We start from the raw sequence: 57,671 nt of genomic DNA on the forward strand, positions 1-57,671 counted from the left end.
AATCCATTCCTGGTGCTTTGGTAGCAGTATTGGCAGGGGTTGCTATTAATGAGTTTTTTAAAGCAACGGGTTCGTCATTAGTTATCAGTCAGGATCATTTGGTAAGCCTTCCAGTGCCAGAGTCTATGGATCAATTTTTAGGTCAGTTTAGCGTACCAGACTTTGCGCAAATAGCCAATGTAGATATTTGGGTGGTAGCAATTACCATTGCTGCAGTTGCAAGTATTGAAACTTTATTGTGTATTGAAGCGGCAGATAAAATGGACCCTTTAAAGCGATATACAAACACGAATAGAGAATTAAAGGCTCAAGGTGTTGGTAATATGTTAAGTTGTTTGATAGGTGGAATTCCTATAACCTCTGTAATTGTTAGGACTTCAGCAAACGTAAACTCGGGGGGTAGAACTAAAATTGCAGCAATCTCGCACGGTATATTTTTAATGGCTGCGGTACTCGCAATTCCATTTTTATTGAATTTGATTCCTTTAGCATCTCTTGCGGCTGTATTACTTGTAATTGGATATAAATTGGCAAGTCCAGCAAAATTTGTTCATATGTGGCGCAACAGTAAGAAGTTTCAGTTTATCCCATTTGTGGTGACTGTGGTTGCTATTGTAATGACCGATCTATTAATAGGTGTAGGAATTGGTCTAGCCGTAAGTATCTACTTTATTTTACGCGGAAATGTGAAGTTGGCGTATTTCTTCAAAAAAGATAAACACAAAGAAGGCGAAACCATTCATATGGAATTGGCGCAGGAAGTTTCGTTTTTAAACAAAGCAGCGATTAAACAAACTTTCGCCCATTTACCAGAAAACAGTACTCTTATTGTTGATGCTTCCAGTACCGTGTATATTGATCATGATGTGTTGAAACTTATTAAAGAGTTTGTAGATGAAGGAGCCTTGGAACGAAAAATAACAGTCGATCTCATTGGGTTTAGAAAAGAATATAAAATTGAGAACTCAACTACATATGTTACCTCTATTGTAACGGATAATGGAGACCTCATTTCACCTACAAATATTACCAATGGTAATAAAGTACCGTCTAATATATTAAAGGTAAAGGAGCTAGAGATGGTATAAATAGTGAACAAAATATACAATGCCCAATTGTATAAAAGAAGGCCGGTGGCAAACCAAAATTAGTTGGTTGGGCCATCGGTCTTTATTTTTAATGCTATGGACTATAAATGGTTTTAATGCAGATGAACCTTACGCAAATACTTCTAATTTATTCTCAGGTATTAAATATATGTAAAAAACCTTTTCTTATCTTTAAGTAGGGGTAGTCAAGGTTTGGTGTACATCTTCGAAAATTTCGACCCGATCAGCTAGTACAATTAAATTATCTTGTGCTTCTAATATAGTTGAACCATTAGGGGTTATATAACTGCCATCGCGCTTAATCATCGCTATAATTGCATTTTTAGGAAAACCCAATTGTACTATTTTTTTATCAACTGCATAACAATTCGAGCTTAATGTAAACTCTCTCATCTCGGCCTTTGGGTTTTCAGATAATAACAAATCGGTAGCAGATAGTTTTTTGGATGTTTCAGGAAGACCTACTTTCAACCATTTTGCAACAATAGAAAGGGTAGTACCTTGAAATAACACCGAGGTAACCGATATAAAAAATACGATATTAAAGATCATATTGGCTTTATCGATTCCGGCTAAAAGGGGATAGGTAGCAAATACGATTGGTACCGCCCCACGCAAGCCTACCCACGAGATATAAAACCTTCTACGCATTTTCATTTTAAAAAATATCAAGCTTAGAAAAACTCCTATAGGACGCGCAATAAAAATTAAAAATAACGAGATAAGTAGCCCAATTCCCATAAACGGAATCACTTGTTTTGGAAATACTAATAAACCTAGGGTAAGGAATAATACTATTTGCATAAGCCAAGCTAGCCCATCGTACATTTTTAATATGGTCTTTTTGTGTATTAAATCTTGGTTTCCTAAATACACTGCACAAATATAGATGGCTAAAAACCCATTCCCGCCTAGAAAATCGGTTGCTGAGAAGGTAATAAACATTAAGGCAATAACCAGCACTGGATACAGCCCTTCAAAATCAAGCTTAATTTTATTAATGATAAACTTACTGGCTTTTCCAAATACAAAGCCGCCAACACCTCCTAAAATCATTTGCTGTAAAAACATGGGGATAATAGAAAGGATACTCTGGTCTTGGTTAATGACTAAGGTTAAAAAAGCAAGTGTTAGTACATAGGCCATAGGGTCGTTACTACCACTTTCAAGCTCAAGAGTAGGACGTAAATTAGTTTTTAAGGCCAGACTTTTAGAACGTAAAATGGAGAAAACGGCTGCTGCATCGGTAGATGAAACAATGGAGCCTAAAAGCATACTTTCGTAGATAGTAAAATCGGTTAACAGCCAGACAAATGTACCTAAGGAAACGGCTGTGAGTAAAACGCCCAATGTGGATAGGGCAATTCCTTCCCTCAGTATTGGTTTTACGGCTTTCCAGTTGGTGTCTAGACCTCCAGAAAAGAGTATAAAGTTGAGTGAAACAATACCAATAAATTGAGCTGCTTTTGGATCGTCAAAACGAATACCTCCAATGCCTTCTGAACCCGCTAAAATTCCTATTGCCAAAAAGAGTAATAAAGTAGGTACCCCAAATTTATAGGAAGTTTTCCCTACAATAATACTTATAAGTAATAGGAGAGAACCTACTAATACAATATTTTCAATAGTTAAGTTCATGGGGTTGGCATTTCAGTAACAGTTCGTGCAAAGATATTATTTCTTGGGAAAGATGAGGTGGGGAATGGTAGCGTAATATTAAATTCTTATAATTTAAAAAAGTACTTATTAGTAATCACTTTTCAGCACTTAATCTACTCTGATAAGATAGATAGTCTTTTTTTTGAGGACTAGTTTTTTTGTTTACTGTTATCTTAAGATATGCTAAGACGACCAAACACAAGAATATAAATAAAAAACCCGCTCATTTGATTGAACGGGTTTTAATTTAAAAGTGACCTGACTGGGGCTCGAACCCAGGACCCTCTCCTTAAAAGGGAGATGCTCTACCAACTGAGCTATCAGGTCATTATTACTTTAAAATGTTACTTTTAAAGTGCCATTGCATTTGTTTGCCTTAGCGGGTGCAAATATACTATCATTTATTTTATCTATCCAAAAGATTTTCAATTAAATTTGAAGGAATTTTTAAAGCCTTTGAAAATCAATAAAAAACGAAAATATTTTTATGAAAATTGTACTAATTGGGTATATGGGAAGTGGTAAATCTACCTTAGGAAAAGCATTATCTGACAAATTAAACTATACTTTTAAAGATTTAGATACTGAAATTGAATTAAAAGAAGAAATAAACATTGCAACTATTTTTTCCGAGAAAGGAGAAATTTATTTCAGAAAAAAAGAAAATGAAGTATTACGAAATATCATAGCAACCCAAAACCAAATTGTACTTGCTACTGGTGGTGGTACTCCTTGTTATGGCACTGTAATGGATTATTTAAAAGAGTCTGATGATGTTGTTACGGTGTATTTAAAAACTTCTTTAGATGTGTTGACAGAGCGTCTGTATTCAGAAAAAGAAAAGCGGCCATTAATTTCGCATCTAGAGTCAAAAGAAAAACTTCAAGATTTTATTAGAAAACATCTTTTTGAGCGATTGTTTGTCTACAACAAAGCTGCTTTAGTTATTTCAGTAGATAATAAAGATGTTTCAAAAGTTGTGGAAGAATTGGTTTTAAAATTATTCTAAAATCGCCCGATCCTTGTTTTTTTCAAAAATCACTGCCACATTTTCATTAAGTGACGTTGAAAGTGAAATGCCTTTAAAGTCAGCTTTTACAGGATATTTTTTATGGTTTCTATCAACTAAAACCGCTGTTTTAAACTGTTTAAGTGGTACCTCCAGAAAATGTTTAACCCCATAAACAAGAGTAGTCCCAGAATGTAAAACATCATCTACCAATAATAAAGATTTGTTGGTGTACTCTTGTTTTGATATTGATGTTTCAATGGGATCTGTTGGTTTCTTTTTGTTGATTTTCATTTCGCATAGGATAACCTTTATAGGCGAAATTTTTTCAACTGCGGTTTTTAGTTTTTTTGCAAGCGTATAGCCGTTACTCTGTATACCGGCAATAACAACCTCTTTTTCATTTACATTAGTTTCATAGACTTGATAGGCTATTCTTTTAATCTTATGATCTATTTGCTTTTTAGTAAGGATAACAGTCTGTTCTTCCATATAAAATATTACTTTATTCAAAGATAGTAAAAGGCACGGGTATTATTCTTCTTGTGTATCGGTAAAATCCTCTAAATCCCTACGGTCTTTTTTTGTAGGTCTGCCGGTTCCTTTTTTCCGATAATATTTTTTGGCATATTGTAACATTTCTTGGCCTTCAAAAGCTTCTTTTGGAGTTATATCCTTTCGATAAATATCAATTAACTTTGCACCCAATCTATTTTTAGGTAAATCCAGTACCTCGAGTTGGTAATTAATTTGGTTTTTTCGGACCCTAATTTTATCACCTGGATATACATCGCGGGCTGGCTTTACACTATCATCATTAACCTGTACGGCTCCTTTTTTACATGCTTTAGTTGCAATGCTTCGGGTTTTATAATATCGGACACACCATAAATATTTATCAACTCTCATAATACTGTTCAAAAATCTACGTTAATACGTACTGCAAAAATAACGGAAAATTGTATCTTTCCGGCCCGAAAAAAAATATGATGAGAAAAAACAATTTTATACTATTTACTGCCCTTGTAGGTGCTCTTTTACTTTTTTCCTGTAAAAAAGATGATGGTGGGGTTGATACAATACCACCACGCGACAGAGGGGAAGAGGCAATTGAAGCAGAAGCAGATATTATAACCTATTTAGAAACCCATTTTTATAACTACGAAGAATTTAATAGCCCACCAGAAGGTTTTGATTATACTATAAGATTTGATACCATAGCAGGAGATAATGCCAATAAAACTCCTTTAATGGAGCAAGTTGTTTCAAAATCTGTACAAGATCGAATAGATGAAGATGTATTCTATGATTTATATATTCTTAAAGCAAGACAAGGTGAAGGGAAATCTCCTAACTTCCCTGATTTGGCAGTAAATTCTTATACCGGAATAACAATACGAAACAACGAAGTTTTTGATGCTTCAATTTCTCCTGTAAAGTTTGATTTAACGCAAATAATAAATGGTCTGCAAGAAGCGATGATTGAATTTAATGGAGCAGATCCCGAATTAACAGAACAAAACCCAGACGGAACCATTACTTTCAAGGACTTTGGAGTTGGTGCCGCTTTTATACCAAGTGGTTTAGGTTATTTTAGTAACCCTCCCCTTGGAGCCGGTATTCAATTGTATGATCAACTTATTTTTACTTTTAAACTTTATGAAGTTGAAATTGGTGATCAAGATGAAGATGGTGTTGTTTCTACTTTAGAAGATTTAAATGACAATGGTATAGAAGAAGATGATGATACCGATGGTGATGGCGTACCAAACTATATTGATGGTGATGACGACGGTGATGGTGTACCTACCAGTGTTGAAGTAGAGCTTGATGATGATGGAAACATTATATTTATGGATAGTGATAATGATGGAATCCCTAATTATTTAGATTCTGATAGTTAACATATAAAAAACATTTATTAATAGCACCTCTCAGAAAAGCATTTTTTGAGGGGTGTTTTTTTATAACTTTATTTAACTTTACGAATAAAGCATTGATTATTAATTTTGTAGAAAATATAGGGATTCCTTTAGATTTGATTAAGCTAACTTTTATGTGTCACATTGTAATCAAGTTTTTATACAGGTTGTCTTTTAATTAAAGGGAACTCAACTTCCTTTTTTATATTTTGATGGATTGTTAATAATCATTTACTTCTTAGTAATTTTCAATTAAACTATAGTCTGTAGTTTTGCTGTTTTATTGCATTATTGTTAAGTTTGCAGCTTCAAAAATTATTTTTTTTAATTAATTTTTAGTAAAAGTTTGATTTTAATATGAAGTATATAAAATATTTGCTTGTACCTATTTTATTTTTATTTGCCTTTAGCAATTTAAACGCCCAAAGTGATACGGGATCCAATATGGAGGTAATTATTGAGCTTAGCAATCCTTCTAAAGAAATTAATGACGGTATAGCGACTATTAAAATAGAAGGAGGAAAGGCTCCTTACCAATATAAATGGAGTAATCAATCAACCTCATTAGAATCTAAAAAATCAACTAAGCTAATTGAAGGTATGCAACATTCGGTTGTAGTTACAGACGCAGCTGGAAATACTGCTTCAAAAACCTTTACAATACCCACAGAATCTATTACAGAAACGTTCAATAGCAAAGTACAGCCTGCAGTTGATTTTTTGGGAAGTATACTTTTTTGGGATCCTTTTGCTAATCTAGGAGTTTATGATCCAGTGGTTTATACAGAGTCTAAACAAATACCTATTCCCAATTGGGAAGCTACAACAGATAACACTTATCATTTAAAAAAATGGAAAGTTGCTGAAGGAGAACTTGTAAAAGAAGGTGATGAAATAGCAATATTGGAAACCAGTAATGGAGATACAATTCCAGTTTATGCTTCAGGGAATGGGAACTTAAAATATTTAGTTGCTGAAGGCAACGTAATATTCAACCCAAACAACACAACCGATGTGATAGAACAAGGGGCTCATATGTTGGCTTTAGTGCAATATGATGAACCACAACCACTACAACATCCTAATGGCGATATAAAAACAAATACCATCCCATTTATTGTTATATGGTTAATCTTAGGAAGTATCTTTTTTACATTCCGTCTTGGATTTGTAAATATTAGAGGCTTTAAGCACTCTATTGACTTGGCAAGAGGGAAGTATGACGACCCTGATGCTCCGGGTACAATTACACACTTTCAAGCAATGGCAACCGCAGTTTCTGCCACTGTTGGTCTCGGTAATATTGCTGGAGTAGCAGTAGCAATATCGTTAGGAGGAGCAGGGGCAACCTTTTGGATGTTTATGGCAGGGTTCTTTGCAATGTCATTAAAATTTGCTGAATGTACGCTGGGAGTAAAATACCGTATTATTGAAAATGGTCGGATTTTTGGAGGCCCAATGAATTATTTGCGCTACGGTCTTGAAAAAAGAAATTTAAAAGGCTTGGGTAAATTTTTAGCAGCTTTATTCGCCGTGTTAGGAGTTGTAGCTTCATTTGGAGGAGGTAATATGTTGCAGTCCAATCAAGCTTTTAAAATAGTATCGGAACAACTTCCTTTTTTAGAAGGGTACGGCTTTTGGTTTGGAGTTTTCTTTGCAGTACTAGTAGGTGTGGTTATCATTGGAGGAATTAATAGTATTGCACGCGTAACAGGAAAGGTAGTACCTTTTATGGCTATAGTTTATGTATTGGGATGTCTTATTGTGATAGGTACTCATATTGAAAATATTGGAGGCGCTTTTTCAGCAATATTTAACGGTGCTTTTTCAGCCGATGCCCTAAAGGGAGGTTTTATAGGAGTTCTTATTATCGGGTTGCAACGAGCTGCGTTTTCTAGTGAAGCTGGAGTAGGATCGGCAGCTATCGCTCACAGTGCTTCTAAAACAAATAATCCTATAGCTGATGGCTTTACTTCTTTAGTAGAACCTTTTATAGATACGATGGTAGTTTGTACTATGACCGCCTTAGTGTTAATTTTTACAGGCATGCACGAAGTGGACGGCGGCCTTGGAGGTGTAGAATTAACATCAGATGCCTTTGGAAGTGTCATCTCTTGGTTTCCAGCTGTTCTTGCCTTTGCTGTATTTTTATTTGCTTTTTCAACTATGGTCTCTTGGTCATATTACGGAATGCGTTCGTGGACGTACTTATTTGGACGTAGTAAGCAATCTGAGCTTATTTACAAAGTGATGTTTTTATTATTCGTGGTATTAGGAGCATCCGCTAGTTTAGGAGCCGTGTTAAGTTTTTCTGATATGATGATTTTAGCTATGTCTTTCCCTAATATAATAGGACTTTATATTATGTCCCCTGAAATACATGCAGATATGGTAGCTTATTGGGAAAGACTTAAAAAAGGAGAATTGTATATAAGTTCGAAATTTAAAAAGGCATAACACAAACACATATTTTTAAAAAAACCGACTTAGTAAAACAAAAAACTAGTCGGTTTTTTCTTTTACTAAAACCGGTTATACCAATTAATGTAGTGTTGGTAATATTAAAAAGGTTGTGATAGCTCTTCTCTTCTTTTATATTTAGTTTAAAAAATCCTATAGGAGTCTCTTATAAGCGCAATAGATCTTTTAATGCTATTGTTCTCTGCTTTTAATATAAAATTTGTTTTTCATTTTCTATTCTGGAAAACTTGGATAGTTTATGTAAAATGAACTATCAAAATTCATTGAGTTTTAAACATTTCAGAATATCTACTGAAATACTATCTACATTGGGGTAAAAAGTATCAACCGAGGTATTACTACCCATTTTTACTATGTAATATTTACATGTAAATAACTGATAAACAGTGTTTTTTGTTTTAAAAACACAAAAAGCAAAGCCTTGGCATAGCGATTGAAAATAGACTAGTCTTAAAAAACTAGTCAGTATAATGCTATAACATTTTCAAATTCTGAAATAAACGTATGAAAAAAATAGGATTGGTCAAAGAACCCGCATTCGAAACCCGAATTTGTTTTTTACCTAAAGAAGTTAAACAGCTAACCCAATTACTAGAAATAGGAGTTCAAGTTGAGAAAGGGCTGGGCGAAGGACTAGGGATTTCAGATACCGAATACAAAGAAGCGGGAGCAAGTTTGCAAAGTCGCGAGGATGTTTTAAATAATTCAGATTATATCCTTTCTATTAATGAGGTTACTGATCTTATGTTGGACGGAAAACAAAACGTGTTAATCGGAATTTTTAATATGTTGTTTTATCCCAAGCGAGCCGAAAAATATTTGGATAAAAACACCACCGTTTATAGTTTAGATTTATTACCTCGAACCACCTTGGCGCAGTCTATGGATGTGTTGTCTTCTATGGCTTCCATTGCAGGCTACAAAGCGGTACTTAAAGCGACTTCTCATTACAACAGTTCGTTCCCAATGTTTACAACAGCAGCCGGAACCCTTAATCCAGCCAAAGTATTGGTGTTAGGAGCGGGTGTTGCCGGATTACAAGCCATTGCAACCGCCAAAAGGTTAGGTGCTATTGTTGAGGCTTTCGATGTTCGTAAATCTGCCGGCGAAGAGGTTAGGAGCCTTGGAGCCAAATTTGTAGAAGTAGAAGGTGCCGAAGAGGCGAAGGATGCTGGCGGATATGCCGTTACCCAATCTGAAGAATACCTTAAGAAACAAAAAGAATTGATTCACGAGCGCATACGCAATGCCAATATTGTTATCTGTACTGCAAACATACCGGGTAAAAAAGCGCCGTTATTGCTTGAAAAAAGATCGATTGACGCCATGAAATCTGGATCGGTAATTATAGATATGGCAGCAGAGCAAGGTGGAAATTGCGAAATGACCCAAGCCGGAGAAACCATCACCTATAATAACGTTACCATCGTTGGCAATTCGCACTTGTCAAGGGAAGTGTCGCAATCTGCTTCACAATTATTATCAACAAACTATTATAATTTCTTAAAATATTTAGTTCAATCAACCAAAGAAGACGATGTGTTGCTGGAAAAGAGCAAAGTGATTGACAATGGAACTATAACAAAACCTTTATTAACCAATAAATTTGAACTCGCATAATATGGAATTTATCCAAAACAATCTTGATATTATCTACTTTGTAATCTTTTGTATCTTCATCGGTATCGAAGTGATTGCAAACGTTCCGGCTATTCTTCACACTCCTTTAATGTCCGGGGCTAATGCAATTAGTGGCGTAATTATGGTAGGCGCCGTGATTATGATGTTTCAAGTCCCACCAACAAATTATATAACTCTCACTGTAGGCGGAATCGCCGTATTTCTAGGTGCTCTGAACATTTCGGGTGGCTTTTTTGTCACAGGAAGAATGTTAAAAATGTTCACCACCAAAAAATAATTTCAAATGAATGTATTAGTTGAAGTTGGCTATTTATTGGCCACCGTTTCTTTTTTGGGTGGGTTGAAGTTTATGAGTTCCCCAAAACACGCTAAAGCCGGTAACTTAATTGCTGCTACGGGAATGATAATTGCTGTGTTGTGTACCTTTTGGATGCTCACTACGCAGACCGTCCCTTCCATTAACCTTATTATAATAGCCGTTGCCATCTTGTTGGGTACCATAGGAGGAAAAATCATGGCTTCTAAAGTCGAAATGACAGCCATGCCACAATTGGTATCCTTGTTTAATGCAACTGGGGGTGGTTGTGCCATGCTTCTGGGTATTGTTGAAGCAAAACAAGCGAGCCTTGGTTCTTCATTTCTGGGCATGCAAATATTACTGCTTTTAGGATTAATAACGGGAGCCGTAGCAGCCTCAGGAAGTGTTATCGCCTATCGAAAACTTGCGGGAAAAACGAAAGACAACCGAAATGTTATGGTTGTTTTAGGCTCTAGAACCCTTTTATTATCATTTATTTTAATACCTGTTCTTTATTTCTTCGGAATAATACCGTTGCCTTTTGAAATAGTAGCGTACGTCATGGCATTTATTGCGTTGGTTTATGGCGTGTTGTTCGTATTGCCTATTGGTGGTGCTGATATGCCGGTAGTAATTTCATTACTAAATTCAATTACTGGTATTGCCACCGCCTTGGCAGGATTTGTCTATGGCAACAAAGCGATGATTGCCGGTGGTATATTTGTTGGTGCGGCAGGAATTTTGTTAACGTTGCTAATGTGTAGAGCGATGAACCGATCGTTGCTTAAAGTATTGGCAGGAAAGTTTAAAAAAGGAAAAGTAGCCGAAGATGCCGAAGAACAAAATATTAAAGAAACAAACGTTTCCGAAACAGCTATGCAGTTATCATTTGCCAATAAAATTGCAATAATCCCTGGATACGGTCTTGCCGTAGCGCAAGGACAACATCTTTGTGGACAATTACAACAACTTTTAGAAAAGAGAGATGCTCAAGTGGATTTTATAATCCATCCTGTTGCAGGAAGAATGCCTGGACATATGAATGTGTTATTAGCTGAAGCCAACATAGATTACGAACATTTAAAAGAAATGGACCAAGTAAATGGCGATATGGCCCATTACGATATGGTTTTGATAATTGGGGCGAACGATGTGGTAAATCCAGCTGCAGAAAACAATGAGGACAGTCCTATCTACGGAATGCCGATTGTAAAGGCATATCAAAGTAAACAAGTAGTTGTGATGAAACGAGGAATGAGCAAAGGGTATGCAGGTGTCTCAAATGATTTGTTCGGGATGGACAATTGCAACTTATTGTTTGGCGATGCGAAAGATTCTTTGCAAAACATCATTAATCAGTTGAAATTAATTTAAAAAGGAGAAGTTAGCTTCTGTATTTTTAAATAATTTAGATGATACTTAAATATTAATTTTCATAAATTTAGCGAATGTCTCATACTGAAGAAGCCCTACAAGAACGTATAAAAGAATTAACATGCTTATACGAAGTATCTTCAATTATCGTCAGTGCTAATGTTGAAGAGTTAGATGATACCTTAAAAGCGATTGCATATAGTTTAAAAAAAGCATTTCAATTTCCTAAATACACCGAAATAGCTATCGAAACATCCATAAACTCTTTTAAAACGGGAAATGTAAATGAAAACGTCGGTCTCAGCAGTGACATTAAGGTATTCAATAAACTCAATGGAAAAATAATAGCATCTTTAACCGCTGATAAAAGTACTTTTTTAAAAGAGGAACAGCAGTTGCTGGACAATGTAGCTTTAAAGATAGAAAACCTATTAGAGCGTATTGAAATTAAGCAGAATGAAGCCTCTTTAAAAAGGCAAATGGAGCGTGCAGACCGTTTGAGTATCATTGGAGAAATAACCGCAGGAATTGCTCACGAATTAAATACGCCATTAGCCAATATTTTAGGTTTTGCTGAATTGTTAAAAGATGAATTCAAAAACGAAAAAAATGTTTCGAACGATTTAGATAAAATTATTCATAACACCATATTTTCTAGAGAAGTAGTAAAAAAGCTGATGTTTTTTGCCTGCGAAATGCCTCAAGAAATGAAAAAAGTAAACATTGTACCCAATATTAGGGATGCCATTAGCTTGTTGGACGCTACCTTCCGAAAAGAAGAAGTAAAATATGTCGTGAAAATCGAAGAAGAAGAATTATGGCTGAAAGCCGATACCATTCAGCTTACACAGATTATATTCAATTTAATAATAAACGCCATTTACTTTTCGCCCAAAAACGGATTGGTGACTATTAAAGCATTTCAGACAGATACAGAAAATGTCCTTAAAATTTCCGATGAAGGTCCTGGACTTCCTGAAGAGGCAATCGAAAAAATATTTCAACCTTTTTTTAGTACAAAACCCACAGGCGATGGATCAGGACTGGGGCTTAGCGTTGTGCACGGTATCGTATTGAGCCATAAAGGAACTATTAAGGCCGAGAATAATAAAAACAAAGGTGCTACCTTTACCGTTAGGCTTTCAAAAACATAATATATGCAGTTACGCAGCGAAAACATACTTATTGTAGACGACGATATCGATATATTGGAATTGTTACAGCGTCACCTGCGTTCGTGGAATTTTCATACGTATCGAGCTGTTTCGGTAAAAGAAGCAGTCACTATTTTGCGAGATACCCGAATCGATTTGTTGATTACCGATCTGAAAATGCCTGAAATTGATGGGTTTGAACTTATTAAATTTGTTTCAGAACATTATCCAAATTTACCCAAATTGGTAGTAACTGGCTATCCCTCTATACAAGATTCGCTTAACGCAATTAAATCTGGTGTGGTGGCGTACCTCACAAAGCCCTTCACCAAAGATGAATTAAAAACGGCAGTTGATGGCACGTTACAAGCCGATACGGACAACAACCCTAAAATTTCTACCAATGAAACGGCTGTAACCAAACAAACCAACCAAGACAACGAACCGTATGGCGATATAATTGGTTCTTCGGAAAAAATAAACGATGTAATTCAAATTATCGAGCGTGTAAAGAACAATAAAGCAACTATTTTTATAAAAGGGGAGAGCGGTACCGGAAAAGAACTGGTGGCTCGCGCTATTCATTATAAAGGAAAATTTTCGAGAGCCCCTTTTATCGCTGTAAATTGCGGCGGTATTCCTGAAAACTTATTGGAGTCCGAGTTGTTTGGTTATACAAAAGGAGCTTTTACAGGAGCCGAAAAAAATCGTGACGGATTTTTTCAAGCGGCCAACGGCGGCACTATTTTCCTCGATGAAATCGGTAATGCCTCTACCGTAGTGCAATCTCGATTATTACGGGTGTTACAAGAAAAAGAAGTGACTAAAGTAGGGGCACAAAAAGCTGAAAAAATTGATGTCCGAATTATCGCTGCGACGAATAGTGACCTAAAGGAAATGATTAAAAAAGAAACCTTTAGGGAAGATTTGTTTTATAGGCTCACGGTTGTTGAAATTGACGTAGCCCCACTTCGAGAGCGCAAAAAAGACATTCCGTTATTAGTAGACAAATTTCTTTTTAAATACGGCCTGGAATATAAAGATCGCTTTGTAAAAATAACCCCAGAAGCCTTAGCTATTTTAAATCGATACGATTGGCCTGGAAACATTCGAGAGTTGGAAAATATAATACAACGAGCCATTATTATGTGCGATGGCACAATAGAGGTGGATCATCTGCCCGATTCGTTAAAGTTCAACATTGATTTCCCAGAGAAAGCACTACTACCTTTAAAAGAGATGGAAAAACGATATATACAAAAAGTGTTGAACGCGACTGAAAATAATAAAACCAAAGCTGCCGAAATTTTAGGTATTGATCGTAAAACCATCCGCCAAAAACTTTCAGAGTAATTTTACAACCGGGACAAATTTTCCAGACTGGGTAATTTTGTTCCATTTCTTCATTTTAATTTTTTATCCAAATATTGTAAAAACCCTTATATATCAAGGGTTTAAATTGTGTTTTGTGTCTCTTGACATGTAATGGCATACAGATTGTCTTTAGTATATCAAATTATAAAGATGTACTATGAAAACAAATTCATTTAATATTTGCCCCACTTGTGAGCATAAAGATACGTGTGTATTGACCGAACAAAAAAGCCAAGTATGGTCATGCAGTGAATATGACGAAGCACTATTTGAAGATGAAAATCAACCCTCGCCTGTTCCTGAAATGGAATACGAGTTGGCAACACATTAAAAACAAATTCATTTATTCAGAGAATAAAAAATAACTCAAATCTAATTTTTTAAGACGAAACCTTTTTCAGAAAAAACAAGAATGATTTAGGTATGTCTTACAATCAAATTAAAATAAAAGCTATGATAGCAACATCAGAGGTTAAAAAGCAAAAAAAGCAACCTACAAGAGGCATGATGGAAAATGTGATGGAACAGTTTCACAGTGCAGCAGATAAAATAGAATTGCACCCAAGTATTCGTAAAATACTAGGTATTACTAATAACGAAATTGTGGTACATTTTCCTGTGAAAATGGATAATGGGGATGTAGAGATATTTACAGGATACAGAGTGCAGCATAACAACGCATTGGGACCTTACAAAGGAGGCTTACGGTATCATCCTACTGTTGATATTGATGCCGCAAGAGCATTAGCTATGTGGATGACGTGGAAAACTTCGTTGGCTGGATTGCCTTATGGAGGTGGTAAAGGAGGGATTCAGTTAGATCCTAAAAAATATTCAAAAAGTGAGTTAGAACGAATTACGCGTAGATTTACTTTTGCCTTAGCAGATAACATAGGACCTGAACACGATATTCCTGCACCCGATGTAAATACCAATAGCCAAACCATGGCGTGGATGGCAGATACATATATGAGTACACGGCCACCAGCAGAACGTTCTGCCAACCAACACGTAGTAACTGGAAAACCTGCCGGAAGTGGTGGATTGGAAGGACGTGACCGTGCAACTGGATATGGTGTATTCTTAAATATTAAGTTCTGGGCACAACGGAATAATGAAGACCTTAATGGAAAACGATTTATTGTTCAAGGTTTTGGAAACGTAGGCTATTGGGCTGCACATTTTCTTGAAAAAGAAGGTGCTAAATTAGTAGCGGTTCAAGATGCTTCAGGAAGTATTCACAACTCAAAAGGAATCCATGTTGAGGATCTTAATAATTATAGTAAAGCCAACAACGGAGGTATAGGTAATTTCCCTGAAGCGGACGAAATGGATAGCAAGGATTTTTTCAGTACCGATTGTGACATCTGTATTCCTGCGGCTTTAGGCAATCAAATAACTAAAGAAAATGCGCCAGACATCAAAGCACAATTAATTGCCGAAGGAGCTAATGGACCTACCAATGTAGATGGTGAAAAAATACTGTTAGAACGAGGAGTAACCATTATACCAGACATTCTCTGTAATTCTGGAGGTGTTGTGGGTAGTTATTTTGAATGGTTACAAAACAGAAATGGAGAGTTGTGGCAATTGGATGAAGTAATGGCCAAGTTAGACAAAAAGATGAAGGAGTCTTTTAGTAAAGTATATGAATATTCTGAACGGGAATCTATGGATATGCGTACTGCTGCTTATTGCTTAGCGATACAGCGTATTGAAAAAGCTTATGTAGAGCGAGGGATTTTTCCATAATTGTCTAATTAAAAAGAAAGAGAAATGAAGTACGGAAGTATCATTATTGAAAAAAAAGAGTATGTGTATTTAAAGCGCATCATCAATATTTCTGGCTATGCCAAAGATTTTGACACGCAACAATCATTGCAAAAATTTAGTGATGAGTTGCAAAATGCCCAAATAGTGGATGAAGAAGATATGCCTAAAGAAATCATTCGTTTTTATAGCAAGGTTAAGGTTGCTTCAGAAAAAGGTTGGGAACGTACATTGCAGGTGGTAACTCCAACAGAAAGAGATTTGAAGCAAAATAAAATTTCATTTCTCACTCCAATGGGTTCAGCACTCTTCGGTTATTCCGAAGGTGATACAGTAATCTGGGACTTTCCGACAGGACAACAGGAATTAAAAATTGTTGCCGTTGCTCAAGTAGAGAGTGATAAAAGAAAAGATGTAACTGTTTAAAATAGAAACGATGGAATTAAATACTGAAATATATGAACATGACAATGATGTGGACGTTACTCATAAAATAAACACTATTGAATTAGACAACTGGGTTAACCATTTGAAATACATTGAGAAAGAAGTGAACAACCTAGTGAATATGTGTACCATAAATGAAAAACTGGAGGACAAAAATGTTCTGCAGCGATTTCAAAAAAAGAAAGTTGAAAATAACAGCCTGTTAAGAGCTTTGCTAAATTACAGTAACTCTAGGGTGGATATTGCCGAATGTGAAGACATGAACTGCGATATGACATTTATAAAGGAGCATGAAGCGTATCGGAAAAGCTATTTGTACCACTTGGATAAGTACAGGCGATTAAAAGATGAGTTTTTTGATAAAGTACAAGGAAGCTTTACATTGAAAAACTAAAAATAGTACTATCAATGCACTATTAAAACTTCAATGTGTATAAATATATTAGTGATTGAAAAACAAGGGTTTAACCTTAGGTGAAGGTCAAACCCTTGTTTTTTTTGTAGGGCTATATAATATAGATCAGCTTTTTAGCCATTCCAAGGCTTTGTCTGCTTCGTCTAAAGCAAACCCTTTCATCGTAATCCCAGGAAGGACTTTGCTTTCTATTTTAACAAGCTTATGCGCCCATTTTTTATCTGTCACGACGGCATATTTCTCTATGTTTCCAATGGCGCCAAAATCTACTTTTAGACCTTCGGTAAAGGCTTTAAAGCTATTAAAGCCATCAAAATCTTTATAGGTAGCCAAAAGGCTTATTTTACCTTTACGGTTCTTATTTTTCAGGATATTGTAAAGTGCGATCATTCCGCCTTCATCTATTTTCCCGTCTAATGTAAACGAATAAATGTTGGTCCCTTTAATGTTTTCGATGTTCATTTTTGACAAGTACTCATCTTCACTATAGGTTTTTACATCATCTTTTCTTAACCAAGTTATAGCCTCTTCGCGTTCATCAAGGTCAAAGTGTTTCATCGGTATCCCTGGTGTCAAAAAATCTCCTGCGGGCAACAAGGTCTCTATCCATTCCTTATCTGATATGATTGCATACTTCCCTATATTGTGAATAGCTTTTACTTTCATTTTTAAAGTAGAACTAAATGCTTTAAAGTCTTTAAAACTTGGAAACTCATTAATAGTGCCGAGCAATTTCATTTTTTGATGCTGTTCGGCTTTTAACTCTAAAAGCTTGTAAAAATCTTTAACGCTTTCTTTATCAATTTCCCCATCTATCGAGAATTCAAAAATATCTGTACCCTCTATTTTTTTGATTTTTATCATAGTTTTTATGTTTTAGAACATTAGTTAGATTAATAAAATTAAAGGTTACTATTTACTTCTTTTTACCCGCAAAAGGATCAATTGAAAACCCTACTTGAAAATATCCTGTTGCATCCTGTTCATTTTTATAGATGAAATCGCCTGTGGGTTCGCCCTTTTCAGTTAAACGGTTACTAATAAAGTTTTGTATTCCTCCTTGGAAGGTACCTATTAGATAATTACTGAAACGGTGTTCATAAATAATCCCAGATTTTATTTCTAGCTGGCTGTACTCAAACACTTCAGCAAAGTTTGGACTATCCACGTTCACGTAAAATCCAGTTGACCCAAATGTGCTTCCTATAGAAAAACGACCATTTTTTCCTACAGGTCTCCTGAACAATAATCGTTGGGGTAATATAAAATCTACTTCCCATTTAGAGTTTTTAAACCTATGGTTGTATGTAAAGGTTGGAAAAAATGGTATTTGTGAGGTGGGATCTATAAAAACGATAGCTCCCAATGTTATAGTAGTGCGTTTTGTTCTTTTTAAAATAAAAGAAAGCCCTGCCAATCCTTTTAGCCTTTCTAGACCTTCGTCATTACCATCTACTATTAAGGAAGCATTGTAAATAACTGGTTTTTTAAAAAGGGTTGAAAAATAGGTGGAACTTATTGCTGCTGAAAAATTATGGAAATTCACAGTACCATCTTGTTCAAATACAGTAATATCTGTGGTTTCAATATTGTCAAACTCAAACTCACTAAATTGATAGTTTAATGAACCTGTTACCCCCCATTTTCTAGTTTTATAGATAGGGATATTTACCGAAGCATTAAAATTACGTTGCGCCTTGATTTCTCCTTCTTGAAATTCTTGATCAAAGAGTTCGGAGTTAAAATCTCGACTAAGGCTTTGGTCGTATTCAAAGTTAAGTATTCGGGTGCGCGGAAATTTCTCTTTAATGCTCTGCGATGCTTTTTGTTGTAGCGAATCTGCAGGCTGCTCCGTGTTTTCTTTTTCTTGGCCAAAAACAGGCGCAAAAGCTGTGATTAAAAAAGCTATGATAAGTAGTGTCGGTTTGTTCATTTAGTTTTATTAAGAGTGTTTTTTTCGATTTTATAATATTTGTACGTAATAAAATATAATTCCTATTTCGCTTGATATCATTATAGATTCTGCGTGTTATCTTTACTTTGATTTGGGGTATTACCTACTGGTTTTAATTCTTCTTTTAGGCTTTGAAGTTGTTCTTCCTTAAAAACCATCGTTCTATGCGGAAATGGAATGGAAATACCTTCTTTATCAAAACGCTTTTTAATGCTTTCGTACAAATCGCATTTCATTTGAAAAGCGTCGGTAAAATTACTTGCCCAAGCCCAGGCGCGCAATGTAACAGCCGAATCGTTTAGTGTTATAACTCGCACAGCTACTTTCTTTTCATTATTGTATTTATCTAGCTCGCTTCGGTTATCTATTAAATTAGGGTGATCTTCACATTCCTCTCGCATAATGTGTTTTGCCAAATCGATATCACTATCGTAGGAGATTCCAATTTCTACCCATTGGCAACACATGCGGTCGCCCAAATCGTAATTAATTAGTTTTTCTTTATTGATTACCGAATTGGGAATGACAATCATTTTGTTTTCGTAGTTCCGTATAATAGTATGGCGTAGGGTAATATCGGTTACCGTTCCTACCATCGTTTCATCAAGCTTGATGATATCACCTATTTTAAAAGGTTTAAACGAAACAATAAACAAACCTCCCACAAGATTTGCTAAAGCTTCTTGTGAAGCTACCCCTGCAATAACAGCAAGAACACCAGCACCACCTAGGGCGGTAGCAGCAAAGCTACGCATGGATTCAAAAGCTATAAGGATTAATAAACCACCAATAAAATACACCCCAAAAATGGCTATGTATCTTAAAAATTTGTAACTAGTCGTATCCTGATTTGCAACTGTTTTCTCCTTGATATTTCTTAAAAACCAAGTCTGCACCACCGATGCTGCTACTAAAGTGATAACCGAAACGACACCTAAGTATAAAACTAGATAAAAGTTCTCTGTGGCAGCTTTGTGTTTTTCTTCATCAATAAATATAAATGCGAGTGCCATTATTCCTAACACAATCCAAAGTGCATTTAAGATTTTTTGAATTAAATGTATGGTCGTTGGCTCTTCTCCGTGATGCTTCTTACGGAATCTTTTTTCTAACCGATTGTGAAGTAGCTTGGTTAAAAAACGTAAAAGCAATACAATAACAACGACAGCAATTGCGAAGAGAATTGCTTCTTTATGGGTATTCCAAAACTCTATCATTTGGGGATATTTTCTTCAATATTGTAAGCATAAACTGGATTCCAGTTATATGACATTAATGTTTTCGTAAATTGTTTCTTTACGGAAGGAAGCACTTTAAAAACAATTTCCATTTCTGGCGTCTCTGCTAGAGCATCTATAAAAAGGAACACCCTTTCTAAGTCTGCTTCTGAACAATTTTCAACGATACTCACTTCGAGTTTTGGTTTTTTGCTTGCGATATAATAGAACATATTATTCTTTTAGTTAAAATATAAATGTTTAGTTCTGAAATAAAAGAACTATTATGGATAAAAAAACAGTTATTTTTTCTCCCAGTTATCTATAATTTTTTTTGCCTCCTCACTATAGTAGTCTATAAATTGAGTTAGTTCTTTTATTTTAGTATTGTAATCTTTTGTTTCAGGTGTCCTTTCCGCTAGGATAGCTTTCATAACCTTATTATATTCTCTAAATCCATCTAGATTTTTTCTAAAAGAATCCTGCCATTGATCCATTCGAGAAAAGAAATAACGTTTGCGTTCTCCCAATTTTGTTCGGTAACCAATATAGTTTATGGTCAATAAATTGTTGATGGCATTACTGGTGGCACTTTTACTTAAACAAAGAATAGCTCTAATTTCATCGAAAGTAAGCTCTTTTTGATCAATTACAGTTAACAGTGCGTTTACTCTAGCAGACGCAGGAGACAAACCAAACTGTTCTTGGATAACCCCATAGGTCTCCAACAATTCTTTTTGCTTTTCTGTTAAATTAATTTTTTCCATAATACTGGGACAAATATACTATAAACTATTTAGTTCTTTACTAAAAGAACTAAATGGTTTAAGATAACTCCGGTAGGTATTTTCAATACTCAGTATACTTCTTTTTGAATGAAATAATTTTATTTTCAAAAGTTTTGAAGCTATCATAAATTTATGTTACCATCTTACTAACCTAATGGAAATTGGCAAGAATGCTACATTAGTAATAAAGAACTATGCGATTACATCGGGTTTATTGAACGGTTCCACTTTATTAAAATATGCTAGGTTGATAAAAGTCATATTTCTTTATGAAGTTTCAATTTATATTTGAGGAAACTTAAAACCATAAAGCTATGGAAATTAATGTTCAGTATGTCAAAATGGAAGCTAGTGAAGCGTTAGATACGTACCTAACAAAAAAGCTCAATAAACTTGCCAGACAGTATGATTGGTTAATTCGTGCCGAAGTATTTTTTAAAAAAGGACAAGATAAAACAGGAATGGATTGTATTTGCGAAATAGAGCTTAGTGCCCCAGGACCTAGGATATTTGCAAGTTCGACTAATACCTATTATGAATCGGCCTTGAAGGAAACTATTCGTGACTTAAAGCGACAACTCGAAAAACGCCATTCGCTATTTACAGCAAAATAAAAACAGTAAAGAACATAATTATGAAAAAAATATTAGTACCAACCGATTTTTCAAAACACGCAGATTATGCCTTAAAAGCGGCTGCTACAATCGCAAAAAAACACAATGGAGAATTAGTTGTTGTGCATATGTTAGGTCTCAGCGAAGCGGTTGTAAATAGAGACGAATCCCGCGAAGTGATGGAAGCATTGTATTATATGAAACTAGCCGAGAAACGTTTTGATGAATATTTAGATAAAAGTTTTTTAGAAGGGATTAAAGTACAAACTACAGTACAAAATTATGAGGTTTTTACAGAACTAGGTATGCTTGCAAAAGACTTTAATTGCAACTTAATTGTTATGGGGTCTAACGGCAGCACAGGATGGAATGAAGTTTTTGTGGGTAGCAATACCGAAAAAGTAGTGCGTACTTCTGAAATTCCAGTATTGGTTATAAAAGATGATCAAGTGGATTTTAAAATAGACAAAGCGGTTTTTGCCAGTGATTTTAAAGATGAAAACTTACCTGCCTATTATAAGGCTATGAAGTTTTTTCAAGTATTTGACGCCGAAGTAAAGTTATTGTACGTGCATTTACCTGCTGAACAATTTAAAAGCACCTATGAAATTGAAGAGCGAATCGTCAATTTTTTAAGTAAAAGCAAATTGGATGATGCACATACTATCAATAATGTTGTTTTTCAAAATTCATATACAGTGGAAAGCGGCATTTTTAATTACAGTAATAAAGTTAAGGCAGATGTAATTGCAATACCTACACACGGCCGGCGCGGTCTGGCTCACTTTTTTTCCGGAAGTATTGGCGAAGATGTGGTAAACCATAGCAAAATACCAGTGATTACCTTTAAAATTTAGCCATCTGATAATCTGTGTTGATTCTTTTTGGACTAAAAAATATTCAACGCAATATCGATCATAGTATTGAAAGTGTTTTCCCGTTCTGCTGAAGAAATTTCCTTTTTTGAAACTAATGAATCTGAAATGGTCAAAATAGCCAAAGCTTGTACCTTGTATTTTGCAGCAATGGTATAAAGACCAGCAGCTTCCATTTCAACACAAAATATATTATAATTTGTCCATTGCTTGGTGATTACTTAATTCGTTTACTAGTAAATACACATAGCCAATCTTTACATATACCGTTTATAAACCATATAGTTTCGCTTCATCAAACAGTTTTTATACTAATTGCAGTAGTAGTGGCTTTTAGCTGTGTATGATCTATGCTTTGATTTAGTTTTATTAGCTATGCTGATTGATTACCTTAATAAGATCGTTTTTCTGCAAAACCCCACTTTGTCGCCACAATTGCTTTCCTTGTTTAAATAGGAGCATAGTAGGCACACCGCGCACTTGGTATTGGGCGGCCAAAGGCTGATTTTTATCTACGTCTATCTTCACTATTTTAATAGTATCGCCCAACTCATCTTTAACTTGTTTTAATATGGGAGCCAACGATTTGCATGGACCGCACCAATCGGCGTAAAAATCAATCAGTACAGGTGTTTCAGAATTAATGATGGATTTAAAATTACTTTTCATAGCTTTATATTTGTGAACTTTAAGATACCAAAATTTCCTTATCCAAACAATGGGTTTCGTTTGCTTATTCGAAGTATTGGCATTAAGCGTTCCAGGGGAATTTTTATGGAATAGCTACCTGTATAGGAAGGGCAGATGACACAATCATCAAAATAGTATTCTATATAAGTATCATTCACTACAAAATTATTTTTGTACTCAAAAAAGTCATCGACTGTAATTTCCCAACAGTCATAATACATATCGCCGGCAGTTATTTTTTCAACTAAAAGATTATTTAATATTTTCCGGAGGTCTTCTTCACTGCCTTCTACAAAGAAGTCTTCATAGGTCATAAATACAGATTGTTCTAGGTCAAAATTTATACAATCGAAAGAATAAGAAGGGTGCAAGGTTCGTCGATAAAAATTTTCTTTGTAAAACAGCATGCTTATCAGTTTGTCATTGACGCTATATATTTTATAATCAATAGTGCGCTTTTCCCGAAACCGGTTAGTGGCAACAGTGTCGCAAATAAGTTCTGCGTCTTCAAGAATCCTGGCTTCGATGGCGGTAATACCTACGTAATAATCATTGATGTATTCATTGAAGTTAGCATAACCCGCCTTTATCTTTTCATTTAATAAAGGATAGTGAAAGTCTAAGGTATATAGGTCAGCTTCTTTTTTAAAATTTTTCGCGATTATGAGTTCCTGTAGCTCAAACTTTTCATCAGGTTTTTCTTTTAATGTCTTTTGCTTTAGAATAATAGATTGTTGTTTTTTTAACTCCACGTCTTCACGGTTTGTTGGTACAGAGTCTTTTACAGTTTCAACCAAATTTTTATCAGTTTCTGTTTCAGATTCAGTTTGTTTAGGATCATTTTTACAGGCAAATACTATAAAAACTAAAAAATAAATTAATAGAATGCGCATAATTTAAACGTGTGTATTGTTTTCTTGTAGTAATATTTTCAGTTTTGCTAACATAATAAGTTCAGACTTGTTTTTGCCTGCAAAGGATGCAGCTATGGCATCTGCTGTTTTCCAAATAAGTTTTTTAATAGTTGTTGAAAACAGATTTGGGTTTTCTTTTTTGAAGTCCTTAAAATCTTCAAAACATTCATCTGGGTTCACTTGCTTGTCGTCCAGCCAATCAAAAACAATTTCTATTTGATAAGATGCATCACTGTGAAACTCATCTTCCAGAGCATCTAAATTTTTCCAGTGGGTCTTCACTAAAGTGCGTAGGGTGTCGACTTCGGCCTTTCTAATTACTTTATCGGCTGCTGCTATTGCGTAAAAAAGTTCGCCCAATTTTTGGTATAGAACTAGCTTTGGTGGTGGTTGGGTCATCATCATAATTAAATGTTTTACAGTATAAAAATACTCAATGGAAGCTGTGTATTAAATGATATAAATCAGGTTTCACATCAACAGTAAAATGTTTATTTTTGATATGTGAAAGTTTTTGAAGAAAAAAAGGGTAATATTTTTAAATTACTTTCTGAAGCTATTTCAGAGGGTATTATCATTGTAAATGAAAAACAGGAAATTGTAGCTAGTAATGGAGCAGCAAATACCATGTTTGGATATGAGGAAAATGAACTTTTAGGGCGAGATCTCAACCTATTAATCCCGAAAGATTATCATAAAAGCCATAGAGGCCATTTCGACAACTTTATCGAACACAGCGACAGGCGACAAATGGGACACGGTCGCGACTTGTATGGGCTACGAAAAGATGGCACTAAATTTCCTGTTGAAGCAGGACTCAATCCATTCCAAATTTATGAAAATGCTTATGTTATGGCATTGGTGAGTGATATCACCGTACGAAAACAACAAGAATTAGAAATAAGGGAACTTAATGCCAATTTGGAAGATAAAATTACCGAACGTACCCAAGCCTTGGAAAATACGGTGGCTCAAATGCAAGAAGAAGTAGAGAAACGACGAGCAGCCGAAAACAAACTGAAGGAGTCTTTACAGAAAGAACGGGAACTCAATGAATTGAAAACAAAGTTCCTTTCCATGGTTTCTCATGAGTTTAAAACCCCACTAAGTGGGATCCATACTTCTACCACTCTTATTGGTAAATACACAAAAGAAGAGCAACAGGATAAACGTGACAAGCATTTAAAAACAATTAAAGCAAAGGTTAAATACCTAGATAATATTTTAAACGACTTCTTATCAATTGAGCGTTTACAAACTGGGAAAACTGTTTACAAATTCAGTACCTTCCCTTTAAGCAAAGTTGTAAACGAGGTAATTTACGATGCCAATATGATGTTAAAGGATGGACAGCGCATTGAATACCCACAAAACATTGATGACATTACCTTAGAGTTTGACGAAAAAATTCTTGAATTAATACTGACCAATTTAATAAATAACGCAATTAAATATTCTTCGGAAGGGGATGTGATTGAAGTGAAAGCAAAAGCAAGTGAAAAGGAACTTACCGTTCAGGTTGCCGATGAGGGTATGGGAATTCCAGAGAAAGAGCAGAAGTATATATTTAACCGTTATTTTCGTGCCGAAAATGCTTTGCTAAACGCCGGCACAGGTATTGGACTTAATATTATTAAAAGTCACTTAGAGAACCTTGGCGGGCAGATAGTTTTTAATAGCAAAGAAGGTGAAGGGAGTACATTTATGGTAACCCTGCCAATAAAAGTTAAATAAGAAAGAATAATTTTCACAGATAAAATCATGTTATGAATACCATTCTTTTAATTGAAGACGATGCAGCCTTACGTGAAAATACTGAAGAATTATTGGAACTTTCCAATTATAACGTAATCACTGCCCCAAATGGAAAAATTGGAATAGAAAAGGCAAAAGCAGAAATTCCCAACATCATCATTTGTGATATCATGATGCCCGAAGTAGATGGATATGGTGTTCTTAAAAATCTTTCTTTGGACGATAAAACACAGCACATCCCATTTATTTTTCTTTCTGCCAAAACAGAACATAAGGAAATTAGAAAAGGAATGAACCTGGGGGCTGACGATTACCTTACCAAACCTTTTGAAGAAGAAGAACTATTGAGCGCTGTTGAAAGTCGTTTGGCCAAAGCAAACTTGCTTTCAAAAATGATGGAGGGAAAAGTATCTTCGGAAAAAGACAACGAGGATGGTGTCCGTAACCTAAACGAACTTAAAAACTTTTTTGACGACCACGGAAAAATACTCACTATTGAAAAAGGAGAGGTTATCTTTAGAGAAGGGCAATATGCCACTATGATTTACCTTATTTTAAAGGGAGTAGTTAAAACCCATAAAATGGACGACAGTGCAAAGGAACTTATTACAACTTTGTACAAAGCCGATGATTTTTTAGGATTTACTTCATTAATGGAAAGTGTACCTTATACTGAATCTGCCACTGCTGTAGAAGATGTGGAGCTGGCCGGGGTAGCCATTACCGATCTCAAGGAAATATTAGGAAAAAACAAAAATGTATCCTTAGAATTAATGAACGTATTGACCGACACCCTTTCCGATGTAAAGGAACAGCTACTACAAATGGCCTACAGTTCCGTTAGAAGAAAAACGGCACAGACCATTCTTCAATTTGCAGAAATACTCAATAAAAAACCGGAAGATGCTATCAAGATTTCTCGGTACGACCTTGCCAGTGTAGCTGGAATTGCAACCGAAAGCCTTATTCGTACCCTTTCAGGTTTTAAGAAAAAAGGGCTAATTGAAATTGAAGGGCGAAATATCCGTATTTTAGACTTGAAAGGACTAAAACAAGAAGACTAACTATTTTTTGCTCAACATGCTTTATTTTAAAAAGCTGGACATTTTTTAAAACTGACCGTTGTCATTCTTTACACAAAACCATCACAGTACTTTTGCTATAAAGTGAAATTAACGTGATGAATGTATTAATCCCGACTGATTTTTCAGATAATTCGTGGAATGCGATTGAATATGCTATTTCTTTATTAAAAGAAGTACGTGTAACGTTTCATTTATTACATATAAATAATAGACTAGGTACTGAAATGGGACCTGAAATTCAAGGAAGTGGGACATTGCTTGCTGCTCAAGATAAAATAAAAGTGGCTACTCAATTACAAGAGCTAAAAAATAAAATCCTTACGCAATATGCCTTTCATAATCATGCTTACAAGTCTACTATTGAAAACACTTCATTTATAAAAGGGGTACGTTCTCAAATTACTAAAAATGAAATAGACCTCATTATTATGGGGACTAAAGGGGCGTCGGGTATTAAAAAATATACCTTGGGTAGCAATGCAGGCGATGTAATAACAAAGGTAAAATGCCCTGTTTTGGTTATTCCTGAAAATACCCGGTTTGAAGAGCCAAAACATATTGCATTTCCTACAGATTTCAACTTACTTTATAAAGAACGGATTGTAAAAACATTAAAAAGTGTAACACAATTACATCATTCTTTTCTACATGTGGTTCACGTTAGAGGTAAAAACCTACCATTAACCGAAGCGCAGGAAAAAAATAAAATTTTCTTAAAGGATAGCTTAGAAGAAATACAGCATAGGTTTCATACTTGTAACACCTTTGATTTGGAAGAAGCCATTCAAAAATTTGTTGAAAAAAAGCAGATTAATATAATAGCCATGGTAGCTAAAAACCTCAATTTTTTTCAACGTATTTTATTTAGACCTACCGTTAAAAAAATGAGCTATCAAACTGAAGTCCCTTTTTTGGTACTTCACGAATAAAAACAAATAACGTTTACATTTTTAGTTATTCATCTTTTTCAATGGAGTGATCCTCATAGAAATCGTCAAATGTTTTATCGGTGGTATAGGTATCTGTCAATATTTTATAAATCGTATAAATTAAAAATACTTGTCCCAATGCGGTAAGATAGAATACCCAATTAAATGAAAAATTCATCAACGAAAAGATCAACACTGTCAATAATACAAACGTCGTAATGACTAACCAAGAGATGGCAGAAAGTTTCATCTTTTCTTTTAAAGATAAACATTGTTCATTAAATATATTATTAAGAATACACTAAATTTCAAATAGTTAACTGATAAATGTCATAGTATTTCAGGTTAAGTCAAGCTATCTTTGGTTCTGTTAAAAACAGTGCCAACTATGCGAAAAATAATCATCCCAACCGATTTTTCAGAAAATGCTCGTAATGCAGTACGATATGCCGTAGAACTTTTTAAGTATGATCGTTGTGAAATTACACTTCTCCATGCTTTTGCAGATGAGGTGTATGAAAACAACCTAGAGATGTCACGTTCTCTTTTTGAAGAATACAAGAAAAAAACAAAGCAAAGTGCTGAAAAGGAGCTAGAAAACCTTTTAATATTCGTAAAAGAAGCTTCTCCTAACCCGAGGCACAAATACTCAGCTAATGCGGTGTTTTCAAATTTAATAGACGCCGTGAACGAACTAGTAGAAACCGACAACAGCGATATCGTTGTGATGGGAACTCGGGGACATACCGATGACCGCGACCTTACTTTTGGGAGCAATACATTACAGGTGGTAAAATATGTAAGTTGTCCTGTACTGGCAGTGCCTTCAAAATATACAGATTGGCACCCTAAAGAAGTACTGTTTCCTACACCTTACCTTATGCCGTTTAGGCGCAGGGAAATAAAACTGTTAAGTACTATATGTGAAAAATTTAAAGCTACTATTCACCTTCTATACGTTTCAGAGTATGAAAAACTGTCGTTTCGCCAACAAGATAACAAAGCGTTTTTAAATTCTTGTATAAAAGATAATTACCGGCAGTTCCACATTAAAACAGGAAAGGACATAGTAAAAACAGTCAATTCTTTTATAAATGAAGAGGATATAGATATGCTTGTAATGATAAATCATCGCCATTCATTTTTAGAAGGTATACTGTACAGCAACACCATCGATAAAATAGGGTTGAAAGTACAAGTACCCTTTTTAATACTTCAAAATTTATCACGATAAAATTTAATTAAAAATGAAAAAAATCCTAATACCCACCGATTTTTCAAACAATGCATATGCTGCGTTGTTTTATACTGTAAAACTTTTTAGTGACGAAGAAGTACAATTTTATCTATTGCATTCATTTGCCGATAGTGTCTCTGCGCTTACAAGCCGTGTGGATATTGGTAAATCTGAAAAATTGATGGACAAACTGTACGATGAAGCCGATAAAGACGGCAAACAGCTCATTCATCATATTAACCGAGACAGTGATAACAAGTCACACAATTTTGAGTTTATTTCCACCTCCATGTCCTTGGTGCGGGGAACCAATAAACTGATTATAAAGTACGGTATCGATTTGGTTGTAATGGGAACCAAAGGGCGTACTGCTGCCGAAGATATTTTATTGGGCAGCAATACCATTCAGGTTATCAAAAACATTAAAAATGCACCTTTATTGGTAGTACCGCAGGAAATGGATTTCACAATACCTTCAGAAATTGCTTTTGCTACAGATTATAACGAAGCATTTCCAACCGTAGGGATAACTCCTATGCTAGCTTTAGCTAAAAGCTACCAATCAACTATTCATTTAGTGCACGTAGGTGAAAAAGCTACTATGGATACCCAACAGCAACAACACTTAAAACTTATTAAAAAAGCCCTTACAGACTGTAAAACAAAAATACATTGGATTTCTAAAGAAGGCAGTATAGCAAACAGTATTGATAGTTTTGTTGTTGATAAAAGCATAGATCTGCTGGTGATGGTATATCACAGATACAATGCAATTGCTCGCATATTTAGGGAAGCAGTTGTAAAGAAAATAGGGAAGACCACCTCGGTACCCTATATGGTAATACCTATAAGAGACTGATATAAATCGTGTTTAAAAACCAATATTCATTTTATAACTAAACCTTGTAAAATTATGAAAAAGAAAATTTTAATACCTACCGATTTCTCAAAAAATGCATGGAATGCAACTACTTACGCCATGAACCTTTTTAAAGGAGAACAGTGTGAATTTCATATTCTCAATACATTTTATTTGGGCGGATATTCAACCGAAAACCTCTTAATTCCTGAACCTGGCGATGCAACTTATGAGTCAATTAAAGAAGCTTCAGAAAAAAAGATGAGTAAACTAAAAATTCAACTTAGTTATCGGGATGACTCACCAGAGCATCGATTTTATTTTTACAACGAATTTGGCCCCTTGACCGAGGTTATCAAGACGATTATTGAAAAAAAGGATATTGAATTTATTGTGATGGGTACTCGTGGCGAAACAGATTCAAAAGATGTTATTTTTGGCAGCAATACTATTAATGCAATGGAAAACATACGACTTTGTCCGATTCTGGCCATTCCGGGTACTTTTTTCTTTAAAGAACCTAACGAGATTGTATTCCCTACAAGTTTTAAAACCCATTTTAAACAAAGGGAATTAAAACACTTGGTAGAAATTGCCAAGTTGACAAATGCCCCTGTACGCATACTTCACATAAAAAAAGAAGATAAACTGAGTGAAGAACAAAAGGAAAATAAAGCTTTGTTGGAAGATATCTTGGTAACAATAGAATTCAGCCATCATACATTGGATAATATTGATGTAAAAAAAGGACTCCATAGTTTTGTTCAAAGTAGGGAAAGCGAGATGATAGCCTTTATCAATAAAAAGCATACTTTTTTTGGTAGTATTTTTTCAAATCCTATGGTAAAGGATTTAGGTGTACATGCTAAGGTACCGGTATTGGCTATGCACGACATACGCTCATAGCTTTAAAATATGAAACCTGAAACAAATAGCATAGAATTGATAAAATCATCAGGAAAGCGTGTTCGGTTTTCCATTGAAAAACTAAAAGCTTCCCTTAGACATAGCGGCGCAGATACAGCAACTATTAATAAAATAACCAATACCGTGCGGGACGAGCTGTATCAGGGTATTTCTACCAAAGAAATTTACAACAGGGCTTTTGCGATGCTTAAAAAGGAAAAGCTGGAATACGCTTCAAAGTATAAATTGAAAAAAGCCATTTACGAACTGGGACCTACTGGTTTTCCCTTTGAAAAATTCATTGGTGCCCTCTATCAATATTCAGGTTATCAAGTAACAGTGGGTAAGATGTTGGAAGGAAAATGTGTGAGTCATGAGGTTGATGTAATCGCCCATAAAAAGAATCATCGCATACTGGCAGAATGTAAATTTCACAGTGAAGAGGGCCGAAATTGCGATGTAAAAATACCATTATACATTCATTCTCGGTTTCAGGACATTATAAAGTCTAGCAAAGAAAACAAAGCTATAACTAAAGAAGGATGGGTGGTTACAAATACACGTTTTACAAAAGATGCAGAACAATATGCACTATGTGCAGGCTTGAAACTATTAAGCTGGAATTACCCAACTGGAAATGGGCTAAAAGACCGTATCGATCGATTAGGGCTCTATCCAATAACGGTTTTAACTTTATTGTCTAAACGTGAAAAGCAATTTTTGTTAAGCCGTGATGTGGTTTTGTGCCGACAATTACTGAGAGATAAATTTTATTTGGATCATTTGGGTATCTCTGAAAAAAGAAAACAGCGTATTTTTTCTGAAATATCCATTCTTTGTAACAATAGTTAATCATTATGAAAACTATAACTGTTCAATTTTTGGGAGCTGCTGGCACGGTTACAGGGTCTAAGTTTTACCTGGAAACACCTGATGGCAATTTTTTAATTGATTGTGGCATGTTTCAAGGGTTGAAAGAACTACGGGAAGAAAACTGGAAGCCTTTTCCTGTAGATGCTTCAAAAATAAACTTTGTATTTTTAACTCACGGCCATTTGGATCATACTGGTTATCTGCCACGCTTATTTAAGGAAGGTTTCCGAGGAAAAATAATCGGGACACCGCCCACCTTGGCGATTACCGAAATTATCCTGCTGGATAGCGCCAAAATACATGAAGAAGAAGCCGAACGCGCCAACAAAGAGGGGTACTCTAAACACCAACCCGCCAAACCGTTTTATACTATTAAAGAAGCCGAAGCTACCTTGCGGTTGTTCAAAAATGCGGAAAAGGATATTTGGATTACCTTGACCGAACATATACAGTACCGGTTTCGGTACAATGGTCATATTATTGGTGCTACTTTTATCGAACTGGATGTGTATGGAAAGCGGTTTGTTTTTTCAGGCGATATTGGGCGCACCGAAGATGCGTTGCTGTTCCCACCCGAAAAACCAGAATGGGTTGATTACCTTTTTTTAGAAAGCACCTATGGCAATCGGTTGCACCCCGAGGAAGATGTAGAAAGCCTTTTGGTACAACTAATACAAAAAACCATTGAGGAGCGCGGTACACTCATTATCCCATCTTTTGCTGTAGAACGGTTGCAAACCTTAATGTACCTGCTATGGAGTCTGTATCAAAAAAATAAGATTCCTAACATTCCTATTTTTATTGATAGCCCTATGGGGAGTAATGTCTTATCGGTATTTGAACGTTTTCCAGAGTGGCACAAATTGACCCCTGAGCAATTTCATGCTATGAGCAACCGGATGAATGTTGTTGCTTCGTATAAAGAAACCTGGGAAACCATTGACGATCCGAGGCCAAAAGTGGTCATTGCCGGCAGCGGAATGGTTACAGGTGGACGAGTGCTCACCTATTTAAAACAGTTGATTGATCAATCAACAACCAATATCTTGTTGGTAGGGTACCAAGCCGAAGGAACCCGTGGACGCCAATTGCTAGAAGGAGCACACGAGTTAAAATTCTTCGGAAAATATTATCCCGTAAAAGCTTCTGTTCATCATGTGGAAAGCCTTTCGGCCCACGCCGACCAAAATGGATTACTGGATTGGGTAAGCGATATTAAAAACAATCCTGAAGAAGTCTTTCTTATTCACGGAGAACCTACTGCACAAGATTCACTTCGGATAAAACTGAAAGATACCTTCAATTGGAGGGCATCCCTCCCGAAACTTTATGATATTCATAATATTTGGGTTTAATCTACACGTTTCAACTACCCGCTATACCTATTTAAGTTATACAGCCAAATATAATGTGATAGAGCTTTATTTCATATGTTGGTAAGTGCTCTCTTCCGTGGGCTAATTTAAGTTGTTTTTTATTTGTATTTGTTTTGATATACCCTTCTGAATCCTGATATAGCTGACAATTGTCATAATTCAAGAACCTATCGAACGGTATCTTTGTATTGAACAAAAAAAAATAATTATGGACACTTTAAAAAATATAAAAAAGATACTAAGATACTTACTTATTTTGGTTGTTATCACACCCGTTTCTGTAGCCCAAACATATCAATTAAACAATGCTTCTTCTACCTTAAAAGTGGATGGAACTTCTAATATTCACGATTGGGAAATCATTGCAGAAAACCAACAGGGAAAACTGCTTGCCGAATTCGAAAATGAGCAACTGGTAAAAATAAAACAACTTGATTTTACAGTAAAAGCAGAAAGCCTAAAGAGCGGAAAGTCTAGAATGGATAAAAACACCTATAAGGCACTGAATACGGACAAATACAAACAAATATCTTATACGTTGACCAACGTAAATAATATTAACTGCACAACTTTAGGAAATTGTAAAGCAACCACGATGGGAGAACTTACTATTGTAGGTACTACTAAACCCATAATTATCATTTTTGATGTAAGGGTAGTAGATGACAAGATTATCCTATCTGGTAATAAGTCAATTAGAATGACCGAATATAATGTAGACCCACCCACCGCTTTACTTGGTACGATAACCACTGGTGATGAATTGAACATTATTTTTCAGTCAGTTTTCTTAAAATAATATAACACAACCCTTAACAATCTAATTCAAATTTAAAAATAGATAACATGAAAAACTCACTTAAATACTTCGGGATAGCTCTTTTAGTACTGTTTGGTTTCCAAGCTCTGGCTCAGGAAAAGCAAGCAAGGGACCTAGACAATTTTAGATATCCCGACCAAAGAGGGATTAACCAGTTTGAGGCCCCTAAAGACACAGCTACTACTTTTAATGGCGTACATGTAAGAATTGGTGGAGCATCTACAATCCAGTTTCAAGCATTAGATCACGAAAATACGGGTAACCCGGTGGATGAAAATGGTGACCCAATCTCACTTATTGAAATAGGGAACAACTTCAACTTGCCCACTGCCAATTTAGACCTAGACGTACAATTGTACGAGGGAGTAAGGATGCATTTAAGAACTTATTTATCTTCACGCCACCATCCCGAACCATATGTGAAGGGAGGCTACATTCAAATAGACAAGCTTGACTTTGTAAGCGAAGGTTTTTTAGAACCGCTAATGAATAATTTAAGGATTCGCATTGGTCATATGGAAAACAATTATGGTGATGCACATTTTAGAAGAAGTGACAATGCCCAGGCTATTTATAACCCTTTTGTAGGCAACCTTATAATGGATGCTTTTACTACCGAAGTGGGGGCCGAGGTCTATTACTTTGATGATGGTCTTATAGCAATGTTAGGGGCTACCAATGGTAAATTAAACCAAGCGGTAAATAACCCGGATGCTACAGACCCATCTTATATAGCCAAATTAGGATATGATACTCATATGAATGATAACTTACGTCTTAGGCTAACTGGCTCTGTGTACCATACCAATAAATCTGCTAATGCTTATTTGTACAGTGCAGACCGGTCAGGTTCGCGATATTACTTTGTAATGGAACCAGAAGGGGCTTCTTCTTCAGGTAATTTTAGGTCTGGCAGGTTTAATCCTAACCTTAGGAATGAGCTTACCGCGTTTATGGTAAATCCTTTTGTAAAGTACGGTGGATTCGAATTTTTCGGAACATACGAAAGAGTAACAGGAAAAGCTGCTACCGAGCTGGATGAAAGAAGCTTTAACCAATATTCCGGAGAGTTAATTTATCGTTTCGGAAACAAAGAAAATATATATGTAGGCGGTCGCTATAACCTCGTAGAAGGTGAACTGCTCGGTGGTACTGAGGTTGACATTACAAGGTTCAACCTGTCCGCTGGATGGTTTATGACCAAAAACATCCTTGCCAAAGTTGAATACGTAAATCAAGAATATGGCGGTTTTGAAGAGAGCGATATTAGAAATGGTGGTAAATTCAACGGTGCTGTTGTCGAAGCCATTATAAGTTTTTAAAAAACAGATTAAACAACCAAAGGTGGGAGAAGCTCAATTCTTTCACCTTTTTTAAATTATAATAAGTGAAAACTATATTGAAATATGCTTTGCTTTTTACCTTGACCTTAACCACAATAGTTTCGGCACAGAATAGTATGGAAAAGGAAACCATCTATATTCTCAAAAATAGCAAACTTACCATTACTGGTGATACTAATATAAATAAGTTTAGATGTGAATTTGATACAACTTATTTGGTACAGAACAAGGAAATAAACTATATCAATAATGGGGACGAGATCAATTTTAAAAATGCTGTTCTCACTTTACAAAATGAATGTTTTGACTGTGGTAGTAAAGCTATAAATAGAGACTTTCATTCACTACTAAAAAGCGAAAAATATCCCGAAATTACATTAGAACTTAACTATATAAGTTTAAATGACAAAGAGCGTGGTATTGCCCATGTAATAATAACTATCTCAGAAAAGGAAAAAGAGTATACCTTTCCCATAGATATTAGTAGCTCGTCCACAAATTGCTTTAGCGGAAAGCTAAAAATGAACATTAAGGACTTTGGCCTTGAGCCTCCAAAAAAATTGTTCGGTTTAATAATTATAAAAGAAGAAGTTGAAATAAACTTTAACCTTGCCATAGAAATATAGTTTTAAAAAGTTCTCTCACAGTAATCTTTATTAAAAGAATTATAGACAGCTTTGGGTTGGCCCCCCTTTTCAAAACTATATTCCTATTAATAGTTAGATTTTTGAAAAACTGATTGTTACCATTTTTATTTCTATAATTTGAAAATATATTTAAGGTGATATTTAAAATAAAAAATTATGAAATATACTTTTATAATATTGATGCTTATTGCCTTTACTAATTGTTCTACAAGCAAGTTGGTGAACGAATGGAAAGATTCAGAAACTGAAACCTTTTCAGCCAATAAAGTATTGGTGGTAGGTATGACGGCAGACAAACAACTACGGCGAACTTTTGAAACCGAATTGGCACAAGAGCTTGAAAAAAATGATATGATAGCTGTACGCAGTATTGATTTTTTTGAATCTTCATTCAATAATGCAAAACAATCTGAAGTAGATTTGAATATGTTAGAACAAAAATTACTTGGAAAAGGTTTCGATGCTATTTTATTGTCTAAAATTACAGGACAATACAGTAAGGTTACGGTTGTACAGGCTTATAGAAGCTTTGCAAAGCCCTATCAATCATTTCGCGATTATTACTATTCCAATCAACATATTTACCAGCGGGAACAATCGGAAAACTATAAGGTGTACACTAGTGAAACTTCCCTCTTTTGCATTTGTTTGGAAAAAGAACGAGAGTTGTTGTGGCGTGGACAAATTGATATTCCAGCACCTAATACTGCAACAAGGGGCATTTCAGATTTTATAAAAACACTAATAAAATCATTAAAAGAAGAGCAAATATTAATCAACTTAGAATAAAGTGATTATTTTTTTAATGAAAGTAAAGATTGTACCCCTCTAAGTGTGCTTGAATGTTGGTTGTAATTTTAGAACCTTCTGTAACAGAGTTCACCGTCATCAAATCTTTTATTTTATTGATTAGCGGATATAAAAAAACATGTAAGTTATCGTGCGAGGGTCCTTCCATAGTACATTTTTCTACAATATAATTTTTTTCATTATTTAGTTTAATACCCAATTCCTGAAAATCTGTTACAGCTTTAAGCTTGTTTTGATCAATTGCCTGTATCATATTTTCAATCCCTTCGGTGGTTTCTGGATTGGCTTCCCATTTAGAGCCGTTGTTTAGTGATATTTCATTCATCCAACTTTTTTCCGAAGCATTCTCAGTCTTAGGTAATGTTGAGTTCTTAATTTGTTGACTAGTTTCTATTTTTTCGTTAACTATTTGCTCGCTCTTTTGGGTTTCTTTACAACTAAAAGTTATTGCTGTAAGCGTAATGATAAAGAGTATATTTTTCATAAATATAAAGTTAATGCTAATACAAGTTTTTTGAATAGAATGAGCTATTGGTGCAGCACTAAAAGTGGAACACGCGTTTGATAACTTATTTTAGAAGTTTCCGACCCAAAAACAAAGCGCTCCAGAAAGCTTTCCCGTTCCACAAACATGGTATGTAGAGATATATTAAACAATTGCACAAAAGTATTAATTGCAATAGGGGTGGGAATACCAGTTAATGCATGGAAACTGTGTTTTTTGCCCTTAAAAGAATCTTGAAGGTTTCTATTTTCTAGCAGATTGGGATCAGCTACGGCGTCATCATCAATATCTAAAACATTAATGTGAGGTTGGTTTTGTTTCACCATTAGACTGAACAACGGTTGTAACTTCTCTTTTTTAAGAATATCTCCATGGTGTAAACTAAAAAGAATAGATTCTATTTTTTTATAGCTATAATTATCTGGAATAACAAGAACTGGACAGTCAACCTGTCGTATTACTTGGAGTGTATTACTACCAAAAAGGACTTCTTTAGCACTTGTCGCACCATTGGTTCCCATTATTATTAAATCGATGCTATATAATGAAATGGACTGGTTTATGGCATCAACAAAAGCATCGTAATCAACTTTCTCATGAAAAGTATAATCTTCACTGCTATAGTCCTTTTTAAAGGTATCTACAAAGGAGCTAAGCTCTTTTTTATTGTCCGCTAGCACAGCGTCGTACACTGAGCTCTTTGGTGATGCAGAGCGTACATCTGCAGTAACGTATTCTGAAGTTTTCTGAATGTTCAAAATATAGAACGTGCAAGTATGCCCTTTAAAAAAATCCAGCGCATATCTGATAGCATTCTTAGAGCTTTCTGAAAAATCTGTCGGAAGTAATATAGTATTCATTTTATTAAAACTTTTGGTTCCTATAAAAATAGTTTGAATCCGCTCAAGCAACAATGATATCCGTCAGCTTTCCACTTTCAAATCAGGTTGAATAAGGAATTTCGAATACTTGTTTTATTCTCTATTTTTTTAAGGTGATTGATTTCATTTTTACTAAAAAATAATAGAAGACCAAAATATCTTAAATATGATAAAAGTCATTTTATACCCTTTAGTACCTCACTACTTTTGTTATGTAAAATTTAATGATACCAATAATGAAGTGTTTATAAGTTATAAAAATGACACTCTAAGTTAGCTAAATAAAAACCATAAACCTTGAAAAATGAAATACGCAATTAAAACTCTGTTATTACTTACTGTGCTAGCCTTGATGAGCTGTGGCGGTAAAGACGAGAAAAAGGAAAAAGAACAAATTAAAATTGGACAAAGACCAAAAACAGAAAAAAAAGTAGAGAAACCTGTCTCTAATGAAGTGCCAGCCTCCAAACAAATTACGTTAGATAATAAAGGTGTGGGCCCTGTAAAAAACCTTGAACTTGGAACGAATGTAGATCAAGCTATGGCTAATGCAGGAGGAGAGTTGTTCAAAAACAAGTGTACGGCTTGCCATAAAGCAGACAGGAAATTTATTGGTCCCGCTCCAACTGGTATTTTAGAGCGCCGTTCGCCAGAATGGGTAATGAACATGATTTTAAACCCTGAAGTAATGGTAAAAGAAGACCCTGTAGCGAAAGAACTCCTAATTGAATTTAATGGATCTCCAATGGCTAATCAAGGTCTTACAGAAGATGAAGCGCGTAAAATCTTAGAGTATTTTAGAACATTGTAAAAACAACTAAACAAATAAAATTATGAAACGATCAATCAATAGTTTATTACTGCTTGCTTTAGTGGCTGGAATAGTTGCTAGTTGTAATAATAGCGAGTCTAACAAAAAAGGTGACCAAGGAGCCTTAGCTTCAGGTGCCGCAGAAAAAGTGTATGTTGCCCCCGGTGAACACGATGAATTTTATGCATTCTTTTCTGGAGGTTACAGCGGTAACTTGACTGTATATGGCTTGCCATCTGGAAGAATGTTCAAAGAAATCCCGGTATTTTCACAATTTCCCACAAACGGGTATGGGTACTCTGAAGAAACAACACCCATGTTAAATACCTCTCACGGGTTCGTGCCTTGGGACGATTTGCATCACCCAGATATTTCACAAACCAACGGAAAACTTGATGGAAGGTGGATTTTTGTTAATGGAAACAACACCCCGCGTATTGCAAGGGTTGACCTTGAAACATTTGAAACTGAAGAAATAATCGAAATCCCCAACAGTGCTGGGAACCACAGTTCGTCATTTATTACAGAAAACACCGAATATGTAGTGGCTGGTACTCGTTTTTCAGTTCCCGTTCCGCAAGAAGATATTTCTATAAAAGAGTATAAAGGAAAATTTAAAGGAGCCTTGTCTTTTTTAAGTGTAGATCAAGAAACCGGCAGAATGAACATCAAATTTCAGTTAATGATGCCTGGTTTTAATTATGACCTCTCACACCCAGGACGTGGAAAATCACACGGTTGGTTTTTCTTTACCACTTATAATACCGAAGAAGCCAATTCGCTTTTAGAGGTGAATGCTTCACAAAACGACAAAGATTTTATTGCAGCTATTAATTGGAAGAAAGTTGAAGAATATGTAAACAATGGTGGTGGTACTAAAATGCCGGCTAATTATGCACATAATGTGTATGATCATGGTACACACAACGCTACAACCACGATGAAAAAAGAAGTATTGACAATAGATCCCACAAAAGTTCCGGGGGCTGTTTTCTTTCTCCCTACACCAAAATCACCACACGGAGTTGATGTAAGCCCCGACGGAGAGTATATTATTGGAAATGGTAAACTTTCAGCAGATTTAACCATTCATTCATTCGATAAAATGATTGATGCTATTGATAATGAAAAGTTTAATGGAGAAGCCTACGGAATTCCAATTCTCAGTTTTGAAGATATTCTCGCAGGTACAGTAAAACAAGCGGGATTAGGTCCACTACATACCGAATTTGACGGAAAAGGGAATGCGTATACTACCTTCTTTATCTCTTCAGAATTGGTAAAATGGAATGTTGAAACCCGTGAAGTGATAGACAGACAGCCCAACTACTATTCAGTAGGTCACGTAATGATACCTGGGGGTAACTCTGCACACCCTTTTGGTAAGTATGCAGTTTCAATGAACAAAATTACCAAGGATAGATATTTGCCAACAGGACCAGAATTGGAACACTCTGCACAGTTATTTGACATTACAGGAGATAAAATGGAACTATTACTGGATTTCCCAACCCACGGAGAACCGCATTACGCAGCAGGTATTCCAGCTGAAATTTTAGCACCAAAATCTAAAAAGATTTATAAACTAGAAGATAACAAACACGAATATGCTGCTTTAACTTCTGGAGATACACGGGTGGAGCGTGATGGAAAAGAAGTACATATTTATATGTCGATGATACGTAGCCACTTTACTCCGGATAATATTGAAGGAATTAGGGTGGGGGATAAAGTATATTTCCATATTACCAACCATGAACAAGATTTTGATGTACCGCACGGATTTGCTATGATCGGGGCTAATAATGCCGAATTACTTATTATGCCGGGACAAACCAAAACCTTAGTCTGGGAGCCTAAACAAATAGGAGTATGGCCATTTTATTGTACTGATTTCTGTTCAGCATTACACCAAGAAATGCAAGGATACATACGTGTATCGCCAGAAAATTCAAATATAGAATTGAGTTGGTCTTTGGGAGAATAAATATATTGGTTGCGAAACATTGGTTTAGTGATTGGTAATGTTTCCAAAGACAGACGGGGGTTGTTGATTGCCCCCGTTTTGTTTTAAATAAAAAGATTAAAAAATCAACGTAAACCAAAAAAATCAAGAAAATGAAAAAAGCTGGAATCATCATGATCATTGGATCACTGCTTCTTTTAGGACTTTTCAAATTTCCTTTATGGAACATTATGTTGGGGGCTCCTCAATACCCTGAACCGCTGGGAATGAACATTCACATTACTGGAATTAAAGGAGTAAGTGAATTTGATATCCAAAACATAGACGGGCTTAATCATTACATTGGTATGCGTACCATTCCCAAAGCGGAAGATATGTGGGAGTTTGAAGTATTTCCATTGGTTATTGGAGGTATGGTAGCACTTGGAGCTTTTATAGGACTTTTGGGTTTCTTCGGAAAAGTGAACCATTGGTGGTTTATTGGTTGGTTTGGACTTATGTCGGTTTTAGGAATTATGGGAATGTACGATTTTAACCTGTGGCTTACCGATTACGGAACCAACTTAGATCCCAATGCCATTATGAAGATGACCAATCCCGATGGTACGCCAATGTCGTATAAACCACCATTATTAGGATATCAAAAAATGCTAAATTTTGACGTAGATTCTTGGCCACATATAGGAGCCTACTTAATGTTTGTAGGGATGTTGCTGACTATGATTGCCTTTTTCGTTGGAAAAAAAGAATGGAAAAAGAAAAAAAGAAGCTTCCAATCACATTAAAATTAGTAAAAATGAAATTAACACTCTCCATTTTCTTTCTTGTATTGCTCTTTACAGCCTGTGAAGTAAAGCCACAAAAAATAAATTACGGTAGCGATAATTGCCAATACTGCAATATGACTATTGTTGATAGACAGCATGCTTCTCAAATTGTAACAGAAAAAGGACGATCTTATAAATTCGATGCCATTGAATGCATGATTAATTATCATACCGAACATAGCGATCAGTCTGTTGCGATGTATTTAGTAAACGACTTCAATACCCCCGGTAAACTTATTGACGCTACAACAGCCACCTATTTAATTAGCCCTGAAATTTCGAGTCCTATGGGAGCTAATCTTTCTGCATTCAATTCAAAACAAGTTGCTCAAAAAACTCAAGCTGAATATTCTGGAAAACTTTATGACTGGGAGGTTTTGAGGCTATACTTAAAAGAGAAATATTGACCAAGTAAATTATTACTTACCACAAACTTAAAGACATATAACATGAAACAATATTTTGTTTTACTAGGTATTTTATTTTCATTTTTTGGGAGCGTTCAGGCTCAAGAAAAAATTGATTATGGTACAACCAACTGCCAGTTGTGTAACATGGTTATAAAAGATAATCGTTTTGCTTCCCAAGCTATAAAACAAAATAACCAAACGCTTTATTTTGATGCCATTGAATGTTTACTGAACTATTTAAAAGCAAACAATGAGATCGATTTTAAATCGATGTATGTTTCAGATTACGCTAATCCAGAAATTTTTATTTCGGTAACAACTGCTTTTTATTTGAAAAGCAATATTATTAAAAGCCCAATGGGCGCAAACCTGTCCGCCTTTAGTTCAAAAGAAAAGGCAGAACGTTTTAAAACTTTAGAAAAAGACGCTCTATATACTTGGCAACAACTAAATAGGGCTTTTAAAGATAAGGCTTTTGGAAATATTACCCACGACCATCATAACCACTTAAGACCAGATTCTCACGCTCCTATTGGTGTAATGGGCGATCACTTGCATCACAAAGGAGGGTTAATGGTTTCATTGCGATATATGGGTATGATGATGGATGGAAACAAAATGGCAACAGATAATATTGCTGATGTTGCTATTTTTCAAGAGTATATGGTCGCACCGCAAGAAATGTCGATGCAGATGTATATGTTGGGGGTTATGTACGCGCCCACCAATCGCCTTACACTTTCAGCCATGCAAAACCTGATAAAAAACGATATGGATTTGACCGACCAAATGACGATGAATGGAATGATCATGCAACATGATTTTTCTACCAATTCTTCAGGGTTTGGTGATTTAAAATTGAATGCACTATATGGATTATTCAGTCATGATATAAATTCATTGCACCTAAATACAGGCATTTCACTTCCGGTAGGTTCAATCAAGGAACGCGACGATACACCGATGATGGAAGATGCAAAACTGCCTTATGCAATGCAATTGGGTAGTGGAACATTTGATGTAACTGCTGGTGCCACCTATAAAGAACTATATCCTTTCTTTTCTTGGGGCTCTCAATTTTTAGCCACATTTAGAACAGGAAAAAATACAGAAGAATATCGGTTCGGGAACCACTATCAATTAAATCTTTGGGGAGCATACCGTTTGTTTGAAAACGTAAGCCTTTCAGGTAGGGCTTTGGGAACTGTCATTAGCGATATTGAAGGAGCAGATCCTCAACTAAACCCGATGATGGTAACAACTGCCGATATCGAAAACTACGGTGGCGAAAAAATAAAACTTTTTGGGGGTGTGAATGTCTCTTTTCCTCAAACTTCGGTTTTTAAAAATATAAGAATAGCTGCCGAAATGGGCGCTCCAGTTTATGAAGGTTACAACGGAATACAAATGAACGAAAACCTGTCATTTGTCATAGGACTGAAATATTCAATTTTATAATTTGCATCATATATGAATAAGCGGTTTTTACATAGTGTATTGTTTTTCCTGTTGTTTACAGCTACTTTTTTTGCGCAGACAATAGAGGTATGCACCTCATGTGAAATTTCAACAATTTCTCAAGCTGTTGAAAAAGCACAACCGCTAGATACCATTATAATTAAAAAAGACATCTATAAAGAATACAACATAGGTATTACCAAACCACTTACCATAATAGGAGAAGGTAACCCAGTAATCGACGGAGACAACAAAGGGGAGATTATTACGATTGAAAGTGATAACGTGACCATTGATGGACTTACAATCATTAATGTGGGAACCAGCTACACTACTGATTATGCTGCCATACGGGTAGTGAAAAGTGAAAATTTTCTCATTAAAAATAATACGTTGCAACGGCTTTTCTTTGGAATTTATTTGGAAAAATCCAATCACGGAAAAGTCCTGGATAATACCATCAAGGGAGATGCTATTAATGAATATAACTCAGGAAACGGCATCCAATTATGGTACTGTAACAATGTTGAGGTTACCAATAATAGAATTCGAAATGTTAGAGATGGGGTTTATCTGGAATTTTCAGACCAAATAGAGATAAAAAACAATAAAAGTACTGACAACTTACGATATGGCTTACATTTTATGTTTTCCAATCATGATACCTATACCAACAATTTATTTGAGAACAATGGGGCAGGAGTAGCGGTCATGTTTTCAAAATTCATAAAAATGTATGATAATGTTTTCAGAAAAAACTGGGGTACCGCTTCTTTTGGATTGTTGCTAAAAGAAATTAATGATTCAGAAATAAAAGGAAATGTTTTCGAAGAAAACACCGTGGGTATCAATATTGAAGGCTCTAACCGAATTGAATATTCCAACAATGATTTTAAAAGCAATGGCTGGGCCGTAAAAGTCCGTGGAGCTTGCTACGCCAACACTTTTACAAAAAATAATTTTCTTTATAATAGTTTTGATATTTCATACAATAGTAAGATAAATGATAATGTGTTTGATAAAAATTATTGGAGTAATTACACAGGCTACGATTTAAACAAAAACGGAATAGGCGATGTACCGTACCGGCCCGTAAAACTCTTCAGTTATATTGTAAACCGCACACCCGAAACCATCATTTTATTGCGCAGCTTGTTTATTGATATCATTGATTTTTCTGAAAAAGTATCCCCGGTATTCACACCGGATAACTTAATGGACAACAACCCTTTATTGAAACCTATTGACTATGATCGAGATAAATAATTTACATAAAAAATTTGGTAAGAACGAAGTACTAAAAGGCATTGACCTTACCATAGATAATGGGGGAATTTTTGCCGTTCTTGGACCTAATGGTTCGGGCAAGACTACACTGATAAAAAGTATTTTAGGGATGGTTGTTCCTAATTCAGGAATCATTAAATTGAATGGTACTTCTATTAAAAAAAGTTGGGAATACCGTAACGATATTGACTATCTACCTCAAATTGCCAACTTTCCAGGAAATTTGACCGTAAAGGAGCTTATTAAAATGATTAAGGACCTAAGGAGTAGTAAAACTGCAGATGATGAACGGCTTGTCGAATTGTTCAAGTTACAGCTATTCCTCGATAAAAAGCTGAACAATCTATCTGGTGGTACCAAGCAGAAAGTAAACTTGGTGCTTACCTTTATGTTTGATAGTCCGTTGGTCATTCTCGATGAACCAACCACAGGTCTCGATCCCATTTCGCACATTCGCTTAAAGCAGTTGATTACGGCGGAAAAAGAAAAAGGGAAAACCATTCTTATCACCTCACATATTATGAGTTTCGTAGAAGAAATTGCCGATGAAATTGTGTTTTTACTGGAAGGTAAAATCTATTTCCGTGGTAGTATTCCTCAATTGAAAACAAAGACCGAACAACCCGATTTTGAACACGCTATAGCGTCCATGTTATCTTCAAGTTATGCTTAAAATATTAAAATATAGTTTTTTCGATTTAATGCGCAGCCGTTGGAGTTACGTGTACTTTTTGTTCTATTTATTATTAGGTGTTGTGTTGCTGTTTCTCAATAATGACTTGAGCAAGGCTGTGATCACCTTAATGAACGTCATTATCGTATTAGTACCACTTATTGGAACCATATTTGGGGTAATGTATTATTACAACTCCAAAGAATTTACCGAACTCTTGCTCGCCCAGCCCGTAAAGCGAAGTTCTATTTTTTTAGGACAGTATTTTGGAGTGGCATTATCGCTATCGATGAGCTTGATAATCGGTTTGGGATTGCCTTTTGTGTTCTACGGAATTTTTAATAGCGGTGCCATTTGGGACTTTTCATTACTGCTGGTTACTGGTGCTTTTTTAACGCTTATTTTTACCGCCCTTGCTTTTGTAATTGCTTTGGCCAATGAAAACAAGATTAAAGGTTTTGGTTATGCAATTCTACTTTGGTTGTTTATGGCTGTAATCTACGATGGTATTTTTTTAATTTCGCTGGTGTATTTTGAAGACTATCCATTGGATAAATTTTCTTTGGTAGCAACCATGCTGAACCCAGTAGATTTATCGAGAGTGCTCATTTTGTTGAAGTTGGATATTTCGGTATTATTAGGATATACAGGTGCCGTGTTTCAGAAATTCTTCGGAACCAGTTTTGGTTTTATACTATCATCTTTAATGTTGACACTTTGGGTTATAGTACCTACTCTTTTTATTCAACGAATGGCAAAGCGGAAAGATTTTTAAAAAGTGTTTTGGGCATTTAATTACTGTAAGGATATACCTAATCTTACAACAAACTATAAAAATAAATAGCAATGAAAGAGCTTTTAGAAAATTCCCTTCAATCAAGTATGACATATACTGATTACAACCTTTTGTTTAAACAATTAGTAGCAAAGGTAAGAACTACCGGAGAACCTTCAGAAGAAAAAATAAAGTACACAAAGTTGAACTTAAGCCGAAGCAAGCGTTTGGACAAAACAGCTACAATTGCTGAAACTTTTCAATCACAATTTAAAAACATCTGTGAAAAGCAAACTTGGCTGGTTATTACTGAGCCTTGGTGTGGTGATGCTGCGCAAACGCTTCCGTTTCTCAATAAAATAGCTGAAACCTCCGATTATATAGATTTGAAAATCGTACTTCGTGATGAACATCCGAAATTAATGGACCAGTTTCTTACCAATGGTTCTAAAAGTATTCCAAAATTAATTATTTTAAATAATCAATATGAAGTACTTGAACAGTGGGGACCACGTTCACAGGCAGCCACAAAATTAGTGACCGATTATAAAACTGAACACGGACAACTAGACGATACTTTTAAAACACAATTGCAGCTTTGGTACAATAAAGACAAAGGAGCTTCTATTGTAAAAGAAATGGCTGAAGTATCCAAAAAATTGTGCCCTGAAGAGGAGACAATTTAATAGATTCTTTTAAACTGAAAAGTAAAAAGCCATCCTATTGCAAGTAACAACAGGACACTTGCTGCGCTTAGCCAAAAGGAAATATCGGGCAGAGCTGGCAAGTTAAAAGTACTCATACTACCACGGTAAAAAATAAGAAATTCGGTCAATATAAAACCTGCTAAATATAACAACAATGTAATTTTGGGAAGGACGATCCACTTAAAATGGTGTAAAAATGCTACCAAAGCTACACTAGCCAATCCAAGAAATACCCAGTGGAGGTAGCTGATTATGTAATCTATATTCCCAGAAATAATTTTAGCAGTTGTAGGAAACGAACCCATCAATTGGGCTATTAATTTAATGGCAAGGCTAAATCCGGCAAATTTCAATAACCATCCTGTTTGCTTCGATAGATACTTTTTTAAAGTGGAGCGTTCCCACAAAATTTTTCCAAAGAGAATACTAAAAGCACTTATTTGTAATGCCGATCCGGTAATTGCCAGCGCATTAAAAAACCAATGTGGCTGCATCCATAAAATAGAAATAAAAAAAGTCAATATAACACCAATATTTAATAGGTAGTAAAACTGTTTAAGGTTTTTTTTAGAAAGTGTAATTCCATGCTGCTCAAACAATCGGAACAGAACTCCACATAAAGCAACCAAAAACCAGCCATTGTATTGAAAATGGAGGTAAAAATAAATAGCGTTATGATACCAAGGCGAAGTATTTCCTAATGTCCCCATGACTACTCCTACAACCCAAGGTCCAATACTCGAAAGGACCATAAACCAAATTGCCGCCCGTATTAATTTATACGATTGAAGTGATTTTAGTTCCTTGGGTGTATGCTTCAGAAAAAAGAAGGCAAATACATACGTAGCAATTAAAAACAGTGTGGAAAAAATAATGGAAAATAAAGCATAACCAGTAAAAGGAAACGAGAGTAGCATTCCTACAATCGTTGCCTGTGTACCCCAAAAAAGATAGGTGTACTTTTTTGAAATCTCACTATCCCGTAAAAAAAGATAATACAAAACGGTGGTCAATCCAGTATAAACCCATCCCAATAAAGCAATATGTGAATGGGTGTGTACAATGTATCGATAGGTAATAGGTAGTTCGGTTATAGCAAACAGCCGAAGAGCAACTCCCATAATAGCAATCAGTACAAAATATCCAAGGGCAATGTGTATGTGTTTTTTAAAAGAAATCATTATTTTAAAGAAAGTAAAATTAAGTTGCAATGGTAAAAGTATCGATGATTTATTGGTATGACATAAATCATAACTAAAGACTGAAAGGTTTTACACCTTTGCACTCCAAAAATAACGACAGATGAATCATAAAAACTTAAAGATAGTATCTTCTCAAGAAGCAGTTTCCACCATACAATCTGGTGATCGGGTTTTTTTTCAAGGTGCTGCCATGACTCCAAATGTGTTGATAAACAGCTTATGTGAAGGATACTCAGATTTAAAAAATGTTGAAATAGTTCAAATACACACCCATGGCGAAGCAAAATATTTAGAAGCACCGTATAATAAAGCCTTTCATTTAAATACTTTTTTTGTAGGAGGTAATGTGCGAAAAGGTGTGCATAGCCCTTATGGTGATTATGTGCCAGTGTTTTTGAGTGAAATACATTGGTTATTTAGGCGAAATATTTTGCCATTGGATGTTGCTTTTATTCAGGTTTCTCCACCTGACCGACACGGATATTGCTCATTGGGTGCTTCAGTAGATATAACATTACCAGCTATTTTAACAGCTAAAAAGGTTGTGGCGCAAATCAACCCAAAAGTTCCAAGAACACACGGCGACGGAATTATTCATATAAAAAATATTGATTTGGCAATTGAAGTGGATGAGCCAATCCACGCATCCATTATTGAAACCCCAACAGAAGTAGAAGCAATTATCGGTAAAAATGTGGCCGGTTTAATAGAAGATGGTGCCACATTGCAAATGGGTATCGGTAATATTCCTAATGCGGTGTTGAACAATTTAACCAACCATAAACGCCTGGGTATTCATACCGAAATGTTCAGTGATGGTATTTTACCATTAGTTGAAAAAGGTATTATCACTGGGGAAAATAAAGAGATTAAAACTGGGAAGATAGTAACCTGCTTTGCGATGGGTACTCAAAAACTATATGATTTTATAGATGATAACCCTGTTGTTCACTTTAAGGAGGCCGGATATACAAACGATACCGCTATTATTCGCCGAAATCCCAAAATGACTGCTATAAATAGTGCTATTGAAATAGATTTGACGGGTCAAGTATGTGCCGATTCTATCGGGACTTATCAATATTCAGGAGTGGGAGGGCAAATGGATTTTATTCGCGGGGCTTCACTCTCTCTAGGGGGAAAACCCATTATTGCCATGCCTTCGGTAACTAATAAAGGAATTTCAAAAATAACCCCGTTTCTTAAAGAAGGTGCTAGCGTAACCACTACTAGAGCACACGTACACTATGTAGCAACAGAGTATGGGGTGGTCAACCTTTTTGGAAAAGGATTGGAACAACGAGCCAAAGCACTCATTACAATTGCCCATCCCGATCATCGTGAATCATTGGAACGGGAAGCAAATAAACGATTTCGGATCTAGATAGCAAGACGTAAAAGTCAAGGCTATTCCATGCTTTTGTTAAATAAAGATAATTTTGTCCGAAATAGAATATCTTTACATAAACAAAAAAACTATGTTCTCTAAAGCTTGTGAATACGGTATAAAAGCTTCAATCTATATTGCTCTGCAATCAATACAAGGAGAGCGTGTAAGCTTAAAAAAAATTGCAAAGGAAATTGATTCTCCCGAAGCATTTACAGCAAAAGTATTGCTTCAGCTTGCCAAAATCGATATAATAAAATCTAGCAAAGGTCCATCGGGCGGGTTTGAAATATCCAAAGATAAAATTGATACTATTATGCTGGCCGATATTGTTTTTGCAATAGACGGAAACTCTATTTATGAGGGGTGTGCTTTAGGCTTTGATACATGCAATGCTACTAAACCCTGTCCTATACACGATAAATTTGTGAACGTCCGGGAAGAACTTAAGAGAATGTTGCAAAACACAAGTCTTTACGAATTGGCAACTGGGTTAGAGGTAGGTCTAACGTTTTTAAAACAAAGAAAATCCTAAAAATAGTATGAATAAACCAAAACCCATAAAACGTCATGAAGCTTTAAAACCATTAAGTAGACAGCATCATTTTGGTTTGCTCTTTTCTTGGAAAATACGAAAAGGTTTTTCCAAAGATGTTTCCTTGAAACGGATGAAAAGCTATGCCAATTGGTTTTTTAAAACAGAAATAAAACCTCATTTTAAAGCTGAAGAAAAACATATTTTCCCCATTTTAGGTAAAGAGGATGAAATGGTAAAAAGAGCTTTAAAAGAGCACCGCCGAATCAAACGGTTATTTAAAGATACTGAAAATCCCAAAAAATCTTTAAGTCTTTTGGAAGAAGAATTACAGTCACACATACGTTTTGAAGAGCGAATTCTGTTCAATGAAATACAAAGAATAGCAACCCCAGAAGAACTGGAAACCATTGAAAAAATCCATATTAAAGACAGTTCCAAATCAGAATATTCTGACCCTTTTTGGGGCTAAAATTCCGTAACTGATAATTGTCATTTTTTAAAATAGTGTTCAGTAGCACCTTTGCAATAGGTATAATGAGCAAATTTTAATTGAATGACAAACTGTTTCCATTGTGGGGATCCGTGTTTAGACACAGTTATCGAACATAAAGAGAAAGCGTTTTGTTGCCACGGCTGCAAAACGGTTTTTGATATCCTGCAAGACAGCGACCTTGGTTACTATTACGATCTAGATATCAATCCAGGTATTTCCCCACAAGAAATTGAAGGAAAATTTGATTTTCTAGATAATCCTACCATTGTAGAAAAGCTATTGGAGTTTGACAATAGTACCACGCAACTTGTTTCTTTTTTAATTCCGTCAATCCATTGTAGCAGTTGTATTTGGGTATTAGAAAACTTGAACAAGCTGAACAAAGCAGTAAAAACATCACAAGTCAATTTTCCCGAAAAAACGGTACGGGTTACTTTTTCTTCTGAAAATACTACCCTAAAAGAATTGGTTCTGTTGCTCAGCCGTATTGGCTACGAACCCTATATATCACTTGAAAATTCAGAAAAGAAAGAAAAACATATTGATCACAGCCTAATTTATAAGCTTGGCATTGCTGGCTTTGCTTTTGGCAATGTCATGTTCCTTTCCTTTCCAGAGTATTTTGAAGTAGAAGAATTTTGGTTGGATCAATTTAAAAACATGTTTCGGTGGCTGATGTTTGCTTTTTCCGTTCCAGTCGTATTCTATTCTGGTAGAGGTTATTTTACTTCGGCTTATAAAGGGCTGCGTTCTGGTATTTTGAACATTGATGTGCCTATTGCTATTGGTATTGCCGTACTCTTTATTAGAAGTACCATGGAAATTATCATGGATTGGGGTACTGGATTTTTTGACAGCCTTACCGGTCTTATTTTCTTTTTATTGCTCGGGAAATTTTTTCAGCAGAAAACGTATTCATACTTGTCTTTTGAACGAGATTACAAATCGTATTTTCCCATTGCTGTAACACGCTTATTGCGAAATAAAAAAAGTGGTGTTAGAGAAGAACAGGCTGAGGTATATAAAATTCAAAAAGGCGATCGATTGCTTATCCGTAACAACGAGCTTTTGCCAGTAGATGCTATTTTAATAAAAGGGAACGCGCTTATTGATTATAGTTTTGTAACGGGCGAAGCTGAGCCCGTTTCCAAACAAAGTGGAGATAAACTATATGCCGGTGGAAAGCAACAAAACGGGGTGCTGGAAGTAGAAGTGTTGAAACCCGTAGAGCAAAGCTATTTAACCCAGCTTTGGAGCAATGAAGTGTTTAGCAAAGATAAAACGGGTATTTTTCAATCGTTGACCGATAGTATTAGCAAACGCTTTACGGTGGCGGTATTGAGTATCGCCTTTCTTTCTACTTTTTTTTGGATGGTGGTAGATCCTTCAAAAGCATTTAATGTATTTACCGCAGTATTGATTGTGGCTTGTCCTTGTGCTATTGCGCTTGCAGCACCCTTTACATTGGGTAATATGTTGCGCATTTTCGGAGGCAATAAATTCTACTTGAAAGAAGCTTCCATAATTGAACAAATGGCGAAAGTAGATACAGTCATTTTTGATAAAACTGGAACACTCACAACGAATCGAAAAAATACAATAACCTATGAAGGTATCGAGCTTACTCAAATTGAAAGAGAACTTTTGACCAGTACCCTTCGGGCATCGAATCATCCCTTGAGCCGTTCTTTATACGCAATCTTAGATAAAAACAATATTCAAACCCTTGACGAATTTAAAGAAGAAGTAGGGAAGGGGATTTCAGCTTCAGCAAAGAATGCAACTATAAAAGTGGGTTCCTATGCTTTTGTTGAGAATACATCTGAAAAGATGCAGATAAAAGACACTTCAGAAAAACAAAAGAAAACAACAGTTCATATTAGTAGCAACAAACAATATAAAGGCTGCTATGTTTTTGAAAATGAATACAGAAATGGAGTTTCAGAAATATTTGAAGCATTGGGGCAGAATAAAGAAGTTATTGTCCTTTCCGGTGATAACGACGGAGAGCAGGAACGGTTAGAAGGCTTACTGCCTGATGGTACACAACTTATTTTCGGTCAAAAGCCAGACGATAAGCTCGAATTTATAAAAAATCAGCAACAATCTGGTAAAACTGTTATGATGATAGGGGATGGCCTTAACGATGCTGGGGCCTTGAAACAGAGTGATGTTGGGATTGTTATTTCAGAAAACATCAATGTTTTTTCGCCTGCCTGTGATGGTATTTTAGATGCTACGGTTTTTAAAAACCTGGTACGGTATATTGATCTTTCCCATAAAGGGATTAAAGTTATTAAATGGGCTTTTCTGCTTTCATTACTATACAATTTGGTAGGACTTTCATTTGCGGTAACAGGTCATTTAAAACCCGTTATTGCAGCTATTTTAATGCCTTTGAGCAGTATAAGTATTGTTGTGTTTACAACACTTGCCACTCAATATATTAGTAGAAAACTAAGAATGGATATAAATAAGCAAAGCTGACGGATGTCATATTTTTTTTGTCGTCCCAAAAGTAGTTTTACACCATAATCAAGAATAGGTATGAGTATTATTTACGTGTTATTAAGCATTAGCGTTTTAGTGGCTATTATCTTTTTTATCGCTTTTATAATTTCGGTGAAAAGAGGACAGTATGACGATACGTATACCCCTTCGGTTCGCATGTTATTTGAGGATGAGCTTGTAAAAGAAGAAGCTTCCCAATTGGAGGAAAAAGAAAATAAAATCAATTCAAATAATTAAAAAACCCTGCACCAATGCGGGAAGAAACACTAACTATTATGCAAACAGAGCAGTTTTATTACGATAACAAAATCGTAAAAAAGTTTGTCAATGCCACTATGTTTTGGGGTATTATTGGTATGAGTATTGGACTCTTACTGGCCTTTATGTTTTTATTTCCTAACATCACGGACGGTATTTCGTGGTTGAGTTTTGGTCGATTGCGACCATTGCACACCAATGCGGTGATTTTTGCTTTTGTAGGGAATGCCATTTTTGCTGGCGTGTATTATTCTTCTCAACGATTGTTAAAAGCCAGAATGTGGAAAGATTGGTTGAGTAACCTTAATTTTTGGGGTTGGCAGGCTATTATTGTTGGGGCTGCAATTACACTACCACTAGGTTATACTACCTCAAAAGAATACGCCGAACTAGAATGGCCTTTTGATATTGCTATTGCAGTTATTTGGGTTGCGTTTGGAGCCAATTTGATCGGTACTATTTTAAAACGAAGACAACGGCATCTCTACGTTGCCATTTGGTTTTACCTAGCAACTTTTGTTACGGTAGCTGTTTTACATATTGTGAACAGTATTGAGTTGCCTGTTAGTGCATTAAAAAGTTATTCTTTTTACGCTGGAGTACAAGATGCACTTGTTCAATGGTGGTATGGCCACAATGCTGTTGCATTTTTCTTAACCACACCCTTTTTGGGATTGATGTATTACTTTGTACCCAAAGCGGCGAACCGTCCGGTATACTCTTATAAACTGTCTATTATCCACTTTTGGTCTTTGATATTTATTTATATCTGGGCAGGACCACACCATTTGCTATACTCTTCCTTACCTGCTTGGGCACAAAACTTAGGGGTGGCATTTTCAATTATGTTATTGGCTCCATCGTGGGGTGGAATGATTAATGGACTATTAACCTTAAGAGGAGCTTGGGACAAAGTACGTACCGACCCAGTTTTAAAGTTTATGGTAGTAGCCATCACAGGGTATGGAATGGCAACTTTTGAAGGGCCGATGCTATCTCTTAAAAACGTAAACGCCATTGCACACTTTAGTGATTGGATTATTGCTCACGTGCACGTAGGGGCATTAGCTTGGAACGGTTTTTTAACTTTTGGGATGGTGTATTGGTTAGTGCCAAAACTGTTTAAGACAAAATTATATTCTATTAAGTTGGCCAACACCCACTTTTGGGTAGGAACATTAGGTATTATCATGTACGCTTTACCTATGTATGTTGCCGGATTTGTTCAAGCCTCTATGTGGAAACAATTTAACCCAGATGGAACGCTTACCTACGGAAACTTCTTAGAGACCGTAGCCGAAATCATACCGATGTATTGGATGCGTGCCATTGGAGGAAGTCTATTTATCCTAGGTGCTTTCATAGCGCTGTACAATATTATAATGACAGCTCGTAAAGGAAGCAAAGTAACCGATGAATTGGCCGAAGCTGCTCCATTGGTAAAAGTAACCAAGCAACGAACTGCAAAAGAGGGCTATCATACCTGGTTGGAAAGACGTCCGGTAAAATTAACCATTTTTGCTACCATAGCCATTTTAATTGGTGGTGCGGTACAGATTATTCCATCGCTATTGGTGGACGATTATGTACCCGTAATTTCAAGTGTGAAACCATATTCTCCTTTGGAGTTGGAGGGTCGCGATATCTACATTCGAGAGGGCTGTGTTTCTTGTCATTCCCAAATGGTGCGTCCCTTCCGTAGTGAGGTAGAACGCTATGGGGAATATTCTAAAAGTGGTGAATACATTTACGATCACCCGTTCCTATGGGGAAGTAAACGTACTGGGCCTGATTTACTTCGGATAGGAGGCAAGTATAGTGACAACTGGCATTTAAACCATATGTACGATCCGCAGAGTACTTCTTCCGGTTCCATTATGCCGTCGTATAAATGGTTGATAAATGCTGAATTGGATAAAAGCCTTACCGAAACAAAAATGGAAACGATGGTAACATTGGGTGTACCGTATTCTGAAGAAGAAATTACCAATGCCCAACAATCCATGTTGGAACAAGGAACCAAAATTGAAGAAAACCTCTACAGCGATCCCGATTTTGCAAAAACGTACGAAGCCGATAAAAAATACGCTGAGGAAAACGGAGAAGATTTTGTTGAAATGCGCGATAGGGAAATTGTAGCATTGATCGCTTACTTACAACGTTTAGGGACAGATATTAAAGTAAAAACCGCTGAAGAAGCTTCAGCTCAAAACGACTAATCATGCTAAAATTTATTAAAGGAAACTTGGAAAGTATCGATGGGGTAGCAATATATCCCATCATATCGCTGCTTATTTTTTTCATCTTTTTTACAGTCCTGTTTTGGTGGGTATTCACAGCAAAAAAGGAACATATAAAAGAAGTCAGTAACATTCCTTTAGAATTAATTCCAGACAAGGAAATTAACGATAAAAACGATTTACCATTATGAAAACAACAGCATCTTACATACGAGTTATAGTCTTGACGGTCCTTGCGTTTTTTCTTATGGAATTTATTACAGAACCTGGTGAAACATGGGCTATAGTAAAATACCCAGTAATATGGGCGGTTTTAGGATTGATTTTTTTGTTTTCAATTGCCGTTGAAGTTATTTCAGAAACTTTACAAAGTATATTATTTAGAGGGTTGAATGAAGAGGCACAAGAAAGGTTTATTGCTTCCGAAGCACTTCGAAAAGAAAATAATTGGTTTAAAAAGACTTACAAAAAACTATTGGCCAAAAAACCTATTGAAAAAGAAAGTGAGATTGTACTAGATCATAATTATGACGGTATTCGTGAGTTGGATAACGTATTGCCACCTTGGTGGATTTATATGTTTTATGCATCTATCGTTTTTGCCGTAGTATATATGGTGCGCTATCATGTTTTTGACGGCATTGACCAAGAAGAAGAATATGAAATTGCCGTGGCAGAAGCCCAAATACAGATAGAAGAATACAAAAAAACAGCCAAGGATTTAATTGATGTAAATACTGTTGAAATATTGACAGGTAAAGAAGATGTTGCTGCCGGAAAAACCATTTTTGAAGCAAATTGTATTGCCTGCCATAAAGTTGATGGCGGAGGTGGAATTGGACCTAACTTAACCGATGACTATTGGATATTGGGTGGTGGCATTAAGAATGTGTTTAACACGGTTTCAGAAGGGGGACGTGACGGAAAAGGAATGGTTGCCTGGAAAACCGACTTAAAACCCAGTGAAATGGCACAGGTTTCAAGTTACGTGTTGAGTTTACACGGTATTACACCTGCAGATCCTAAAGAACCTGAAGGCGACCTTTGGATAGACCCCAATGCTCCTGTAGAAGAAGTTGAGGTAAAGCAAATTGACTCTTCAAAAATACAAATAAAGATGGAAGACCAGCCTGTAACGGAGGATGTAGTAGAGAAATAATAGGCTATAAAAGTTTTATAATCAAGGTAAAGTAATTAATTGTGGAAGCTCCAAAAAACGAATCATTTAGGGATAGTATCGGTACCATCGATGAAGAAGGGAAGCGTTCTTGGGTGTATCCCAAGAAACCTTCGGGAAAGTTTTATGAATACCGCAAATATGTGAGTTATTTTTTACTGGCCTTTTTGTTTGCCGCTCCCTTTATAAAAATTAATGGCAATCAATTCCTCTTGTTTAATTTTCTTGAACGAAGATTCAATATTTTCGGGTTTCCGTTTTGGCCACAGGACTTCCACCTGTTTGTTATTTCTATGCTTATTGGGGTGGTTTTCATTATTCTTTTTACCGTGGCTTTCGGAAGAATTTTCTGTGGATGGATTTGCCCTCAAACTATTTTTTTGGAAATGGTTTTCAGAAGGATTGAGTATGCCATTGAAGGTGACAGAGGAAAACAAATTAGGTTGGACAAACAAGTCTGGAATGCCGAAAAGATTAGAAAGAAAGGATTAAAGTGGTTTATCTTTTTCATTATTTCATTTTTAATTGCGAACATTTTTCTAGCCTACATTATAGGAAGTGATAAATTACTGGAATATATTTTGGAAGGCCCTACTGAAAACTGGAACACCCTTATATCCTTAACTATTTTTACCGGAGTATTCTATTTTGTATTTGCTTGGTTTAGAGAACAAGTGTGCATTATAGCGTGTCCCTACGGAAGGTTACAAGGTGTGCTTTTGGATAACAAGAGCATCGTTGTGGCGTATGATCATAAACGGGGTGAAAAAGAAGAAGGAAGAGCGAAATTCAAAAAAAATGAAGACCGAGAGGCTTCAGGAAAAGGAGATTGTATTGACTGTTTTCAATGTGTACATGTTTGTCCAACGGGTATCGATATTCGTAACGGGACGCAACTGGAATGTGTAAACTGTACTGCCTGTATCGATGCCTGCGATAGCATTATGGAAGCTGTGAATTTACCACAAGGATTGATTCGGTATGCTAGTGAAGAAAATATTGAAAAGAAAACAAAATTTAAGTTCACGCCTAGATTAAAAGGGTACACGGCCGTATTATTCATTTTAATTGGGATATTGGCTGGTATGCTTTTTCTTCGGAATGATGTAGAAGCGCGTGTATTAAGACTTCCTGGGCAATTATATGAACATAAAGACAACAATATGATCAGTAATGTCTTCACTTTTAAATTAATTAATAAAACAACTGAAGATGTTGAC

General features: G+C 35.6%; 60 protein-coding genes, 1 tRNA gene and 1 pseudogene (2 of these 62 cut by a window edge). 45 read left to right on the plus strand and 17 right to left on the minus strand.

Annotation, left to right across the window (positions count from 1 at the left end; all coding sequences use genetic code 11):
- Nucleotides 1-1,088: the 3' portion of a SulP family inorganic anion transporter gene (locus DZ858_RS09290; RefSeq protein WP_117159274.1), read on the plus strand. Its footprint begins 589 nt before the window's first position; the window shows 1,088 of its 1,677 coding nt (coding positions 590-1,677); the start codon falls outside the window, past its left edge; it ends in the stop codon at nucleotides 1,086-1,088.
- Between the two features lie 192 nt (nucleotides 1,089-1,280).
- Here DZ858_RS09290 and DZ858_RS09295 read toward each other — a convergent pair whose 3' ends face one another.
- Together DZ858_RS09295 and DZ858_RS09300 are read right to left on the minus strand one after the other, a co-directional pair.
- Entirely contained in the window at nucleotides 1,281-2,747 is a 1,467-nt protein-coding gene (locus DZ858_RS09295) for a potassium/proton antiporter (RefSeq protein WP_117159275.1), read from the minus strand.
- Nucleotides 2,748-3,022: 275 nt separating this feature from the next.
- Nucleotides 3,023-3,095: transfer RNA gene (locus DZ858_RS09300), tRNA-Lys, on the minus strand.
- A gap of 160 nt (nucleotides 3,096-3,255) precedes the next feature.
- Here DZ858_RS09300 and DZ858_RS09305 point away from each other — a divergent pair.
- Nucleotides 3,256-3,777, plus strand: coding sequence for a shikimate kinase (locus DZ858_RS09305; RefSeq protein ID WP_117159276.1), 522 nt, complete (start codon nucleotides 3,256-3,258; stop codon nucleotides 3,775-3,777).
- Here DZ858_RS09305 and DZ858_RS09310 read toward each other — a convergent pair.
- Nucleotides 3,769-4,269, minus strand: a complete 501-nt coding sequence (locus DZ858_RS09310) for a phosphoribosyltransferase family protein (RefSeq protein WP_117159277.1) — start codon at nucleotides 4,267-4,269, stop codon at nucleotides 3,769-3,771. The two genes, DZ858_RS09305 and DZ858_RS09310, sit on opposite strands and share 9 nt — an antisense overlap.
- Before the next feature lie 42 nt (nucleotides 4,270-4,311).
- Complete coding sequence (locus tag DZ858_RS09315) at nucleotides 4,312-4,686, minus strand: RNA-binding S4 domain-containing protein (RefSeq protein ID WP_117159278.1); 375 nt, start codon at nucleotides 4,684-4,686, stop codon at nucleotides 4,312-4,314.
- Between the two features lie 77 nt (nucleotides 4,687-4,763).
- Here DZ858_RS09315 and DZ858_RS09320 point away from each other — a divergent pair, with 77 nt between their 5' ends.
- The 11 genes from DZ858_RS09320 to DZ858_RS09365 all read left to right on the plus strand — a co-directional run bounded on the left by DZ858_RS09320 (nucleotide 4,764) and on the right by DZ858_RS09365 (nucleotide 16,632).
- Nucleotides 4,764-5,681 (plus strand): FKBP-type peptidyl-prolyl cis-trans isomerase, encoded by a 918-nt coding sequence (locus DZ858_RS09320; RefSeq protein WP_239990752.1) that lies wholly within the window; start codon nucleotides 4,764-4,766, stop codon nucleotides 5,679-5,681.
- Between the two features lie 375 nt (nucleotides 5,682-6,056).
- Nucleotides 6,057-8,156, plus strand: a complete 2,100-nt coding sequence (locus tag DZ858_RS09325) for an amino acid carrier protein (RefSeq protein ID WP_117159280.1) — start codon at nucleotides 6,057-6,059, stop codon at nucleotides 8,154-8,156.
- Between the two features lie 528 nt (nucleotides 8,157-8,684).
- Nucleotides 8,685-9,800 (plus strand): NAD(P) transhydrogenase subunit alpha, encoded by a 1,116-nt coding sequence (locus DZ858_RS09330; protein WP_117159281.1) that lies wholly within the window; start codon nucleotides 8,685-8,687, stop codon nucleotides 9,798-9,800.
- A gap of 1 nt (nucleotide 9,801) precedes the next feature.
- Nucleotides 9,802-10,098 carry an NAD(P) transhydrogenase subunit alpha gene (locus DZ858_RS09335; RefSeq protein ID WP_117159282.1) on the plus strand — a complete coding sequence of 99 codons (297 nt, stop codon included), beginning with the start codon at nucleotides 9,802-9,804 and terminating at the stop codon, nucleotides 10,096-10,098.
- A 6-nt stretch (nucleotides 10,099-10,104) separates the two neighbouring features.
- On the plus strand, nucleotides 10,105-11,493 hold the full coding sequence (locus DZ858_RS09340; RefSeq protein WP_117159283.1) for an NAD(P)(+) transhydrogenase (Re/Si-specific) subunit beta: 1,389 nt from the start codon (nucleotides 10,105-10,107) through the stop codon (nucleotides 11,491-11,493).
- A gap of 74 nt (nucleotides 11,494-11,567) precedes the next feature.
- Nucleotides 11,568-12,647, plus strand: coding sequence for a sensor histidine kinase (locus DZ858_RS09345; RefSeq protein ID WP_117159284.1), 1,080 nt, complete (start codon nucleotides 11,568-11,570; stop codon nucleotides 12,645-12,647).
- Nucleotides 12,648-12,650: 3 nt separating this feature from the next.
- On the plus strand, nucleotides 12,651-14,000 hold the full coding sequence (locus tag DZ858_RS09350; RefSeq protein ID WP_117159285.1) for a sigma-54-dependent transcriptional regulator: 1,350 nt from the start codon (nucleotides 12,651-12,653) through the stop codon (nucleotides 13,998-14,000).
- A gap of 178 nt (nucleotides 14,001-14,178) precedes the next feature.
- A complete protein-coding gene (locus DZ858_RS15170; protein WP_158548362.1) occupies nucleotides 14,179-14,352 on the plus strand; it encodes a hypothetical protein in 174 nt (57 codons plus the stop codon).
- A 122-nt stretch (nucleotides 14,353-14,474) separates the two neighbouring features.
- Complete coding sequence (locus DZ858_RS09355) at nucleotides 14,475-15,773, plus strand: Glu/Leu/Phe/Val family dehydrogenase (protein WP_117159578.1); 1,299 nt, start codon at nucleotides 14,475-14,477, stop codon at nucleotides 15,771-15,773.
- A 24-nt stretch (nucleotides 15,774-15,797) separates the two neighbouring features.
- Nucleotides 15,798-16,217: a GreA/GreB family elongation factor gene (locus tag DZ858_RS09360; protein WP_117159286.1), complete on the plus strand. Its 420-nt coding sequence runs from the start codon at nucleotides 15,798-15,800 to the stop codon at nucleotides 16,215-16,217.
- 10 nt (nucleotides 16,218-16,227) lie between these two features.
- On the plus strand, nucleotides 16,228-16,632 hold the full coding sequence (locus DZ858_RS09365) for a hypothetical protein (protein ID WP_117159287.1): 405 nt from the start codon (nucleotides 16,228-16,230) through the stop codon (nucleotides 16,630-16,632).
- 126 nt (nucleotides 16,633-16,758) lie between these two features.
- Here DZ858_RS09365 and DZ858_RS09370 read toward each other — a convergent pair whose 3' ends face one another.
- The 5 genes from DZ858_RS09370 to DZ858_RS09390 form a co-directional block, all read right to left on the minus strand.
- Nucleotides 16,759-17,517: a SpoIIAA family protein gene (locus tag DZ858_RS09370; protein WP_117159288.1), complete on the minus strand. Its 759-nt coding sequence runs from the start codon at nucleotides 17,515-17,517 to the stop codon at nucleotides 16,759-16,761.
- Between the two features lie 52 nt (nucleotides 17,518-17,569).
- Entirely contained in the window at nucleotides 17,570-18,586 is a 1,017-nt protein-coding gene (locus DZ858_RS09375) for a hypothetical protein (protein ID WP_117159289.1), read from the minus strand.
- An 80-nt stretch (nucleotides 18,587-18,666) separates the two neighbouring features.
- On the minus strand, nucleotides 18,667-19,824 hold the full coding sequence (locus tag DZ858_RS09380; RefSeq protein WP_117159290.1) for a mechanosensitive ion channel family protein: 1,158 nt from the start codon (nucleotides 19,822-19,824) through the stop codon (nucleotides 18,667-18,669).
- Nucleotides 19,821-20,057, minus strand: a complete 237-nt coding sequence (locus DZ858_RS09385; RefSeq protein ID WP_117159291.1) for a hypothetical protein — start codon at nucleotides 20,055-20,057, stop codon at nucleotides 19,821-19,823. Before DZ858_RS09385 ends, DZ858_RS09380 begins: the two co-directional genes overlap by 4 nt.
- Before the next feature lie 69 nt (nucleotides 20,058-20,126).
- On the minus strand, nucleotides 20,127-20,591 hold the full coding sequence (locus DZ858_RS09390) for a GbsR/MarR family transcriptional regulator (protein ID WP_117159292.1): 465 nt from the start codon (nucleotides 20,589-20,591) through the stop codon (nucleotides 20,127-20,129).
- A 335-nt stretch (nucleotides 20,592-20,926) separates the two neighbouring features.
- Between DZ858_RS09390 and DZ858_RS09395 the strand changes: the two genes are divergently transcribed.
- On the plus strand, nucleotides 20,927-21,226 hold the full coding sequence (locus tag DZ858_RS09395; RefSeq protein WP_117159293.1) for an HPF/RaiA family ribosome-associated protein: 300 nt from the start codon (nucleotides 20,927-20,929) through the stop codon (nucleotides 21,224-21,226).
- 20 nt (nucleotides 21,227-21,246) lie between these two features.
- Nucleotides 21,247-22,083, plus strand: coding sequence for a universal stress protein (locus tag DZ858_RS09400; protein WP_117159294.1), 837 nt, complete (start codon nucleotides 21,247-21,249; stop codon nucleotides 22,081-22,083).
- A 32-nt stretch (nucleotides 22,084-22,115) separates the two neighbouring features.
- Here the strand turns inward: DZ858_RS09400 and DZ858_RS09405 are convergent.
- From DZ858_RS09405 to DZ858_RS09420, 4 genes and pseudogenes are all read right to left on the minus strand, one after another.
- A pseudogene (locus DZ858_RS09405) lies at nucleotides 22,116-22,313 on the minus strand (phosphorylase family protein); the annotation flags it as partial.
- Nucleotides 22,314-22,470: 157 nt separating this feature from the next.
- A complete protein-coding gene (trxA, locus tag DZ858_RS09410; protein ID WP_117159296.1) occupies nucleotides 22,471-22,770 on the minus strand; it encodes a thioredoxin in 300 nt (99 codons plus the stop codon).
- Between the two features lie 38 nt (nucleotides 22,771-22,808).
- On the minus strand, nucleotides 22,809-23,684 hold the full coding sequence (locus DZ858_RS09415; RefSeq protein WP_117159297.1) for an RsiV family protein: 876 nt from the start codon (nucleotides 23,682-23,684) through the stop codon (nucleotides 22,809-22,811).
- A 3-nt stretch (nucleotides 23,685-23,687) separates the two neighbouring features.
- A complete protein-coding gene (locus DZ858_RS09420) occupies nucleotides 23,688-24,110 on the minus strand; it encodes a hypothetical protein (protein ID WP_239990753.1) in 423 nt (140 codons plus the stop codon).
- A gap of 99 nt (nucleotides 24,111-24,209) precedes the next feature.
- On the opposite strand from DZ858_RS09420, the gene DZ858_RS09425 reads away from it, so the two are divergent.
- The 3 genes from DZ858_RS09425 (at nucleotide 24,210) to DZ858_RS09435 (ending at nucleotide 27,474) form a co-directional block, all read left to right on the plus strand.
- Nucleotides 24,210-25,439, plus strand: coding sequence for a PAS domain-containing sensor histidine kinase (locus tag DZ858_RS09425; protein WP_117159299.1), 1,230 nt, complete (start codon nucleotides 24,210-24,212; stop codon nucleotides 25,437-25,439).
- Nucleotides 25,440-25,471: 32 nt separating this feature from the next.
- The gene (locus DZ858_RS09430; protein ID WP_117159300.1) at nucleotides 25,472-26,524 is read left to right on the plus strand and encodes a response regulator; all 1,053 of its coding nucleotides are present in this window, start codon (nucleotides 25,472-25,474) and stop codon (nucleotides 26,522-26,524) included.
- 116 nt (nucleotides 26,525-26,640) lie between these two features.
- Nucleotides 26,641-27,474, plus strand: coding sequence for a universal stress protein (locus tag DZ858_RS09435; protein ID WP_117159301.1), 834 nt, complete (start codon nucleotides 26,641-26,643; stop codon nucleotides 27,472-27,474).
- A 25-nt stretch (nucleotides 27,475-27,499) separates the two neighbouring features.
- Here DZ858_RS09435 and DZ858_RS09440 read toward each other — a convergent pair whose 3' ends face one another.
- The gene (locus DZ858_RS09440; RefSeq protein ID WP_117159302.1) at nucleotides 27,500-27,724 is read right to left on the minus strand and encodes a hypothetical protein; all 225 of its coding nucleotides are present in this window, start codon (nucleotides 27,722-27,724) and stop codon (nucleotides 27,500-27,502) included.
- Nucleotides 27,725-27,862: 138 nt separating this feature from the next.
- Between DZ858_RS09440 and DZ858_RS09445 the strand changes: the two genes are divergently transcribed.
- The 9 genes from DZ858_RS09445 (at nucleotide 27,863) to DZ858_RS09485 (ending at nucleotide 36,324) form a co-directional block, all read left to right on the plus strand.
- Nucleotides 27,863-28,708, plus strand: a complete 846-nt coding sequence (locus DZ858_RS09445; RefSeq protein ID WP_117159303.1) for a universal stress protein — start codon at nucleotides 27,863-27,865, stop codon at nucleotides 28,706-28,708.
- Nucleotides 28,709-28,721: 13 nt separating this feature from the next.
- Complete coding sequence (locus tag DZ858_RS09450) at nucleotides 28,722-29,570, plus strand: universal stress protein (RefSeq protein ID WP_117159304.1); 849 nt, start codon at nucleotides 28,722-28,724, stop codon at nucleotides 29,568-29,570.
- A 54-nt stretch (nucleotides 29,571-29,624) separates the two neighbouring features.
- Nucleotides 29,625-30,476, plus strand: a complete 852-nt coding sequence (locus DZ858_RS09455) for a universal stress protein (protein ID WP_117159305.1) — start codon at nucleotides 29,625-29,627, stop codon at nucleotides 30,474-30,476.
- A gap of 9 nt (nucleotides 30,477-30,485) precedes the next feature.
- Complete coding sequence (locus DZ858_RS09460) at nucleotides 30,486-31,328, plus strand: restriction endonuclease (RefSeq protein ID WP_117159306.1); 843 nt, start codon at nucleotides 30,486-30,488, stop codon at nucleotides 31,326-31,328.
- A gap of 5 nt (nucleotides 31,329-31,333) precedes the next feature.
- On the plus strand, nucleotides 31,334-32,704 hold the full coding sequence (locus DZ858_RS09465; RefSeq protein ID WP_117159307.1) for an MBL fold metallo-hydrolase RNA specificity domain-containing protein: 1,371 nt from the start codon (nucleotides 31,334-31,336) through the stop codon (nucleotides 32,702-32,704).
- 229 nt (nucleotides 32,705-32,933) lie between these two features.
- A complete protein-coding gene (locus DZ858_RS09470; protein WP_117159308.1) occupies nucleotides 32,934-33,524 on the plus strand; it encodes a YceI family protein in 591 nt (196 codons plus the stop codon).
- 47 nt (nucleotides 33,525-33,571) lie between these two features.
- Nucleotides 33,572-34,867 (plus strand): hypothetical protein, encoded by a 1,296-nt coding sequence (locus tag DZ858_RS09475; RefSeq protein WP_117159309.1) that lies wholly within the window; start codon nucleotides 33,572-33,574, stop codon nucleotides 34,865-34,867.
- Nucleotides 34,868-34,932: 65 nt separating this feature from the next.
- A complete protein-coding gene (locus DZ858_RS09480; RefSeq protein ID WP_147309583.1) occupies nucleotides 34,933-35,514 on the plus strand; it encodes a YceI family protein in 582 nt (193 codons plus the stop codon).
- 177 nt (nucleotides 35,515-35,691) lie between these two features.
- Entirely contained in the window at nucleotides 35,692-36,324 is a 633-nt protein-coding gene (locus DZ858_RS09485) for a hypothetical protein (RefSeq protein WP_147309584.1), read from the plus strand.
- Nucleotides 36,325-36,337: 13 nt separating this feature from the next.
- Here the strand turns inward: DZ858_RS09485 and DZ858_RS09490 are convergent, their stop codons facing one another.
- Together DZ858_RS09490 and DZ858_RS09495 are read right to left on the minus strand one after the other, a co-directional pair.
- Entirely contained in the window at nucleotides 36,338-36,829 is a 492-nt protein-coding gene (locus DZ858_RS09490; RefSeq protein ID WP_117159312.1) for a hypothetical protein, read from the minus strand.
- A gap of 44 nt (nucleotides 36,830-36,873) precedes the next feature.
- A complete protein-coding gene (locus DZ858_RS09495) occupies nucleotides 36,874-37,710 on the minus strand; it encodes a universal stress protein (protein ID WP_147309585.1) in 837 nt (278 codons plus the stop codon).
- 325 nt (nucleotides 37,711-38,035) lie between these two features.
- Between DZ858_RS09495 and DZ858_RS09500 the strand changes: the two genes are divergently transcribed.
- From DZ858_RS09500 to DZ858_RS09540, 9 genes are all read left to right on the plus strand, one after another.
- Nucleotides 38,036-38,542 carry a c-type cytochrome gene (locus DZ858_RS09500; RefSeq protein WP_117159314.1) on the plus strand — a complete coding sequence of 169 codons (507 nt, stop codon included), beginning with the start codon at nucleotides 38,036-38,038 and terminating at the stop codon, nucleotides 38,540-38,542.
- A 22-nt stretch (nucleotides 38,543-38,564) separates the two neighbouring features.
- On the plus strand, nucleotides 38,565-40,529 hold the full coding sequence (gene nosZ / locus DZ858_RS09505) for a Sec-dependent nitrous-oxide reductase (protein WP_117159315.1): 1,965 nt from the start codon (nucleotides 38,565-38,567) through the stop codon (nucleotides 40,527-40,529).
- A 131-nt stretch (nucleotides 40,530-40,660) separates the two neighbouring features.
- A complete protein-coding gene (locus DZ858_RS09510; protein ID WP_117159316.1) occupies nucleotides 40,661-41,293 on the plus strand; it encodes a hypothetical protein in 633 nt (210 codons plus the stop codon).
- Nucleotides 41,294-41,304: 11 nt separating this feature from the next.
- Entirely contained in the window at nucleotides 41,305-41,742 is a 438-nt protein-coding gene (locus tag DZ858_RS09515) for a nitrous oxide reductase accessory protein NosL (protein ID WP_117159579.1), read from the plus strand.
- A gap of 42 nt (nucleotides 41,743-41,784) precedes the next feature.
- A complete protein-coding gene (locus DZ858_RS09520) occupies nucleotides 41,785-43,203 on the plus strand; it encodes a nitrous oxide reductase accessory protein NosL (RefSeq protein ID WP_117159317.1) in 1,419 nt (472 codons plus the stop codon).
- Between the two features lie 12 nt (nucleotides 43,204-43,215).
- Nucleotides 43,216-44,469 carry a nitrous oxide reductase family maturation protein NosD gene (locus DZ858_RS09525; protein ID WP_117159318.1) on the plus strand — a complete coding sequence of 418 codons (1,254 nt, stop codon included), beginning with the start codon at nucleotides 43,216-43,218 and terminating at the stop codon, nucleotides 44,467-44,469.
- Nucleotides 44,453-45,163 carry an ABC transporter ATP-binding protein gene (locus DZ858_RS09530; RefSeq protein ID WP_117159319.1) on the plus strand — a complete coding sequence of 237 codons (711 nt, stop codon included), beginning with the start codon at nucleotides 44,453-44,455 and terminating at the stop codon, nucleotides 45,161-45,163. The genes DZ858_RS09525 and DZ858_RS09530 overlap by 17 nt, the downstream gene beginning before the upstream one ends.
- Nucleotides 45,156-45,938: an ABC transporter permease gene (locus DZ858_RS09535; protein ID WP_117159320.1), complete on the plus strand. Its 783-nt coding sequence runs from the start codon at nucleotides 45,156-45,158 to the stop codon at nucleotides 45,936-45,938. Before DZ858_RS09530 ends, DZ858_RS09535 begins: the two co-directional genes overlap by 8 nt.
- Nucleotides 45,939-46,009: 71 nt before the next feature.
- Nucleotides 46,010-46,624 carry a thioredoxin family protein gene (locus DZ858_RS09540; protein ID WP_117159321.1) on the plus strand — a complete coding sequence of 205 codons (615 nt, stop codon included), beginning with the start codon at nucleotides 46,010-46,012 and terminating at the stop codon, nucleotides 46,622-46,624.
- Here the strand turns inward: DZ858_RS09540 and DZ858_RS09545 are convergent.
- Nucleotides 46,621-47,826: a hypothetical protein gene (locus tag DZ858_RS09545; protein ID WP_117159322.1), complete on the minus strand. Its 1,206-nt coding sequence runs from the start codon at nucleotides 47,824-47,826 to the stop codon at nucleotides 46,621-46,623. The genes DZ858_RS09540 and DZ858_RS09545 overlap by 4 nt on opposite strands.
- Before the next feature lie 121 nt (nucleotides 47,827-47,947).
- Between DZ858_RS09545 and DZ858_RS09550 the strand changes: the two genes are divergently transcribed.
- The 9 genes from DZ858_RS09550 to ccoG form a co-directional block, all read left to right on the plus strand.
- Nucleotides 47,948-49,231, plus strand: coding sequence for an acetyl-CoA hydrolase/transferase family protein (locus tag DZ858_RS09550; protein ID WP_117159323.1), 1,284 nt, complete (start codon nucleotides 47,948-47,950; stop codon nucleotides 49,229-49,231).
- Nucleotides 49,232-49,325: 94 nt separating this feature from the next.
- Nucleotides 49,326-49,769: an RrF2 family transcriptional regulator gene (locus tag DZ858_RS09555; protein ID WP_117159324.1), complete on the plus strand. Its 444-nt coding sequence runs from the start codon at nucleotides 49,326-49,328 to the stop codon at nucleotides 49,767-49,769.
- Nucleotides 49,770-49,776: 7 nt separating this feature from the next.
- Nucleotides 49,777-50,241, plus strand: coding sequence for a hemerythrin domain-containing protein (locus DZ858_RS09560; protein ID WP_117159325.1), 465 nt, complete (start codon nucleotides 49,777-49,779; stop codon nucleotides 50,239-50,241).
- 84 nt (nucleotides 50,242-50,325) lie between these two features.
- Nucleotides 50,326-52,752 carry a heavy metal translocating P-type ATPase gene (locus DZ858_RS09565; RefSeq protein ID WP_117159326.1) on the plus strand — a complete coding sequence of 809 codons (2,427 nt, stop codon included), beginning with the start codon at nucleotides 50,326-50,328 and terminating at the stop codon, nucleotides 52,750-52,752.
- Between the two features lie 60 nt (nucleotides 52,753-52,812).
- Nucleotides 52,813-53,013 (plus strand): cbb3-type cytochrome oxidase assembly protein CcoS, encoded by a 201-nt coding sequence (gene ccoS / locus DZ858_RS09570; protein ID WP_117159327.1) that lies wholly within the window; start codon nucleotides 52,813-52,815, stop codon nucleotides 53,011-53,013.
- Nucleotides 53,014-53,051: 38 nt separating this feature from the next.
- The gene (gene ccoN / locus DZ858_RS09575) at nucleotides 53,052-55,253 is read left to right on the plus strand and encodes a cytochrome-c oxidase, cbb3-type subunit I (protein WP_117159580.1); all 2,202 of its coding nucleotides are present in this window, start codon (nucleotides 53,052-53,054) and stop codon (nucleotides 55,251-55,253) included.
- 2 nt (nucleotides 55,254-55,255) lie between these two features.
- Nucleotides 55,256-55,465 carry a CcoQ/FixQ family Cbb3-type cytochrome c oxidase assembly chaperone gene (locus tag DZ858_RS09580; protein ID WP_117159328.1) on the plus strand — a complete coding sequence of 70 codons (210 nt, stop codon included), beginning with the start codon at nucleotides 55,256-55,258 and terminating at the stop codon, nucleotides 55,463-55,465.
- Nucleotides 55,462-56,433: a cbb3-type cytochrome c oxidase N-terminal domain-containing protein gene (locus DZ858_RS09585; RefSeq protein WP_117159329.1), complete on the plus strand. Its 972-nt coding sequence runs from the start codon at nucleotides 55,462-55,464 to the stop codon at nucleotides 56,431-56,433. Before DZ858_RS09580 ends, DZ858_RS09585 begins: the two co-directional genes overlap by 4 nt.
- 41 nt (nucleotides 56,434-56,474) lie before the next feature.
- Nucleotides 56,475-57,671, plus strand: the 5' portion of a protein-coding gene (gene ccoG / locus DZ858_RS09590) for a cytochrome c oxidase accessory protein CcoG (RefSeq protein WP_117159330.1). Its footprint extends 225 nt past the window's final position; the window shows 1,197 of its 1,422 coding nt (coding positions 1-1,197); the start codon lies at nucleotides 56,475-56,477; its stop codon lies off the right edge, out of view.

The sequence above is a fragment of the Marixanthomonas ophiurae genome (assembly GCF_003413745.1).
GTDB lineage: Bacteria > Bacteroidota > Bacteroidia > Flavobacteriales > Flavobacteriaceae > Marixanthomonas > Marixanthomonas ophiurae.

Bases quoted from the DNA above. Each gene is read 5' to 3' on its own strand.
- DZ858_RS09295 (WP_117159275.1), bottom strand. From the start codon at position 2,747: ATGAACTTAACTATTGAAAATATTGTATTAGTAGGTTCTCTCCTATTA.
- DZ858_RS09305 (WP_117159276.1), top strand. From the start codon at position 3,256: ATGAAAATTGTACTAATTGGGTATATGGGAAGTGGTAAATCTACCTTA.
- DZ858_RS09310 (WP_117159277.1), bottom strand. From the start codon at position 4,269: ATGGAAGAACAGACTGTTATCCTTACTAAAAAGCAAATAGATCATAAG.
- DZ858_RS09315 (WP_117159278.1), bottom strand. From the start codon at position 4,686: ATGAGAGTTGATAAATATTTATGGTGTGTCCGATATTATAAAACCCGA.
- DZ858_RS09320 (WP_239990752.1), top strand. From the start codon at position 4,764: ATGATGAGAAAAAACAATTTTATACTATTTACTGCCCTTGTAGGTGCT.
- DZ858_RS09325 (WP_117159280.1), top strand. From the start codon at position 6,057: ATGAAGTATATAAAATATTTGCTTGTACCTATTTTATTTTTATTTGCC.
- DZ858_RS09330 (WP_117159281.1), top strand. From the start codon at position 8,685: ATGAAAAAAATAGGATTGGTCAAAGAACCCGCATTCGAAACCCGAATT.
- DZ858_RS09335 (WP_117159282.1), top strand. From the start codon at position 9,802: ATGGAATTTATCCAAAACAATCTTGATATTATCTACTTTGTAATCTTT.
- DZ858_RS09340 (WP_117159283.1), top strand. From the start codon at position 10,105: ATGAATGTATTAGTTGAAGTTGGCTATTTATTGGCCACCGTTTCTTTT.
- DZ858_RS09345 (WP_117159284.1), top strand. From the start codon at position 11,568: ATGTCTCATACTGAAGAAGCCCTACAAGAACGTATAAAAGAATTAACA.
- DZ858_RS09350 (WP_117159285.1), top strand. From the start codon at position 12,651: ATGCAGTTACGCAGCGAAAACATACTTATTGTAGACGACGATATCGAT.
- DZ858_RS15170 (WP_158548362.1), top strand. From the start codon at position 14,179: ATGAAAACAAATTCATTTAATATTTGCCCCACTTGTGAGCATAAAGAT.
- DZ858_RS09355 (WP_117159578.1), top strand. From the start codon at position 14,475: ATGATAGCAACATCAGAGGTTAAAAAGCAAAAAAAGCAACCTACAAGA.
- DZ858_RS09360 (WP_117159286.1), top strand. From the start codon at position 15,798: ATGAAGTACGGAAGTATCATTATTGAAAAAAAAGAGTATGTGTATTTA.
- DZ858_RS09365 (WP_117159287.1), top strand. From the start codon at position 16,228: ATGGAATTAAATACTGAAATATATGAACATGACAATGATGTGGACGTT.
- DZ858_RS09370 (WP_117159288.1), bottom strand. From the start codon at position 17,517: ATGATAAAAATCAAAAAAATAGAGGGTACAGATATTTTTGAATTCTCG.
- DZ858_RS09375 (WP_117159289.1), bottom strand. From the start codon at position 18,586: ATGAACAAACCGACACTACTTATCATAGCTTTTTTAATCACAGCTTTT.
- DZ858_RS09380 (WP_117159290.1), bottom strand. From the start codon at position 19,824: ATGATAGAGTTTTGGAATACCCATAAAGAAGCAATTCTCTTCGCAATT.
- DZ858_RS09385 (WP_117159291.1), bottom strand. From the start codon at position 20,057: ATGTTCTATTATATCGCAAGCAAAAAACCAAAACTCGAAGTGAGTATC.
- DZ858_RS09390 (WP_117159292.1), bottom strand. From the start codon at position 20,591: ATGGAAAAAATTAATTTAACAGAAAAGCAAAAAGAATTGTTGGAGACC.
- DZ858_RS09395 (WP_117159293.1), top strand. From the start codon at position 20,927: ATGGAAATTAATGTTCAGTATGTCAAAATGGAAGCTAGTGAAGCGTTA.
- DZ858_RS09400 (WP_117159294.1), top strand. From the start codon at position 21,247: ATGAAAAAAATATTAGTACCAACCGATTTTTCAAAACACGCAGATTAT.
- trxA (WP_117159296.1), bottom strand. From the start codon at position 22,770: ATGAAAAGTAATTTTAAATCCATCATTAATTCTGAAACACCTGTACTG.
- DZ858_RS09415 (WP_117159297.1), bottom strand. From the start codon at position 23,684: ATGCGCATTCTATTAATTTATTTTTTAGTTTTTATAGTATTTGCCTGT.
- DZ858_RS09420 (WP_239990753.1), bottom strand. From the start codon at position 24,110: ATGATGATGACCCAACCACCACCAAAGCTAGTTCTATACCAAAAATTG.
- DZ858_RS09430 (WP_117159300.1), top strand. From the start codon at position 25,472: ATGAATACCATTCTTTTAATTGAAGACGATGCAGCCTTACGTGAAAAT.
- DZ858_RS09435 (WP_117159301.1), top strand. From the start codon at position 26,641: ATGAATGTATTAATCCCGACTGATTTTTCAGATAATTCGTGGAATGCG.
- DZ858_RS09440 (WP_117159302.1), bottom strand. From the start codon at position 27,724: ATGAAACTTTCTGCCATCTCTTGGTTAGTCATTACGACGTTTGTATTA.
- DZ858_RS09445 (WP_117159303.1), top strand. From the start codon at position 27,863: ATGCGAAAAATAATCATCCCAACCGATTTTTCAGAAAATGCTCGTAAT.
- DZ858_RS09450 (WP_117159304.1), top strand. From the start codon at position 28,722: ATGAAAAAAATCCTAATACCCACCGATTTTTCAAACAATGCATATGCT.
- DZ858_RS09455 (WP_117159305.1), top strand. From the start codon at position 29,625: ATGAAAAAGAAAATTTTAATACCTACCGATTTCTCAAAAAATGCATGG.
- DZ858_RS09460 (WP_117159306.1), top strand. From the start codon at position 30,486: ATGAAACCTGAAACAAATAGCATAGAATTGATAAAATCATCAGGAAAG.
- DZ858_RS09465 (WP_117159307.1), top strand. From the start codon at position 31,334: ATGAAAACTATAACTGTTCAATTTTTGGGAGCTGCTGGCACGGTTACA.
- DZ858_RS09470 (WP_117159308.1), top strand. From the start codon at position 32,934: ATGGACACTTTAAAAAATATAAAAAAGATACTAAGATACTTACTTATT.
- DZ858_RS09475 (WP_117159309.1), top strand. From the start codon at position 33,572: ATGAAAAACTCACTTAAATACTTCGGGATAGCTCTTTTAGTACTGTTT.
- DZ858_RS09485 (WP_147309584.1), top strand. From the start codon at position 35,692: ATGAAATATACTTTTATAATATTGATGCTTATTGCCTTTACTAATTGT.
- DZ858_RS09490 (WP_117159312.1), bottom strand. From the start codon at position 36,829: ATGAAAAATATACTCTTTATCATTACGCTTACAGCAATAACTTTTAGT.
- DZ858_RS09495 (WP_147309585.1), bottom strand. From the start codon at position 37,710: ATGAATACTATATTACTTCCGACAGATTTTTCAGAAAGCTCTAAGAAT.
- DZ858_RS09500 (WP_117159314.1), top strand. From the start codon at position 38,036: ATGAAATACGCAATTAAAACTCTGTTATTACTTACTGTGCTAGCCTTG.
- nosZ (WP_117159315.1), top strand. From the start codon at position 38,565: ATGAAACGATCAATCAATAGTTTATTACTGCTTGCTTTAGTGGCTGGA.
- DZ858_RS09510 (WP_117159316.1), top strand. From the start codon at position 40,661: ATGAAAAAAGCTGGAATCATCATGATCATTGGATCACTGCTTCTTTTA.
- DZ858_RS09515 (WP_117159579.1), top strand. From the start codon at position 41,305: ATGAAATTAACACTCTCCATTTTCTTTCTTGTATTGCTCTTTACAGCC.
- DZ858_RS09520 (WP_117159317.1), top strand. From the start codon at position 41,785: ATGAAACAATATTTTGTTTTACTAGGTATTTTATTTTCATTTTTTGGG.
- DZ858_RS09525 (WP_117159318.1), top strand. From the start codon at position 43,216: ATGAATAAGCGGTTTTTACATAGTGTATTGTTTTTCCTGTTGTTTACA.
- DZ858_RS09530 (WP_117159319.1), top strand. From the start codon at position 44,453: ATGATCGAGATAAATAATTTACATAAAAAATTTGGTAAGAACGAAGTA.
- DZ858_RS09535 (WP_117159320.1), top strand. From the start codon at position 45,156: ATGCTTAAAATATTAAAATATAGTTTTTTCGATTTAATGCGCAGCCGT.
- DZ858_RS09540 (WP_117159321.1), top strand. From the start codon at position 46,010: ATGAAAGAGCTTTTAGAAAATTCCCTTCAATCAAGTATGACATATACT.
- DZ858_RS09545 (WP_117159322.1), bottom strand. From the start codon at position 47,826: ATGATTTCTTTTAAAAAACACATACACATTGCCCTTGGATATTTTGTA.
- DZ858_RS09550 (WP_117159323.1), top strand. From the start codon at position 47,948: ATGAATCATAAAAACTTAAAGATAGTATCTTCTCAAGAAGCAGTTTCC.
- DZ858_RS09555 (WP_117159324.1), top strand. From the start codon at position 49,326: ATGTTCTCTAAAGCTTGTGAATACGGTATAAAAGCTTCAATCTATATT.
- DZ858_RS09560 (WP_117159325.1), top strand. From the start codon at position 49,777: ATGAATAAACCAAAACCCATAAAACGTCATGAAGCTTTAAAACCATTA.
- DZ858_RS09565 (WP_117159326.1), top strand. From the start codon at position 50,326: ATGACAAACTGTTTCCATTGTGGGGATCCGTGTTTAGACACAGTTATC.
- ccoS (WP_117159327.1), top strand. From the start codon at position 52,813: ATGAGTATTATTTACGTGTTATTAAGCATTAGCGTTTTAGTGGCTATT.
- ccoN (WP_117159580.1), top strand. From the start codon at position 53,052: ATGCAAACAGAGCAGTTTTATTACGATAACAAAATCGTAAAAAAGTTT.
- DZ858_RS09580 (WP_117159328.1), top strand. From the start codon at position 55,256: ATGCTAAAATTTATTAAAGGAAACTTGGAAAGTATCGATGGGGTAGCA.
- DZ858_RS09585 (WP_117159329.1), top strand. From the start codon at position 55,462: ATGAAAACAACAGCATCTTACATACGAGTTATAGTCTTGACGGTCCTT.